The organism is Sporomusa sp. (assembly GCF_035561155.1).
GTDB lineage: Bacteria > Bacillota > Negativicutes > Sporomusales > Sporomusaceae > Sporomusa.
Window position 1 is genome coordinate 1 of sequence record NZ_DATMYD010000141.1, and the last position, 57671, is coordinate 57671.

Genomic DNA, 57671 nt, shown 5'->3' on the forward strand with positions numbered 1-57671 from the left:
GATAGTTAATCTTCCGTTCGGGAATTATTCGATTCTTCGGTAGTGGCATGCAAAAACCCCCATCAAATCAGATAATATCTAATTCGACAGGGGAGTCATTTACTCCTGTTAGTTAATTGGTCTGCCGTAGTTTTTTTTAAAGGTTTTTGTAAGAAATTAGTAAAATTACTAATAGAAATGAACTTATAGAGGTGATAAGAAAAATGTCAGATATAACTATAGAAGCTTTTCCTGCAAATTAATGACCGTATATTTCTTTCCGGCGTTTAAAGGCAATATCTCCGCCCTCCAAGATTCTCATTACCTCATTTCGTGTTTCAGATCGATCAATTGATCCTCTGTCGGTTACACTCCCTTTGTCATTCATACGATTCATTGGTAAGATTAACTCGGCATCACCTAAAACAGCAATGTTGGCGTTATGAGTTACCACTATAACCTGCCGTCGTTCTTTAATAGCCCTCAGTGTAGTGACAACACTTGCCGAAATAAATGCATTATCCAGATCATCCTCGGGCTGATCAATAATCAGTGGCAATTTAGAATCCGCAAGCATAGCAATTGTTAATAGAATCGTATGTTTCTGCCCATCTGACAACTGATTTACACGAATTTCTGTCGGTATAGCGCCTTTTGTTTTTAAGTTAATTATCGGACAAGACGGCTTCCAAATTAATTCCAGCTCAAATAGATCAGTCAATGAGCACATCCGATTACATATCTCAGTGGCCCATTGCTCAGAAATACCTGCCAACTCTGCTATTTGTCTTGTATTTTTCTGCTTAATGAAAACAGCAAGCTCCTCTGGTAATAATTTTTGACATACTTTTATTGCTACTTCCTCCTGGAAGTATGATCCTTTCATTGCCTTTAAAAAAAACTCTTTAAATTCATCAATAATACCGCTATCTTCGTAACAGAGAAAAACTGTATAGTCAGAAATCGTCCTTCCTAGGCCTTTATTAATTACTTTAAGTTGACTCTTTCTTTTCTTTATAATCTCATTTCGTATTTTTTTTAGTTCGGTATGTAGTTCAGCACGTTGAATATGCAAAGATTCAAGCGTGCTTTTTTGTCCATTTATTTTACCAATCTCCGTCATTACGATATTCTTTTGAGCAATAAGCTGTTGCAATTCTTGAATGCTGCCGGAAAGACCTTGTTCCTTTAGCGGGGCCATCTGTCCATTTATTATTTGTTGACGGTTTATAATCATTTCATCAACTTTTCTCAACGACTCGCTAATTTTCATAGAGCCGGTTTTAAAGTAAGAATTAATCTCAGATTGTTTGTGATTCAAAAACTGATTTGTGTCATCAATAATTTTTTCCACATCTTTGAAATAAGTTTCAGTAGATTTTCCTTGATAGTTTGCCTTTAACCCAGTTGCAATATCGTGATAATTTCTCAAAAAGTTAGTAACAGACATGCCTCTATCATAAAATTCAGCTATTCCCATCAATTCATTACGTAGCCCCTTCTCCGCACCTAATTCTATTTGCTGAACAGCTATCTCGCTAAGTTTCCCTGTCTCGGCAATCTGAAGCTTTTTATCGATATCAGCAATAATTTGCACCTTTCCCGGAATCTGGAAAAATAAATTTTCAATAGGAATTAGCTGTGCACTATTTTGCCTCAGAAGCCTTAGAATTTCCTTCTGTCTTGCAAGAAGGTCTTTGATATGTAGATGTTGGTCTAAAAACTGTTGCAATAATATTGGGTTAGCTAATGGATCTTTGGCTACTTCGGCTAAATCACCTTGTCCATAATATTCAACTGGAAAAACGTCAACAGGCACATTTTGTATCTGCCCATCCTCCCGTGCCCTCACATTGGGGACACTCCCCCTAATACGCTCATAGCGATAAACGATGCCATTAGCATCTTCACAATAGACAATTATTTCATCGGGACAATTATCACATTCAGCAAATTCACCTTTCATTCCTAATCCATATACTAAACTACGTATAGCTGTAGATTTACCAGCTCCTCTTCCGCCTATAAAGCAATTAAGATTATCACTAAAGTGATAATTTTCTTGATCCAAAAAACCACCATTTATATAAATTCCCCGAACTCTTGGAACGGCAATAGGAAGTGATGCGGTTGCTCTAATACGAGCTTCTGCATCAACCAATGACGTCCTAAGTGCATTAAAATCTAACTCGTTCATCTTAATTCTGGTCAAATTACGTTTAGCACAGTTTTCACTAAATTGTTTTATTGAATGAGCATCTGAACCTTGCACATGCGCTAACAATGGTCTTCCCGTTAGTACAGATGCCCGGCTATCGGCAAGTTTTCGTCTTTCCGCTCCATTCGCAGATTTTTCATCTTCTGGCGAATACCAGCCTAAGTTCTCCGAATTATCTACTTCTAATCCATATAATCCTGGACTCATAATAATATCTTTCTTCCAACTGGGATAACCTGAATCTAATATCTCAAAGCCAGTTTTTACCCTGTCAATATGAGCTGCAATACATACGCCATCCATCATTTCCGCCTGTCGAATTACATCGGCCATTGATTTCGCCGTATGACTATCCCTGCTTCCCAATTTTCCAACAATTTCAATTCTCGCTAAAAACGTGCGTACATTTTCCCAATCTTCAGGCGAAAAGTAAACTAATAGATGTCCATGTGCCGTACTTACTTCGACGCCAGGAATAACCAGAATCCGCCCCAAATAACGTTGAGCGCACTTCATTGCAGCCTCTAAATTTTTATCTGTATTATGATCTGTTATTGCAATTATTGAAATGTTATGCGTTAAAGCTTGTTCGATAATAGTTTCTACCGTCATCCCCACATCGCCAACGCATTCAGATGCACCATAGGAATGAATATGGAGATCTGCAGTAAAAAAACGTGCACCATTATCAACCCTTATCAGATCTTCGAAAGTAATAGCCATTTTCTCGCCTCCAAAACAACATTAACTCGATCCTTTCACCAGTCCTGTGGCTAATTACCTGCGGAAATTTAATCCACAGCAAGCAAAACAGCCCAATCTTGCAAATAATAAAGGCTTAGCGCGCAGCTTGAGCACGTACCGGCTTTATTTTCGGCCTTTATAAACCGTCTATTTAGGTTATCGTCCATGGCATTTTTTGAATTTCTTGCCTGAACCGCATGGGCACGGAGCGTTTCGCCCTATTTTCGAATTCCCTATCGAATTAATTTTTGACGTGCCCGGCATTCGCCACTTTGGAATACCATTCTGACGCATCTCCTCAATTGCCTTGCGTTGATTCCGCAGCTCCAGTTTACCTAGTTCATCAAGACCGGCCTCATAAGGCTTCAATCGGGCCATTTCAGCATCTGCCGCGTCGAAATCGTCACAATATGCAAGAACAACCGCATATTGGCTTCGAACAGGAATAATCCGCGCGCTCATCTTTAACTGTAGAACATTGGGCAAAAGAGTCTTCTCAAGAACTTCCCTTGCGCCAATGAAATCATTTCGTCGAATAAACTCATCGACAACTTCCTGTCCTACCCGGATGAGGGAATCTGGTGCACCTGCCATGGCGTAGAACTTCATGGCATGGAGGCGCCCAAAGGGAGAAATCCTTCCGACAAAATTCATTGCTGTAGCATTAAGATCGAGGCAATCCGCTAAATGCTTTAGGGTATCTGTAATATCCTTATCTTTCTTGAGAAGCGGCCAAATCTTGTCAGGATTCACCCCAAAGATATCCTCTGGGGTGATTCCGAGAAGATCGTAATATTCCCGTATCAAACTATGCGTTTCTTTGATGGCCGCTTCATAACGCCCAAGGTCATAGAGCGCATGAGCAGTATTGTATCTAAATATCCTTTGATGAACTGGGCTCTCTGGGAGTAACTCGAAGATATCTGACATAGCGGCTTCGATCTGCTTAGCTCTGCCCTCGCGAGCCAAGACGTTCATCCGTTTCATCGCTAGAGCTAGGCGTTCATCGACTCCAAGATTATGTTCCTTGAGCAGTTGTCTCATCTCTTCAAGCCGTTCTAAAGCTATTTGAGAATTTCCTTGCTTCATGTCCGCAAACACGAGAGCATCCAGCATCCAGAAACGGTCTTTTGGTCCTATCTCTTTAGAAGAAGCAGCTTTTGCAAGAAACATCATGATCTCTGGATTAACACCAAGTTCGTGAAAAAGCTCATCCGTTGCCAATTGGATAAGAGGCTTTATATCTCCAGTTGCCATAAGCATGCGGAGGTAAAATGAAAACTTCGACATTTCCAAGTGTCGTCGCAACGAAGCAAAAACGAGCCCCTTGAGAACGTCTTGTGCTTTGCGAACAAATTCCTTGCCAAGTGTGTCGAGGTGTGACTGCCCTAAAAGACGCATCGCATCGTGAACCTTAAACCGATTGCCGCCAAAAGTCTCAATTGAGCCGGTCGATCTAAGCTGCCGAAAGAGCGCGGCGATAACTCTGTCCTCAAGACCGAATATTTTCGCCAGCATTTCTGATGCTTCATTTCGTTCTAAAGGAATATCCGAAAGGCTGAGAATGCCAATCGCATCACGGATTGCATCTGGGAACCCATCAAAAACGCGAGCAAGGATGATTTCCTGTGCCGTTTCCACCGCATGTGTTTTTGCCTCCAGTTCGGAACAAAAACGTGTAAGAGAGCCTTCATATTCTCTTGCTGTAATGGCTATAGCGTTTTGAACGTAGAGCGGTAATCCAGCTGTTAGTTCCAATAGGCGCTGGCATGCCGCGAAATCGCCTCGACACCCTTGGATAGCAACCTCAGAAGCAATAGTATCAATTGCCCATCCGTGCAAGGCTTCCGCCATGATTGACAAGCTTGTCTCAAGTTCAAAGACATTACGGCCGGGCTGACAGATAAGTATGAACTTTAGCGACCTACGTTGTTGGATGACAGCCTGAAGGTCTGCTGGTGGCAAGTGGTGAGCATTATCTAGAACAACGGTGACACCTTCTCCAGTAGTAATTAAACGTGTGTCGATTGCGTGAAGTGTTTCCAAACCTGAAGCTCCAGGCAGGAGCACTTCACCAAGACGGCCACCTTTCTTGCCAAAGAGACGTGCGGCAAGTTCGCGGGCCAGTGCAGACGCTAGAGTCGTTCCCGGCGTATCTTTAACATCCATGTATGTGATGGTACTCGTCGTAAACGTTGCTGCTTGGGAAACCCACGATGTCTTCCCAGAACCTGAGTAGCCGGTAATGATTCTAATCCTATCCTCGGTTACAAGTGGCGGCTCATCGGCCTGAGCCCGGTATACCGCCGGCGGATCTGGGAAATCCTGCAACTGGACAACCATCTGCTCAAAAATTTGGGAAAGCTCATTTATAAGAAAAGAATGATCTTCACGCGGCGGATTTCCTGATGCCGCTAGCATTACTAGCCATGCTAGTTTCCCTACAAGTGTTTCTGGAGCAAGCATACCATATGGAATCGTTGCAGCTAGTTCTGCACATTTCGCAAAGGCATCTGAAATGTTTTCCCATGGCATAGGCAATCCATCATCGAGACTGTCGGAGATGCTATCTGGCCAGACTATCTGTACATCACCCGGCCAGGCCTGTTGGCTTATGCGCTCCATCAATGCTTCACCGGGTTCAATATTGGAAACAACAACAAATTTAGCCGAATTTGGTCTTACTCCATTCTGGTGTTCAATACGCAACAGATCAAAGCGCTGAATAGCGCCGTCGATATCGCTATATTTTAAGGGTCTTGAACGGGTCTTCACTTGAATGTAAATTCGCTTGTTGTCGAAAACCACCTCAACATCCTCGTCTCTCTCGACCACGATTGATGTAATACCTGAATTTTGAGCCAATAGAAGGCAAGCGGCGGCATACAAATGCTGATACAAAAAGCCCTTATGGACGGCTTCAATTCGAGCAAGTTGATTTTTGTCTAATATCGGCGTTGTTAAGTACTGATTGCTCACTATTAACACTCACTCCCATTACATTTCGGGGCATAAGATTATATAGCCATCTTTTCTTATCCGTATCCCCAAATCATTTTTTAGTTCATTTATAAAATTCGTCAATAGTTGCATCATTATATTGTCTTAAATATTCTGAAATTAAAGGACTTAATGCTGGCACAAAAATTTTTGAAGTATTAAGCCTCGAAACTAGTGGTGGTATTACTCCAGCAATATTAAAATCATCCTCTTCATAAAAAAAATGGGTTGCATCCGGGAAAGCGTCATTATCGAGTGGGTTGATAGCAGTTGGATTGTGAAAAATGAATATTCCATCTGACAATAATTCAGGACTTTCTTCACTAACAATTTGCAGCTGATATCGCGGACCATTATCGAAGAGATTTTCCCTAATTATATAAACTTGGTTCAATGATGACCGCCCCTCAGAAATTGCAAGAGAAGTCAACTTACCAATAGTTGTAGTGCATGAAAAAATGATAGCAGATACCTGGTTAAATTCTGGGTTGGCAAAAAGATTTAATGCAATATCTGCTGTTGTACCAGGTTTCTTTATTGTAGCTTTTGGAAAATAGCTCCTTTCCTCAGGATTATAGTACAACCCGTATAACAATGCCATCATAGGATAAATATATTCTCTACCATAGTTAATTTGATCATATGAAGCCATTGCTATAACAAATGGGCAAAAAGGTTTCACCCAATCACATTTAGAGTATTCTTTTTTGTATTTCAAATATTTACTGCTAATGGCATTTGAATAGCGAACAATTGCCTCATCCACCATTTTAGTAAAATCTTGCTGAAGCCATGGCGGACTAAGCATAGACAAGTGATCTTCAAGATTCCGCTGACTTTCAGGAATACCATTTAGTTTAATATTCGCAACGACAGCTTCAATACAAATCATATAAGGCTTTGTAATCAAAAAATCCGGTTTAATGTGTGTCCAATCAAGAACGTAGTTATGTTGGCGAAAATAGGCATTCAAATAAAACTCCCAAAAGCTTGAATGGAATGTGGTCTGAAATTCATTAATTATTTTTCCATCGCGATCTATAAAATCTTTAGTCCATTTAAGTAAAATACTGCGTTCATTAAACATCATAAAGTTCTGATTAATCAAATTCAAAAGCTTCGAATTACAATCTTCTTCTTTTAAGCCTTTAGCTAAAGTAAATATATCTAATGACAATATCATAACCTCCAAAACCCTTAGAGCTCGAAGGAGCGTCAGCACCACTATCTTTCTACTGGTTTATTTCCCTTTTCAATTTGTCGAATCCGATAACCTCGCATATGTAAAAATAACCATAATTTACTCTAATAGTAAACTATGGTTATTTTTCTGTATCTTTTCGACTTTATCCTGCCATATAAACCAAGATATCTTGCGTCTTAATTTTTTTTAAAAATAAGCAGTATAAGACTAAGATCCATTACCAGCACACTGTGTCACCACATGGATACTTATTTATCTCCATACGGCCTAAATTCCTCACAGTTTTCAGGTTTATATAACACGCAAGTGTGGCCTAATATCTCATTCTCCAGCATGTATTGATAAAGCTTCCAGCAATTACAATTATCACTTTTAGGACATTTCTCACCACTGCCGCAGGCCATAAAATTTTCTTCTCCATGGGCTTGGTGATTTATGATTTTTTTAGCTAATATTTTAAATTCTTTTTTCCTTTTATACTCTTTTTGCCATTCGAGTTCGTTCCAGTTCGGCCCCGCCAACGGGTAGGTTATATGTCTACCTTCTCGATCCCATCGATCAATTAGCTCTCCAACTTCCTCATATGTCGGCTGTTTTATATTCGGGTAGGCCACTTTGAATTTACTCTTATATTTTTCTATTTTCCAATCTCGCGGCTCCGGGTCTTTTGACATGATTACATCTTCTTGCAATACCACTAATCTATCATTTAATACTGTAAACTTACCTATGGTTTTGTTTGTATGAAAATGACCGAAAAACCAGTGTTTAAACCTAATGTTTTTCATGAAGTAGTTTAGCATTTCACTGGTAGAATCATTGATTCTATCGCCAAAAAAGCTATCAAGCTGGCCTATTATATCTTTAGGCGCAGTATGTGTTATTACATAGTCTACGGTCATATCATGTTTCTCGATGTTTTTAATACCTTCCTCAAATTCGTGCTGGTTAGGTACTTCCTCTCTCCACCACGAAATGAATTCCTTTCGGAATTGTTTATCTACTGATTCAGCGCCGCCAAATGTGAATATTTTTTTCCCTTCAATTGTAAACACCTGTCCTCGCATTAAATGAAAGATGGACGGCCTTATTTGGTGTGTTTTACCACCGTTCCATTCCGTGATAGGGAATTGATTCAAAAGATCAAAGTTTTCGTGGTTGCCGTCTACAAAAAGTGTTGTGAAATTCTTGCTTTCCAGCCAATCCAAAAGCCATTCATCCTGTTTGCCGCCTGACCAAATACAGCCAAAGTCGCCAGCAATTATGACATAATCATTCTTCGTTAATTCCCTTTGCACTGGGAAATATTTCGTAGTTAATTTGGCCTTGTCAATATCTCCATGCAAATCCCCGGTTATATAAATCATTACAATTTCCCCATTCAGAGCAAGTATGAAAATTCGCTTATTTACTCATTCCATAAATTTTTATCGAATGTATAAGAAAACTGGCGTTTAGCTTCTACGCTCATATTTGAAAATTCCTTTTCGGTAAGTTTAAGAATAAAATCGTAACTATGCTTTAAAAAGACTCCTTTTACTACTAAAAAAGCCATAGAAGCATTGCCATCATCATCCATAATCCAATATTCTTCTTCATCCGATCCAAAAAAAGAGTCCGGCATTGCAAAGAGCTTGTAAGCCGTGTTCTTTTTCACTCGGGCCTTTGCATTATTTTCTTTAGACAGCCAATGAGTTGCTTCTTCAATCCGTTCTACTTTACTCATTTTATGTTCTACCATACAACCACTTCGCAATTCCCGTACTTAGGTAACGCTCTGAATCGGCCCATGAGATATGTTGCATCCTGCTCTTGATTATTTTTTAAAAGCATCATGGCGCGAATAAACTGCGCATGAGTAAACATGACGATAAATCTTTCGTCCAGACGCTGTAAGCGGTCAATAGCCATTCTGGCCCGCGATAGCAGCATGGCAAAACTTTCTGCATCTTGACCGTCTATATAGTCAGGGTCAAGCCGTTTCCAATACGCATTTACCCTCTCTTTACGTTCAGCAGCGGTAGTCCCTACGCAGGAAGTCGGTGCAAGGTAGGTAAATTCTTGGATGTCCCAAACCGTAACCGGTACATCCGGATACAGTTTTATCGTGTAAGTTGCCGTTTCTTGCGTGCGTAAAAAAGGGGAAGTTATGATCAGATCCGGTGCCCAGGATATGCTTTGACTTATTTCCCTGGCTTGCTTATGACCGTTCTCGGATAATGGTATCGTTACATGATTATCCGTAGCAGACCCGGCATTTGCCACACTCTCACCGTGACGAATTAACCAGATTTTCTTCATAGCTCACTCCGTATACCTAATTTTTTCAAACTAGTATCACTAAACAAGACCTTTCAGGTTTGGGTTCAGATCAGCTATAAAAGTTCCTGGAAGTACCCTTAAGCATAAAATTCCTGGTAACTTGGCAATTCTAAGGCCGCCAGCCGTCCACCAAAACAACCGCCGCAGTCAATGCCTATTTTGTCCCGGTACTCTTGGTCAAACCAGATCCGGGCATTGGTTTTTTTGAATTTCTTATCGTATCGATAAAGATGCCAGGTGGGCAGATGGCCGAAAACAAGCACCTTTCCTTTGTACGCCGGACAATAAGGAAAGCGATCCTCCATCCAAACCAAATCATCTTCAGTGTTTTTTTCGATAGGCTTTCTTGTATTAGCTCCCGCGTGGGTAAATAGGAAATTACCTGTTGAAAAACATAACGGCAAACTTTTCACAAACTGCAGAATCTCTGCTAGTTTACTGGGTGCTAAGTTTTCTATTTCCTCAAACATAGTTGCACCACCGTTATATTTCACCCAATTATATAAGTTCTCTGATGGCTTTATCCGCCATGAATCGGATTCAAGCATTTCGATTACACTCTGCTCCAAGAATTGTTCATGGTTCCCCTTTAAAAGCATCGCACCCTGCTCCTGAAGCGTGCGACAAGCGTTCAGCACATCCAGGTTTTCTGTTCCACGGTCTATCATATCGCCACAGATAACCAGTAAATCCCTTGCCGGATCATATTGGGTTTGTTTTAACAGAGACTGCAATCTTTGGTTTTCGCCATGAATATCGGAAATTGCCAATATCCGGTCAACAATTCGCATACCATTACCTCAGCTTTGTTACTTTAACAATAATCATTTTGATTCTACAAATCCTTTATGCTGAACTACTTTCACAACTTCTAGATAACCGTGTAAAGTCCTCTTGCGACGATGAACTTAGCGATAAAAATTTAAATTACAAAGGATACTTTTAAGCAGACAAGTAGCTAGTTACGCCGGTTGTCCAACCTATCCCTCGTAGGCTTTCGCTGGCCCGGCTTAGTATTTCGCTTAGATCCGCTTTACTGCCTGCGCTTCTACCGGAATTCTGATATCCTATTAGCCCCAGCAAATTCCATAGAATCTCCATCTGATCATCGGTTTCCACAAACCGCATTTCACCATGTAGCGCATCTTTGGCTTGTTACTCACATTGCTGTAAAGAATGGGCCACATGTTCAATATGGTCTAACGTCAGAATTTTTGCCGACTCCTCCAGAGCTGTTGCTACTGCTTTATTGAGTAACAATTTACAAGCCCCTACACAGCCTATACTGCGGATATATAACGATTCCCAGTCGACTTCTAAATCGCGCTCTACTTCGATAGGCATGTTGGCTTGAAAGGTTAGCAATATGTTTTGAAAGATTTCAATCTCTTCTTCATTACGAGCATCATAGCGTGGAAAGTGGATAAGGGTGCTGCGGTTGGCTAACTGCCCGTTTAGATTGCAAAGCTGTAGCAAGTCCTGATACGTTTAAACAAGGTTGTTTTGCCTACGCCACTGGGGCCAATCACAAAGATGATGCGGGAACCTCCCGGCTCACGGATAACGAGTTCTAATACAGTATCAGTTTCCAACAGGGTTGGATGGGATTTTGTAAACTTCTTAAATGCGGCTAACCATTCCATGGGGGTTTCATCTACCGTTTTGTAAGTTGAGTTGTTGTTGCTATCCATACTCAATACTCCTCATAAATCTACCTAGGTACCGTTCGCTGAGTTACGGAAGGCAGAGTATTATTATTTTCCGAAACATATTTCTGCTTATCGGGATTGATACGCTTTCCTTTACCGGGTAAAACTCGTAACTCAGGAGTCTCTTTACTTTCCTTGGCCCGCTCTTTGAGTTCCTAATCTAATAGTATATTTATACTATTCTGAAGTTATGCAAAACTTGGTTCGATAAATCGTATATTTTAAATTGCTAAAGAGAGAAACCCGGGCTATCGAGGCTACTGGGCATAAAATCATCTCTATAGAAGTAAGCGACGGTAAACTAAACCCCGACCATATCAAGGCTGCTGTCGATGGACATACAGATGAGCACATGGTAAAGCCGAAGCTGGTATATATTTCAAACCCTACAGAAATTGGCTCTATCTATAAGAAGACGGAAATGGAAGAATTGAGTAAGTTTTGTAGGAGCAATAATCTTATTTTGTACGTTGATGGTGCCAGATTGGGGTCAGCTCTATGTTCAGAAGAGAATGACATGAAACTTTCCGAGCTAGGTGCACTGGTGGATGCCTTTTATATTGGTGGAACCAAAAACGGCGCTCTGATTGGTGAAGCGCTAATAATTTGCACAGATTCACTCAAGGATGATTTCCGGTTCCATCTGAAACAAAAAGGGGCGTTGCTTGCCAAAGGCAGGCTGCTTGGTATACAATTTTTAGAGCTTTTCCGAGACGACCTGTATTTTGAACTAGCAAGACATGCCAATAGGATGGCGGATTTGCTGAGGACAGAAATCAGCCAGGCCGGCTACCCGTTTTTGATCCACTCACCAACGAATCAAATCTTCCCTATTTTACCGAACTGGTTAATTGCAAAACTTCAGGAAAAGTATCACTTCTATGTTTGGACTAAAATTGACGATGCCAACTCTGCTATTCGTCTAGTGACTTCTTGGGCCACAAAAGAGGAAGCTGTCTTACGTTTGGTTGATGATTTGAAAACTACCAACGAATCCTGAGGATACTGATTAGGAAGCCTGGGAAATTAGTAAATCCGTAGGCTATTAGCCTACGGATTTGTGTAATTTTGAGGTATCTTTGATTCAGAGAAAGCGTTGCAATGTATTGCTGGCTAGATTTATCAGGTTTGTCCATTGGTTATGTCGGGCTGCTGATCATATCTAGAACTTGGGCAACTTTTCTGGCAAAGCCCCTAGGTTCCATTGTGGATTGAATATGAACATAGATTAAGTGAGGATCATCCAGAATCCAATGGTTGCTCACGGCTGAAACGATAATATCATTACTTAACAATTGTGCTAAAACATCTTTGACTTCGTCCTGCAGAAGTACTAAGGCTCCGGTGTCTAACGTACGGTTATTATTTCTTTCAAAGGTAATAACATGGGTTGGGGCTGCTTTTGATGGCAGTCCCATAATGGTTACACTGATATCTGACCGGGGAATCTCAATATTACATACTCCGTTTTTTGTTTGACCTATTCCGCCTAGAATATCAGCTAATTCGCTGCACAATGCGGCTGGTATTGCCATAGTCTCACCTCCTTTATGTTACATAATATGCAACAAGTTGTGAAAGGTGAATAGTGAGACGTGGCCCGTAGGTGATCGTTAACCACTGAGGGAGTAACCGTGGCTATAGTGAATTTCTAGATATTAATTTATCCTCTTTTAGAATATGATCAACAAGCCATTCGATGACAAACTTTAAAATTTCTTTCAAGTATGCATTTTGTTCATTATCGATTTGTTCGTAGTCAATTGAGCTCATTTTGTCGATGAAATCATGATGCATAGCCTTATGTGACAAGAATTTGGGATACTTAGTGGCAAACATATAAGCTTCTTCTGCTTCAAAATGTTCAGTAGTATAGTCACGTAGTTCGTCAATAATGGCTACAATGCGATCATATTTGTCGGTAATTAATTTGTTATTCAGTAATTCATCAATCTCGTTTGCAATCTCAAATAGTTTTTTATGTTGTTCGTCAATAGCAGGGATACCGAGTTCATAAACATCTTTCCAAAGCACCATGGCAATAACCACCTTTTTAACTGATTTTATATGTAAAACTTTTCTACACCTATGAAATAAATCCTGTTCGCACTTTTGATCATTTGTCAAAATCAGAGAACGCTAGTCGTAGAAACAAAACAGTGTTCGCCTTTGTAACGGTGCCATCGATGAGTATCGATATTGTTGAGGGAGAGTACTCAGCCGACAAGGATTTATCTCTCACAGGGACAGGACTTGATTGCTAAACAAGGAAATTTGAATCGCCCGATGTTACGGGAAGCATTGCATATACCGGAAAACTATGAAATACTACTATCATGTTCCCAAACGTAAATTGCTAGATATTACAATTTACTAGGGTAATAACTCAAAATCAGGCAGGTGAACAAGGTGACACAAGGGTTTTTTGCTGACATTGTATTGAGAAATGGAGTAGTATATACTGCCGATGCTCAGGATACCGTTTGTCAAGCAGTAGCTGTCAAGGGAGATAAAATAATCTCTGTTGGAACTAATGAGCAAGTAACCACTTATATTGGTGAGGATACGAAACAAATTGACTTACAAGGGAAGATGGTCATTCCAGGATTGATTGACAGCCACATTCACCCGCCAGGGATTGCTCTTTCCGAACTGTATGAGGTGCAATTATTTGGGATCAACAGCCTGGAAGGCTATCTTGATGCGGTAAAAAGATTTATTAACCAGCACCCGGGTACAAAAGCTGTTTATGGCCAGGGATGGTTGTGGAGTGCATTTACTGGGGAGGAAGCGAACAAGGGACCCCGGAAAGAACACCTGGATGCTTTGGCGCCTGATATCCCTGTAATATTGCGGGCTATGGACGGTCACAGCTGGTGGGTCAATTCCAAGGCCTTAGCCGTTAGTGGCATAACCCGGGATTCTGATTCACCGGACGGCGGCATAATTGAAAAAGACTCTGTCAGCGGTGAATTATGGGGTACAGTGAAGGAGAGCGCTATATCGCTCGTGGTTCAACCTGAGTATACTTTGGAGCAATATATAGAAGCTATCAGTGCATTTCAAAGTAAGATGCACAGTTTGGGTATTACAGGCGTCCTCTCAATTATGGGGCGGTTTACTCAAATCATCTTACAGGCTTGGAATCATTTAGAAAAGCAGGAAGGTTTGGCGCTTCGTGTCCGGGGAGCCATCATGGTCCAGCCCCAGAATAATTTGCTAAGCCAGTTTGAGGACATCGACCGCCTGCAGCAAGAGTATCATTCTCCTTACTTTCAAATAACGACAGCAAAGTTTTTTGCTGACGGCGTTGTTGAGGGAGGAACAAGCTACTTGTTAGAGCCTTATACAGTAGAGACGGGAAAGGGCTCTAATTATTATGGTGGATTTTTATGGGATATGAATATGCTTGAACAGGCGTTTTGCCTGGCAAATCAGCGTGGCATGCAGATTCATGTCCATTCGACCGGAGACGCAGCAACGCGCAAAGTTCTGGATGCATTAGAATCGGCCCAGGAAAAACTTTCTCAGGGAGATTTCCGCAATACCATTACACACTTGCAGCTTGTTCATGAAGATGATATACCACGGTTCAAACAACTAAAAGTTATTGCCAGTGTTCAACCTTATTGGCATTTTAAAGGACCAAACTGGTGGCATAATGTTGATTACCGGATTTTAGGGGAAAGGGCAAAGTACGAATATCCGCTGCGATCCTTTGTGGATCAGGGCATTCCTATTGCCTCTTCCTCCGACTATTCAATTACCCCTGTACCTAATCCTTTATTTGCTATTGAAGTGGGGGTTACGCGTAATATCTACAATGGCTGTGTTTTCGGTGTTGAGGATATAACCGATATGGATGATGAGCGATATTTGTTAAATAAAGACGAAAGAGTTTCTGTGACGGAAATGATAAAAAGCTTTACTATCAATGGAGCTTATGCTTTATTTATTGATCATGAGACTGGTTCTATCGAAGCAGGTAAGCAGGCAGATCTCGTCGTTCTTGAAGAGGATTTACTATCGATAAATCCTGTTGATATTGATAAGGTGAAGGTAATCATGACCTTCTTTGCTGGAAAGCTGGTCTACACCAGGCAGGAATCGGGGACGGGACAGCTGGGTGAATGATTAGATAGCTAAACTTCTAAAATCATAGGATATCAAAAAAAGAAAGGCGCAGGCTGTAGGGAATTATCCATGCAGCCTGCGCCTTTTGATGAGTTTTTACAACATCATGGTTCAATAATTGTTATAGTCTGATTGTTTTGGAGGTGCCCTTCATATCATGGAAGGTTGCCTCTCCATTTTCAATATAAAACAACTCAAAAATCGAATCATCTTCACTGTACATGTTGGCAAGCATAGGCATAGTAGTGAGTGCAGCCTGCTTAGTTTGCTTGCTTGTGTTGAAAACAGCTTTACCTTTTAATCGTAACCATTCACCGGTTTTCGAAGTTGTACTTACCTCGAAATTGGGGTTGGCTTTGAGTTGCTTGTAAACATTCTTCTGATTGCTAGTGCCAAAATGCAGCTTACCTTCGAAATTCATCACAAATCCGAAAGGGCGTACTTTGGGGATATCACCGTCGACGGTGGCAAGATAAAAAACGGGGTTTTCAGTCAAAAACGTAAGAACTTCTTCCATGGCAATTACTCCTTTACTTTGTGTATTTTTATGATACGATTATACGATAAAGGCATAAAAAAACAAGTATGCAGTTTTTTCTTTCTTGGTCAGTATTTTATGAGTATGGAGAACAAGTTATGAATAATAAAATGAAACCTAAAGAAATATGTGCCTGTCCGGTAGTATATGCCCTCAACATTATCGGGGGAAAATGGCATCTGCCAATCATATGGGCACTTAGCCAAAACAAGGTGCTCCGGTATAGTGAGCTGAAAAGAAATGTTTGCGGCATAACGAATATGATGTTGTCCCAATCCTTAAAAGAGTTGGAAACCAACGGGCTGATTGTTCGTGTCCAATATATTGAGATACCACCCCGTGTCGAATACGCTCTTACAGAAGCCGGTACTAATCTATTACCCGCACTAGATGAATTAGCCAAGTGGGGTGTGAAGCAAATGACAACTGCCTCCAAAATGAGTTCCTGTTCGAAAAATGAGGTTTTACCTGAAGCATAGGATTATTTCTCTTGCTATGCTATAAAATGCGCATAAATTCGTTATTACATACAGAAGAATTATTTGGGGAGGGGACCGGAGATAGCGGGAATCAACTCGGGAAAACTCAGCTTTTCGAATGGGGATCAATTCGCTGGTTTGTGGAGCCCGGCAACCTTGAGGTTGAGCGGATGAGTGCCGGTAAATTTCAGAGACTACTGTCTCAGCCAATTGGAAATTCCACATTGTAGAGTTTACTTTAAGTCAATAAGCTGTTAGAAAATAATTATAAGCCTAACTCAGCGGCATAAATCACTGAGTTAGGCTTGTTTTGGTAATTATTTTATCGGCAATGCAGGAAATAGCGTAAATTGCGTGTAAGGTTACAGAAGAGACAATAAAGAATATAGGAGGTTAATCATGGATATTTTTGATTTCGCATTAAAAATGGAATTAGACGGTGAAAAATACTATAGGGAACTTGCTGAAAAAGTACAGTATGACGATCTAAAAACAGTTTTAGTAGGTCTGGCCGAAGATGAGCAATCTCACTATAACATCATACTGGCAGCCAAAAACAAATCTCTGAACGATATCGATGCTAACCTTTCTTTTTCTAAAGTACAAAACGTTTTTTCTATTAATAAAGAGTTTTTTACAAAAAACGAAGAAGCTATTGCTAAGCTAAAACACGAACAAATGGATGTATACAGGGGGGCATTAGCAAAAGAGCACGAAAGTGTGGAGCTTTATAAAAAACTAAAAGAAACCGCAGAAACACAGGAGCAAAGATTAATCTGTGATAAGCTTATGACTGAAGAAGAAAATCATGTGACTGTGCTTGAGCGTATAATTGAAATGCTAAATCATGTCAATGACTGGGTCGAATCGGCAGAATTTAATCTTAAAGAAGAGAACTATTAATTAAAGTCAAAGAGCGAACATCTGTGAATTACAGATGTTCGCTTTTCTGTATGCTGTGCAGCAATGTTCTTGAAATGACTCGATACGAGCAATGTATCATTGAAACTGCATCGGCAGATGACAAACTCCTGCCTAATTAGTATCAATTTGGCAGGAGTTACTCCATTACGGTTGCAGCTGGCCTCAAGCCTTGCGTTTATGGGGTTGAGGCTTGCTTAATTGATTTATCCATAAATGTACTTGACTATAACATAGATGTCATACTTTATAATGGAATCATAGACGTCAGAAAGGAGATCGAATTGTTAATTAGAGAGTTATCGCGTAAAACAGGTGCAAGTATACGGTCGATAAGACATTACGAATCGAAGGGGTTAATGCATGCCAGACGGTTGGAAAATGGTTATCGAGACTATGATGATAACGCAATTGCAAAAGTTAAAACAATTCAACTGTATCTCAGTTTAGGGCTTACGACTGATAATATTGCACAAATCATTGATTGTCCGACCTCATCACTAAATGAGCGGCCATTATGCAAGGAAGCTTATAAGCTGTATAGAGTTAAATTAGACGAAGTAAATAAACAACTGGAAATATTACGTACTATCCAATTGCGGCTACAGGAGAGAATTAATGAGATTGAATAAATAGTAATACCTGGCAGGTGCAATAAAGAAGGTAATGAGGAGGGGTTCAGTATGATCATTGATGGTCATGCTCATGTTATGCTTCCGCCGCAGCGGCAAATACAATTGATGTCAGAGGCTAAGATTGACCGGACTATTCTTTTTACTTCCACTATTCATCCCGAAACAGCCAGCAATATGCAAACATTCGAAGCAGAACTGAATAAATTGTACGATATTCTGAACGGAGTAAAAAATCCGCTGAATGAAAGAATCCGTGCCATTGAGGAACTTGCCAAAGTAATTGAGGAAAACCCTGGAAAGTATATCGGCTTTGGCTCTATTCCATTTGGCTTATCTTACAATGAAAATCTAGCCTGGATAGAGAAATACATTATAGCTAATGATTTTCGGGGGATAGGGGAATTAACACCGGGTTCAGGAAAGGTATCTCAACTTGAAGCATTGTTTTGCGCTTCCCGTGAAATTGGAAATTTGCCTTTGTGGGTGCATACCTTTATCCCGTTAAACCTTGAAGATATTAAGGAATTATTCGCTTTAGCCAAGCGGTATCCTACGGTTCCAACGATAATAGGACACCTTGGCGGGATGTACTGGCTAGATACATTGAAAGCAATTAGGGAGATACCAAACACGTATTTAGACTTATCAGCAACTTTCACCACGATAGCTCCCGCTTATGCAATCAAAGAATATCCTGAGAGGACCTTTTTTAGCTCAGATGCTCCCTACAGTTTGCCGTTAACAGCAAGAACAATTATAGAGCAGCTAGTAAAAGACCAACATGTTTTAGAGCAGGTCTTAGGTGGAAATATAGCTAGGCTTTTACAGATATGAACAGTATCGCCTTACCTTCTCCGTTACTAATGTTATGGAAACCCGAAACATTGGTAACAGAGAAAATGGATAAACACCTGTCAATCCTGTTGGATTTGGCAGGTGTTTTTGTGGTTGTATGGGAATAATTTAAAAAAGGTTATGGATATTCAGCATAGAAAGGACGTGATACTATGGGGAATAAGGTTGATTACAAGAAAGAGTTAAAAGAATTATATGCGGCATCTGCCAAAGCGTGTTCTGTAACGACCGTTCCAGCAATGAATTTTTTGATGATTGACGGAAGTGGCAATCCGAATAGCTCGATTGAATTTCAGAATGCCGTAGAAGCGCTGTTTAGCGTTGCTTACACCTTGAAATTCATGATAAAAAAATCAGTAAATATTGACTATGGGGTAATGCCTTTAGAAGGGCTTTGGTGGTGTGACGATATGGAGAATTTCAGTATGGAAAATAAAGATAGCTGGAAATGGAAGCTGATGATTATGCAACCATCCCATATTAATCGGGAAATCTTTTGTGAAGCGGTAGAAAAAGTAAGTCGGGAAAAAAGATTAGCTGCTATTGATAAAGTTAGCTTTGGTACTTATGATGAAGGGATAGTCGCCCAGGTTTTGCATGTTGGACCTTTTTCAGAGGAAGGACCAACCGTTGAGAAACTGCATTCATTTATTTCTGATAATAAGTATCAAATAAATGGCAAACACCATGAAATTTACCTTAGTGACACTAGACGAGGTAAGCCGGAAAAATGGAAAACTATCATTAGACAGCCAATTAAATGAGATAAGAGGAGAATCGAATATAATGGCCTCAACCTTAGCGGGTAGAGACCATTATATTCGATTGGATGGATGCGTGGGAGAGCATAGGAAGATTATTGGGAAGACTTATAGTTCTCTTAGCAATATTTCATTCAATGTCAATCGTGGTCTTGGCGCTGGATTCTGATCAGGATAGCCAATTGGCAATAGGGCAACCACATCATATCTGTCGTCTAGCTCAAGTATTTCTTTAGTCTTCTCACGATCAAGAATGCCAATCCAACAACTACCCAGTCCTAAATCAAATGCTTTTAGTGTCATATGATCAATAGCAATGGCCGCATTAAGCCATGAATAAGCTTTGGCAGTTTCTTTATCAAGAGGATTCTTTTTTTTATATTCAAGAATTTTCTCTACATCGAGAGGGTTATCGTTGAATGCTCCTGAGCCTTTTAATTCTGTCCATCTTTCGGGTGCCGTTGACCAAACCTGGGAGTCTGTACAACATACAATGATCACAGGTGCTTTAGTTACAAAAGGTAGAGTATGTTCCGCTAGTTTGGCCTTAGCTTCCTGGCTCTTAATTACCACATAACGTGAGGGCTGAAGATTTGATCCAGAAGGGGCTAGTCTTGCCGCCTCCAATATTGCTTTGATATGATCGTCAGGCACCTGATCCGGCTTGAATTTCCTGATACTTCTTCTGTTTTCGATGGCAGCGCTTAGCTCCATAATAAACACCTCTCCTATTTTTTTTATAATTAGTTGTAATTTAGACAACTCTGTCCCAGTGGTTATTAAAAAAACAAAAAGATCGGAAAGCAATGTAGCTCTCCGACCTTCAGTGTTTCTGATCAGCCGGTTTAGGATTATTATTTAGAATACTAATTGGACTACACTTTTCGCCTGCGCGTCAAATTAATACGAAAGGCGTACATGTCTCCCCGATAGATACTTTTTTCATATTCTAAAGGATTGCCATCATGATCAGTGACCAAGCGCTTAGACAAAAGTGCACAACAGGGTTCAGCGGTCAAGCCCAGTAGTTTTTTCTCTTCGTCTGCTGGTATTATAGATGCAATTGTTTGCTTGGCTTCCCAGAGGCTTACGCCAAGTTTAGTTTCTAATATGTCGTAAGTTGAAACATTATTTAAATCAAATTCGGCTAACTTTCGTCCGATATCTAACGGATAATATTGTGTTTCTAGAACAACCGGAGTATCATTGGCTAAGCGCAGCCTGATTGTTTCATACACTTCTTCCACCCCGAAAATCTTGGCTGCATCCTGCGGAGCCGCAACGATTCCCTGACTTAGCACCTTAATGTTAGGGTTCATTCCCATTTCGTCAACAATTTCAAAGAAAGTGCTTAAGTTACCCAGCCATTCCTCGATCGGTCTAACAGCGACAAATGTCCCTAGGCCTTGGCGTGATTCCAGGACACCTTCCTCGATTAAAGTCCGGATGGCCCGGCGTATTGTGGCGCGGCTTACGGCAAATCTATCCATAAGATCATACTCTGCTGGAATCTTCTCAGTAAATGTACCCTTTAAAATTTCGTTACGCAAAAAATTTCGTACTTGCAAATGTAACGGCATAGAATTCTTCCTATCTAACACAGCCCAGTACATCCTTCCTTATGTGGAACAAAATTATTGTTTTCGGTAAAAAGCGTTTAACTATAGTTAATCAATTCACCGGTTAATTATACCATTATACGGATGTTCGGACAACCTAGTTTATTTACTTTTTATATTTTGAAATTTAATGTATCTTATCAGTAAAATTAGCTAAGTGTACACATAGTTAAGCTGTTGACAACATGGAGCTTTGTATGATATAAAATATATAACTCGGTTGCGAGCAAGCTGATCAGAAAAACTGAAGGCTAAGGTCAACATTCCTGTGTGGGGTGTGATCCTTAGCCTTTTTATTTTATTCAAAAAGCTATAACCAAAAAAATTGATAATAACAATATTTTTGTAAAAGTAGTAAGATTTCATTTAATGTTGTCCGTACATCATGATGACCATACGATAAACAGGCTAGCAAGTACGAATTTCCTGAATATAGTAGCTGACTGCACAGGGGAAATGCGTAATTCATTGTTTAGAAATTATTGAGGTTAATATATGGGAGGTTTTATTATGAGCAAAAAAGTGGCCGGCGGACTAGGTGCTGATGAATTGGTAGGGCTTCACCGTGAGCATTTGTGGCTGCATCTTACAAACCATAAACTGTTTGAGAAACAAGATCCACCGATTATGGTCGAGGGGCATGGTTTTATCGTTAAAGATGCCCATGGTAAGGAATATGTTGACGGTTTATCCGGCGGGGTTTGGGCTGTAAATGTCGGCTATGGCAGGGACTCTATAGTCAACGCTGTATGCGAGCAATTGAAGCGATTGCCTTATTACGCCGGTTCGATGGCAACGCCTCCTTATATTTTGCTGGCGCAAAAGCTGGCTTCGTTATTGCCCAAACTGCCCAAAGTGTATATTTCCAATAGCGGTTCAGAAGCTAACGAGAAATCTTTTAAAATAGCCAGACAATATTTTCGCGAAAAATATCCCAATAAGGACAAGTATAAGATTATTTATCGCAACCGGGATTATCATGGTACTACATTAGCTGCGCTAGCCAGCAGCGGACAGACGGAACGAAAAGCAAAGTTTGGCCCATTGCCGGAAGGCTTTGTTGAAATCCCGCACGCTCTTTGTTACCGGTGTCAGTTTGGCAAGAGTTACCCCGGGTGTAATATTGAGTGTGCCCGCGCTCTTGAAACTGTGATACAAAAAGAAGGGGAAGACAGTGTTGCCGCTGTTATCGTGGAGCCGGTTACGGCCGGCGGCGGAATTATTCCGCCGGTTGCTGAGTATTATCCGGTTCTACAGGAGATATGCCGCCGTTATGAAGTGTTGTTGATTATGGATGAGGTGGTTACCGGTTTTGGCAGAACCGGCTTGATGTTTGGACATCAGCACTATGGCGCTGATCCGGATATAATTACCATGGCTAAAGGATTAGCGAGCGGTTATATGCCGATATCCGCCACAGTTGCGAGGAAAAGTATATTTGACCAATTCCTGGTCGAAGCAGAAGATAAAACCGGTTATTTCCGGGATATCAGCACATTTGGTGGCTGCGCGGGCTGCTCGGCTGCGGCATTGGAGAATATCAAGATAATTGAGGAAGAAGGCCTGGCGGAAAACAGCGCTGCGATGGGTACATATTTAATGGAAAGCCTGAAAGAATTGGAAGAGTTCCCGATTGTCGGCGAGGTTAGAGGTAAAGGGTTATTAGTAGGCGTTGAATTGGTGGAAGACAAAAAATCTAAAAGGCCGCTTAATGAAAAATTTCTAGCCCAGATAGTAGCTGACGCCAAAACTGAAGGCGTTATTATCGGTAGGATGGTGCGTAGTGTTCCTGATCTTAATAATGTTTTGTATACCGCCCCGCCGCTTATTGTGAACAAAGCGGGGATTGACAAAATTGTCGCTGCATTTCGGGTGGCGCTGGGAAAACAGCGTGTTTAGTTCTATTACAGAGGGGGTGAGGGTACATGGAAGTTACGCTGGGAAAGGAGGAATGACATGGCCAGGGTTGTGAGTGTTTTTCATTCTACCAAGAAGCAAATTACCGTAGAACGGCTATTAACGCTCAGCACTGTAGTTGTTCTAGTATTACTGTGGTTTATAGTTACCGAGTTAAAACTTGTTTCAGACATTCTAGTTCCTTCTCCACACAAGGTTATTAAAAGCTTTTTCGAAATTGCTAAAGATGGTTACAAAGAAAATAGCCTGCTTACACACCTTGGAGATAGCATGATACGCCTGATAGGTTCATTTCTCCTGGTGATAATTACTGCGATTCCTTTGGGGCTGATCAGCGGTTACAATTCCAAGATACGCGCTATTGTTGACCCGCTGATTGAATTTTATCGGCCGCTGCCGCCTTTAGCGTATTACACGCTGTTGGTGTTGTGGATGGGGATTGAGAACTCATCTAAGATAGCACTGTTATACTTAGCAGGATTTGCTCCTGTCTATATTTCGTGTGTGTCTGGTGTAAGAAAAATAAAAAATGACTATATCGACGGTGCTTACACACTAGGGGCAAATAGCAGGCAGGTTTTCTTCCATGTGATTTTTCCGGCATGCTTGCCAGATATGTTTGTTGGTGTAAGAACGGCAATTGGTGTTGCCTATACAACCTTGGTTGCAGCCGAAATGGTTGCAGCAGTGACCGGTATAGGCTGGATGGTACTTGATGCCAGTAAATTTCTAAGAAGCGATATTATTTTTCTCGGCATTTTTATTATGGGCATTACAGGCATTATTATTGACGGGATAATAAGGGTTGTTGAAAGTAAGGTCGTACCTTGGAAAGGCAAAGAATAAATAGAAAAGGGAGAGGTTATTTATGAGTAAGAAATTTAAAAGGCTATTGTTGATAGGCGGGCTAATTATGGCTGTGGTACTGCAGTTGACCGGCTGCGGCAAGAGTGCTGAGGTCAGCAGTCCCAAGAAACCGGAAGTAGTGAATATTGCCTTTCAAGATATCCCTAATGATGAAATCGTGGCCAAAGTTAAGGGCTTTTATGAAAGTGAGTTGGGAGTAAAAGTTAATTTTAAAAAATTTGATTCAGGCCGGGATGTAAATAACGCGTTTGCTTCAAACAGTATTGATATTGGTTTAATGGGTAGTACACCTGCTTCTGTCGGAATATCTAAGGGGCTTGGTTATGAGGTTTTCTGGATTCATGATGTTATTGGTGCCGCTGAATCCCTGGCAGTAAAAAACACCGCAAACATCAATTCAGTTAAGGATTTAAAAGGCAAAAAAGTAGCAGTTCCGTTTAGCTCTACTGCTCATTATAGTTTGTTAAATGCTCTGAAATTAGAGGGTGTAAATCTTGCTGAAGTCAAAATTCTTGATATGCAACCCCCTGATATCTTTGCGGCTTGGCAAAGAGGTGATATTGATGCTGCTTATGTTTGGAACCCAGTTTTGGGGAAACTGCTGGCAGATGGGAAGGTAATTACCGATAGTGGTAAATTAGCAGAAAAAGGCATAGTTACAGCCGATGTTGGTGTTGTTAGCAAAGAATTCGCCCAAAAATATCCTGACATCGTTACAAAGTATATCAAGGTACAGCAAAAAGCATATGACCTCTACAAAAGTAATCCTGATGAAGCTGCTGAAGCACTAGCTAAAGGACTGAACATTGATAAAGCCGAGGCTTTAAAACAAACAAAAGAATTAATATGGCTGTCTGCAAAGGAAGAAGTTACGGATAAGTACTTTGGATCGAGCACAAATAAAGGCAATTTGGCAAAAGTCTTAAAAGCCACAGCAGATTTCCTGGTTGAGCAAAAGGCAATTGAGAATGCACCGGCACTGGATGCTTTTGAGAAAGCAATTAATCCAAAATATATTGAGAATGCTTTAAAATAAGGTTAATTGGGAGGCTTGCAGTATGGTACTAGCTGAACCAGGGTGGGCTGATGAACAGACAGATACTGTTTTAGCCTTGGAAGATGTGTCTTTGACCTATAACTCGGACAATGGCGCAAATGCATTGGAAAACATTAACCTTAGGTTACATGAAGGCGAATTTGTCTGCTTGCTGGGGCCTTCCGGCTGCGGTAAAAGCACCTTGTTAAAGATTATCGCAGGCTTTATTTCCCCATCTGCCGGCAATGCCGTTATGGATGGTGAAAAGATAAAGGGAGCCGATTGGCACCGCGGGGTTGTTTTTCAGCAGCCCCCCCTTTATCCATGGTTGAATACCCAAGAAAATGTCAAGTTTGGGCTAAAAATGCGCAAAATACCGGAAAGTGAGAGCCAAAAACTTACTGAGGAATATCTGAAAAAAGTGGGTTTACTGGAATTTAGCAACAATAAGCCGTATGAATTGTCCGGAGGAATGAAACAGCGTGTCGCAATCGCCAGGGCGTTGGTTAATAAACCCCGTGTATTATTGATGGATGAACCGTTTGGGGCACTGGATGCTCTGACCCGCGAGCAGATGCAGAGTTTGTTGCGCAACATATGGTGGGAATCTAAATGCACGATTCTATTTATTACCCATGATGTAGACGAAGCGTTATCGCTGGGAACCAGGGTGTTGGTGATGTCTAAGCGACCGGGGAGAATCGTTAAGGAATTTAAAACGACTTTCACTTATGCAATTTCCGGAGAGAATTCTAATCGAGTTCGTTATACGGCTCAGTTTTTAAAGGCGCGCGAGGAAATTCTTGAATTAATTAACAAGCAGGAATTCAGTTACAATATATAAATACTTTATGTTTAGATTGCAGAGCACCCTAAGCGAGCTGCTGCATCGTTGAGTAATGGGCTTTTTCTACTTCTGCATTTTCCATCGGTGCTAGGGAACTAAAAATAAAACGGATCCCATAATTGCAGGGCGGTCAGGGCACCGCCCAATCCAATTTTGCAACAATAAACCTGATACACAGAGCGGCACGGTCTAGAAGTACAGGGGCATATGAGTGCGGTGGCTATTACTCATTTCTGATAGACGGCTATTGACAGTAGGGCAGTTTTACGAGATAATAAAAACATACCGACTGGTAGGTATGTAAATGTGCATACTTTGTGAAAGGCGACGATAAGATGGCTAAAGAAAGTATTATCATTGCAGCGTTAGGCCTGTTTTTACGGCGTGGCTACAAATCTGTTTCGCTGATTGATGTTGCTAATGAGCTTGGCATTACCAAAGGCGGGATCTATCATTATTTCTCCAGCAAGGATGAATTGCTGCGCACGGCGCTTAATTTCTTCTTTCAACGGTTTGAAGCAAAATATACTGACTTACTAAGTGACAAATATAGTATTCAGGAGGTTTTGCATTCATTAATGGTTGATGATGCCTTTGAGCGGTACTCCAAAGAGCTTTTTGGGTTAGAACGCGAGTGTAGTGTTGATCATATGCATTTTATGATTGAGATGATGCTCCTGTTTCCTGATATCCAGGAGAAAGTTCAACAAAGCCAAGTTTTGATCTGTGAGGCTTTTGCCAAACGAATTCAGGCAGCTGTCGAAAAAGGAGAACTAAAGAGCAATCTCGATAGTTATGCCTTGGCGGCTAATATTATGGCAATGGTCAATGGCCAAAAATCATTGGGAAGTCATTTCCGGTACCCAGAGATGCGTAAGCGAATGATGGATAATATGTGGGCATTGATGAATACTTAGCGCAGGCAGCAAGGCGCTAATATTTTTAGATTTAACATACCGACTGGTAGGTATGTTAAATATTTCTAAGTAAAATGGAGGAATTGTCTGAAATGAAAAGATCGAAAGTTAAACACTGGATAGTTCCCCTGATATTGTTAGTGGGAATCACGCTGGTTGTACGTACTGGCGTATTTGCAGGCACTAAACAGCAAACAAATGCGGCTGAGAGTGCACTAAGTGTAAAAACTGCGCAGGCCGAATATATGGATATAATACCCAGCCTGACCTTAAACGGTACTCTGGAAGGACAAACGTCAGCCACAGTGAGTGCTAAAATCTCAGGACGAATTGAACAGGTTCTTGTTCAAGAGGGGCAGCAGGTCAAAGCAGGCGATCCACTGGTGAAGATGGAGTCGGTTGAACTGGCAAACTCTGCCCGTCAGGCCGGTGATGCCGTGAGAAAAGCCCAGGTTGGTTATGAATTGGCACTGAACGATTTTAATCGTTATCAGATGCTGTATGATAAAGGGGCTGTCTCCGAACAGCAGCTAGATAATGCCAGGGCCAAACTGAAAACTGCTGAGGCTGATTTATCAAGCGCTGCATCTAACCAAAGCAGTGCGCAGCAGCAGTATAGCTATGGCGTAATAAGCTCGCCGGTTGATGGTGTTATTGCTAATAAGACGGCTACTATCGGCCAGGTTGTCTCTCCAGGGGCGGCATTGATGGTGGTGCAGGATATCAATCAGGTATATGCTGTAATCAATGTAGAGCAAAAAGATTTAGGGCGCATTAAAATTGGACAAAAGGCCAATGTAACTGTTGATGCCTATGCCGGCAAAATATTTCCTGGTGTGGTCGAGGTTATGAATCCGGAAGCGGGAGCTGCAAGCCGGATGTTCCGCACTAAGATTAAAGTGGATAATACCGGTGGCGAGTTAAAACCAGGCATGTTTGCCAACATACAACTGACGACAGGCGATAGTGCTAAGGTTCTTACTGTACCGCAAGCGGCAGTTGTGCAAAAACAAGGTTTATATTATGTTTTCATTGTTGAAAACGACAAGGCTGTTCGCCGTCAGATTGAGATCGGTGATATCAGCAGTAATACAATTGCTGTTAAAGCCGGTGTACAGCCGGGAGAACAGGTAATTACGAGCAGCGTCAACCGCATTAAAGACGGAGATGCTGTGAAAGTAACGCAATAGAGTAGGGGAGAGGTCATGAAACTTACTGAGATTAGTATTAAGCGTCCGGTATTTTCAACAGTAATAATTTTGGCGCTGGTAGTTTTAGGCTTGGTTAGTTATATGTCCTTAAATGTGGATCAATACCCCAGCATTGAAATTCCAGTCGTCGCAGTTACTGTGCAGTATCCTGGCGCATCGCCGGAACAAGTCGAAACCAAGGTGACGCAAAAGGTGGAAGAAGCTGTTAATGTGGTGTCCGGTGTTGAGCATGTCACCTCAACGGCAAGCGAAGGCTTGTCAACAACAGTTATTCAATTTACCATGGAAACCAATGCGGACACTGCTGCCCAGGACGTCCGTGATAAAATAGGCAGTCTCCAGGCGCTGCTGCCACAAGATGCGAAAGCACCTACAGTTATCCGTTTTGACCCTGATGATACTCCAATTATGACGATTGCTTTGACTGGGGATCTCAATCAGCGGGAGTTGACGGTGCTTGCTGAAGATACACTGACTAAGCGGCTAAAAGCAATAAACGGGGTAGCTTCAGTTACCGTTCAGGGGGGCCTGGAACGGGAAATCCAAATTCGTCTGGATAGTAACCAGATGGCAGCCTATGGCCTGACCGTACCGGAAGTAATCAATGGCCTGCGTAATGAGAACATTGATTCTCCTGGCGGTAAAGTAACTGACGGCCAACGGGAAACCGATTTGCGGGCAGTGGGAAGTATTACATCGACCAGTCAGTTTCTTAATATACCTGTTGGTCAACGCGATGGGGTTCAGCTTTATGTGAGAAATATAGCGACAATTAAAGACACCACTGCCGATGTCGGTTCGATTACCAAGCTGGACGGCAAGCCGGCGCTTGGCTTGGAGATCATGAAACAATCAGGCAGCAATACGGTTAAGGTTGTAGAGAACGTGAAAAAACAGTTGGCAAGCATTAATAAGGAACTGCCGCCAGGCGTTGATCTGGTAGTGGTCCGCGACAACTCTATAACCATTCATGAATCAGTGCAGGATGTTCAATTCAATCTGATTGTTGGTGGTGTTTTGGCAGTTGCGATCGTCTTTTTGTTCCTGGGCAATTGGCGAACCACGATTATTGCCGGTATTGCTATTCCAGTTTCCGTCATTGCTTCCTTTTTAGCGATGAAGGTACTGGGCTTTACCCTGAACACAATGTCGCTTTTAGCTTTATCACTGGCTGTTGGCCTGTTGATTGACGATGCGATTGTTGTTATAGAGAACATTGTGCGCCATCTGGAGATGGGAAAAGATAAGGTAACGGCTGCTCTTGATGGGACCGCTGAGATTGGTCTTGCTGTTATGGCAACTACGTTTACCCTGGTAGCTGTTTTCGTGCCTGTTGGCATGATGAACGGGATTGTCGGTCAATTCTTTAAAGAGTTCGGCATAACCGTGGCGGCCAGCGTATTGGTTTCACTGTTTGTTGCCTTCACATTAACCCCGATGTTATCAGCAAAATATCTGGATCATTCTGAGATTAAAGGGTCCACAAGATTAGGGCAGGTATGGCTTAAATGGAACAACTGGTTTGACAGATTAACAACAAAATACGGTGAATTTTTACGTCTGGCGTTAGGCCACCGCCGTAAAATCCTGTTTGCGGCAGTCGTGTTATTCATAGGCAGCCTGGCGCTCCTGCCGCTATTAGGTTCCACCTTTGTACCTGATGCCGATAATGGGGAAATAACGGTAACTGCTGTTGTTGACCCCGGTCTGAGCGTACAGGCGGTGAGCGAAATGGCTGATACTATGTCACAAACGATTCGGGAAATACCTGAGGCCAAAATGACGTATAGTGTAACAAAGGCGAATAACATTAATATCATGGCACAGCTTTCAGCGAAAAATGAGCGTACTATTAGTGACACTGCGATTATTGAAGATCTCCGGCAAAAATTCAGGGAGATTCCCGGTGCTGAGATCAGCGTGTCTAAAAAATCAGGAATGTCAAGCGGTAAGCCGGTATCACTTGTAATACAAGGGCAATCGCTGGAGACGTTAGCCGATATTTCCGAACAGGTGCAACAAATCGTTGCCAGTGTACCGGGAACTGTTGAGGTAACATCCAGTTATGAATCCGGCAACCCTGATGCTCAGATTGTAGTTAATCGGGACCGGGCGTCTGACCTTGGTATTTCAGCGGCCAGCATTGCTGATACGCTCCAGGCAATGTTTAACGGTAAAGTTGTGACCGACTTTAAAGAAGCTGATGATGCCTATGATGTCAGGGTAATCTTAGATCCTGAAGCTCGCCGCAGTTTAGCTGATGTCAATAAGGTATACCTGTCCAGTACTGCCCGCGCCAATGGGCAAGCTGTGATGGTTCCGCTGTCACAGGTAACTGACACCGTATACGCAACAAGCCCGGCCCAAATTAAACGTTATGACAATCAGCAACAGATTACGATCTCGGCTAATCTAAGTGGTACTACACTGGGCGACTTTAACAAAGAGTTTAATAAACGGGTTGCCAACTTGCAAATGCCGGAAGGCTATAAATTTGTGACAACCGGTCAAACCCAGTCAATGAATGATGCCTTCAAAGGCATGATTATGGCACTGGCTATGGCGGTACTGTTTATCTTCTTTGTATTGGCAGCTCAGTTTGAAAGCTATATTGATCCTTTTGCGATTATGCTGGCATTACCGCTTGCTATAATCGGTGCGATTGTTGGCCTATTGGTTATGGGCAGTGACCTAAGTATAATGTCCCTGATTGGTATCATTATGCTCATGGGTCTGGTAACCAAGAATGCCATCTTGCTCATCGATTTCGCCAAACAGCGCCGCGCCGCAGGTATAGAGCGCAATCAGGCGCTGGTAGAAGCAGCGGTTCAGCGGATGCGGCCAATCATTATGACAACAGCAGCCATGATTGTTGGGATGATTCCGTTAGCCTTAGGAATCGGACCGGGTGCTGAAGCCCGTGCGCCGATGGCCCATGCGATCATTGGCGGCCTGATCACTTCAACAATCCTCACTTTGGTGGTCGTACCTGTTGTATATACGCTGTTTGACGATTTACAGAACGGCAAATTAAGCTTAAAAGCAGTCTTCCGCAAGGCGCAATAGCAGTATAACAAGTTAACGCAGACTGGCATCGTATTTTAAACGGTGTCAGTCTGCGTTTTTAAGTAATATTTGATAGTAGTCCTTTCCGCTAATGCTATACGCCAGTATAATGAATATAAAAGTAAATTGCACTACAACAAATTTAGTTCTATATAATTTAGGATCTCTCAACTAACTGGAGTCAAATTGAGGTGGATTTATGAAGATTACTATTATTGCTCCTATGACCAACATTGTTGATACCGCCAAAGAGGTGCTGGCCAAACGAGACTTTGATTGGGAGGGAGAGATAGAGATAATACCTGGCCTTTTGGAGGCTGGGTTAGAACAAGCATATCAGGCTGTAGCAAGAGGTACAGATGTAATTGTCAGCCGCGGTGCAACTGCTTCGCTGATTGCAAAGCATGTGGATGTTCCGGTAGTAGAGATTCAGGTTACAGCCTTTGATATTCTTCGGGCTTTGAAAAGCATTGGTGATGTTTCGGGTACGGTGGGTGTGGTATTTATGCGGCGCTTTTTGTTTGAGTGTGAAAAGCTAGGGGAACTGATTGGCACACCGATCCGTGAGATCCTCGTAGAAAACGAGATGTTTGACGAAACAGTGATTGAAACCGCCTGTCGTGAAGGTATTAGCACGTTTATGGGCGATGCGTTATCGGCTCAGCTTCTTATCGAAAGGGGGTTAAAGGTTGTACTGATTGAATCCTCAGCAGAGGCTGTCAGTAAAGCGATTATTGATGCAATCAATCTTGCTCATGTGCGTCTGCGAGAGAGAGAAAAGGCAGAGCTGTTTCGGATAATCATAGATGCCTCGGCAGATGGAATCATTGCCATAGATAAAAATGAGCAGGTTACGATTTTTAACCCGGCTTTAGAACGAATGTATAAAATGCAAAGCTCCGACGTTATTGGCAGGCCGATTGGAGACATTATCCCGGACGATCGTTTGCGGGATTGTCTGACTGGCTATAAGTATGAAAGGGAAAGCGTACAGAGTGTAAATGAACGGATTTTTGCGATAAAGCGAATTCCAATTAAACTTGGCGAAGATATAGTCGGAGCTGTAGCCAATGTGCAGGATGTGACTCAACTGCAGTATTTTGAGCAGATTGTCCGTCAAAAATTAAATAAAAATGGACTCAAGGCTAAGTTTCACCTGGAACATTTGATTGCTTCTTCCCCGCAAATGAAAGTTATTAAGGAACGTGTGCGGCAGTACTCAGGCAATGATGCTACCGTGCTGATAACTGGTGAATCCGGAACCGGCAAGGAACGGGTTGCGCAGAGTATTCATAACTCAAGTAAACGGAAAACAGGACCATTTGTGGCAATAAATTGTGCGGCGCTGCCGGAAAGTTTATTGGAGAGTGAGCTTTTTGGCTATGATGAAGGAGCTTTTACTGGGGCCAAAAGAGGTGGTAAGTCCGGGTTGTTCGAGTTAGCGCACGGGGGTACCATTTTTTTGGATGAGATTGGCGAGATGCCTTTGGCGTTGCAGGCAAGGCTGCTGCGCGTTTTGCAAGAAAAGGAAGTAATGAGGTTAGGTGCTGACGGTATCATACCGGTAAATGTGCGGGTACTGGCTGCTACCAACCAAGATATGGTGTCCTTAGTTGACGATAAAAAGTTTCGGGCTGATCTGTACTATCGGCTAGATGTTCTCCGGCTGCATATTCCACCGCTCAGGGAGCGGCTCGAAGATATTCCTGAGTTAATCCAGAGTTTTCTGGAGAAGTCGCCCTGTAACAACATAGTAGGTATTACTGAGAATGCTGTTAAGTTGCTACAGAAGCAATATTGGCGGGGAAATATTCGCGAATTGGAAAACGTTATTGAAAGGGTAAAGTTGCTTACTGATGGTCCAGTTATTGAGGAGACGATGGTTAGGCGGGAGTTGGCAAGCTGCGGACATGTGACAAATGATTTTGCAGGTAAAGATACACCAGGTGCTCTAGAAAAAAATAAAATTGAACAAATTCTGTTTGAGGAAAAATACAACTATACTCAGGCGGCCAAAAGGATGGGCATTAGCAGAACCACTTTATGGAGAAAACTTCGTGACTGGAAAAAATGGAATGAAACAAGCGGGTGAAACAAAATGCTGCGTTTGCAACGTTTTGTTTCTTGAAGACGTGAAAAGCTAATGGTTAGTTTTGAATTGTTGCATAACCATAGGGGAGCCGGATTCAGGCTTTACGCCTGTGGGCGGAGAATCTTTTATTCTTTTTTAGAATCACAGAGGTTAAAACCAATCTGGCACGAATATTGCTAATATTACAAATTAGCGGCAATTAAATAAGTCTTGGAGGCGTAGTTGTGAGTAAATTCAAAGCCATCGTTATGAAGTCTAAAGACAATGTTGCAACTGTAACTGAGGATATTGCACCAGGTCAGGATATTGAAATCAATATTGAGGGTAAAATTATAAGCCTTCGTGTAACCGATAAAATCCCTTTTGCTCATAAAGTAGCCATTAGAAGTATCTCAAAGGATGAAAAGATTATTAAGTATGGTGAGGTTATCGGGGTGGCAACTACAGATATAGCAGCTGGACAGCACACCCATGTTCATAATCTAGGCGGTTGTCGTGGACGCGGAGACCTAGTGGACTGATAAGATGGCTTGTATCAGATGTATTACAAATTATGGCACAGGAGTGGTAAAGATATGAACTTTATGGGATATCGCCGTCCGGACGGAACAGTCGGAATTCGCAATCATGTACTGATTTTACCGACAGTAAATTGCGCCAATCAAGTGGCAAGAGGTATTGCCACGAATGTAAGAGGAACTACCTGGGTTGAGCATCAGCATGGTTGCTCCCAGTTAGGAGAAGATGCGAAGCAGACAGCTCGCGCCTTTATCGGTCATGGTATTCATCCCAACGTCTACGGGATAGTGGTGGTAGGTTTAGGCTGTGAAGTGATACGTGCTCAAGATGTGGCAGCAGAAATCAAGAAACAATGCCCTTACAAACCTGTACATACTATTATTATTCAAGACGAGGGCGGCTCAAATAAATCGATACAAGCCGGCGCGGTTGCTGCACAGAACATGATGGTGGAAGCGTCTGTGCTGAAACGAGAGACTATCGACCTATCAGAACTCATTCTTGGAACCGAATGCGGCGGCTCTGATGCCTGCTCAGGGCTTTCGGGCAATCCAGCGCTGGGAGCGGCTAGTGATATGTTAATAGACGCCGGCGGTACATCGATACTTGCTGAGACCGCAGAACTAATTGGTGCCGAGCATATTATTGCAGAACGTGCAGTTAATGAGGATGTAAAGCAGCGGTGTTACACGACCATTAGGAACTTCGAGGACTCTGCCAAGAAAATGGGAGTAGATATGCGGGGAAGTAATCCCACACCAGGTAATATTGAGGGTGGGATATCCTCCATTGAAGAAAAGTCTTTGGGGTGTGTGTATAAGGGTGGAACACGACCGTTGCAAGAAGTCATCCGCTGGGCGGAAAAGATAACTACCAAGGGACTTGTCTTTATGGATACTCCAGGTAATGATATTGAACAATTGACCGGAATGGTGGCTGGCGGTTGTCATATCTGCGTATTTACAACAGGCCGCGGTACTCCTACCGGGTCGCCAATCGCACCTACCATCAAAGTAGCGACCAATTCAGCCATGTTTCATAGAATGAGAGACAATATGGATGTGAACGCAGGTACAATCATAACCGGTGAGGAAACGGTTGAGCAGGTTGGCCAACGTATATTTGCGGAGATGGTAGAGGTTGCATCTGGTAAAATTACCAAGGCTGAGGTCTTGGGACATAACGATTTTGCTATTGTCCGTATTGGGCCAACTATGTAGATATATAGTAAATGGTTTTTAAAGCAAGCCAGTTAAATCTATAACTATATGGGATCTAGGAGGGGACTTTTTGTGAGTATTATACAAGAACTGCTGAAGGGGACTCAACTACCGCGAATGGTGAAAATTCGCCAAAAATTTAAGGTAACAGAAGTGAGCGATATATCAGAAACTATCCGGCAGGAGTTTGCTAAAGCGGGCATCGGTGATAGGGTAAAAGCGGGCATGCGCATTGCTATCGCGGTTGGCAGCCGGGGTCTTGACAAACTTCCTGAACTTGTCCGGCTTACAGTGGTGGAAATAAAAAAACGAGGCGGGCAACCCTTCGTCGTACCGGCAATGGGCAGTCATGGCGGCGCAACTGCTAGTGGGCAAGAGAGGGTACTAGCCAATCTTGGCGTCACGGAAGAAAGTGTTGGTTGTCCAATCATCTCATCGATGGAAGTCGTTGAGATTGGAAAAATCGATAATGGTCTGGCTGTGCATATGGATAAACAGGCCTATGAAGCAGACGGCATTGTAGTCATTAACCGTATAAAACCCCATACTGCTTACCGGGGACCTTGTGAAAGCGGGTTAGCGAAAATGCTTACCATTGGTCTAGGGAAGCAAAAGGGTGCAGAGACCTGTCATATGTATAGTTTTAAACATATGGCCGAGCATGTTTTTGAAATGGCGCAGGTTAAAATTGCTCGCAGCAAGGTTTTGTTTGCTATCGGAACTGTCGAAAACGCCTATGACAAAATCTCTACCCTGGTAGCCGTTCCTGCAGAAAATATTATGGATGTGGACCAGAAGTTGTTGTTTGAGGCCAAAGCTAAGATGCCGCGAATTTTGTTTGACTCGATTGATGTTCTTGTCGTGGATCAGATAGGCAAGGAGATATCTGGTGATGGGATGGATCCAAACATAACCGGGCGTTACCCCACCCCGTATGCTAGCGGTGGTCCGGACGTCAATAAACTGGTAGTCCTTGATTTGACAAAAGAGACTAATGGCAATGCTTGTGGAATAGGTGTCGGGGATTATACGACTCGTAAATTATTTAATAAGATCGATTTTGATTACACCTATGCCAATTGCATAACAAACACAACTCCCGCGCCTGCCCGTCTTCCTATGGTTATGGCCGATGACAGGGAAGCACTGCTGGCTGCAGTTAAGACCTGCAATGCCCGGGACATGTCAAAGGTCAAACTGGTTAGGATTAAAGACACTCTCCATCTGGGGGAGATACTTATCTCTGAGGCCCTTTTGGAGGAAGCACAGGCCAATCCGGATATTGAAATTTGCGGCGATCCTACGGAGATGCAGTTTGATGATGCCGGCAACCTTATCGGTTAATAGGGAAAGTGAAATCTCAGGTGGTTTGAGCTAACCTGAATCATACACTCTTGATCCAATACGGAGAACTTTATCACTGGTAACGCACAAAAATGGTCTCAACCCTTATGGAATGCGGGGGTGAGGCCGTTTTTTTGTAAACAATATCGGTGGCAGCTATTGGGGATGATTGGATATTGGGCATAAACGTTGTAAGTGCTGCCACAAGCATTGGGATCTGCAAGAACATACATTTTCGGATGGTCAATTTTATTTCTTATTCACATACTGTATAATGAAAGTGTTTCTTATCGAATAACACTATATAAAGTCAGGTTGATATAATAGAGTCGAATTGGAAGAAGACCAAAAAGGTGTGAATTTATGACTGATAATAGCATTTATAAAAGATATATACCAGCCGTTACTCCCCGCAATGATGATGCTGAGTTAGTATGGATGTTTATTTTTAAGGGTACTAAAATACTCATTAAAGAGGGTTTAGAGCATCCAAACATACCTACCAGTAAAGATTTCAGTGGAATAGAACCGGCATTTATAAATAAGCAATATCTCGGAGAGCTGGATGGATATCCGTGCTATTGTATGGAGGTCAATGACTTAGTCGATATTCCTGCGGGTATGAGTTTCAAAGAGTTAAGAACATTGCTGGATCAGGTAGAAGAAGATATATTTTTGCTAGCGGGTAGAGCCTTTCAAATAGTAAATTGGAATCGAATGAATAAGTTTTGCGGTAAATGTGGAGCGATGACAGAACCAAAACGAAGTGAGTTGGCAAAGGTGTGTTCAAGTTGCGGTTCTGTATATTACCCCCGAATTTCACCGGCTGTAATTGTTGCCGTTGTGAGATGTGACAGAATCCTTCTCGCCCACAATAAAAACTTTAGACCCAACTGGTATAGCGTACTTGCAGGATTTGTAGAGCCGGGAGAGACCTTTGAAGATTGTGTAACAAGAGAGGTCATGGAAGAAGTCGGCATAAGGGTAAAGAATATAAAATATTTTGCCAGCCAACCTTGGCCCTTTCCAGACTCCTTAATGGTTGGTTTTATTGCCGAATATGAAAGTGGAGAAATTATTGTTGATGGTGAAGAGATCGACGATGCCGATTGGTATGGATGCGATAATCTTCCGCCAAGGCCGAATAATACTACTATTGCCGGCAGGTTGATAGAGGTGGTGCTATATGACAGATTTGGAAACTAGAGTAAAAGAAGTATGGAGTCTTCTTCATTCTATGCCTGAAGTCGGTTTTGAAGAGTTTAAAACAGCCGCTTATTTAGCAGAGCAGCTAGAAAAGGCTGGGTATAATGTAAAAACCGGAATCGGTGGAACAGGCGTCACCGGCCTGTTGGATAGTGGACATCCGGGACCTACGATCTGTATACGGGCAGATATGGATGCGTTGGCCCACAGTGTTAATGGCCAGGAGTGTGCCATTCATTCTTGTGGACATGATGCGCATGCTGCTATGGTGTTAACAGTGGCCGAAGCTATAGTCCCGAGAAGCATCAAGAATGGTAAAGTAAAGATTTTCTTTCAACCCGCCGAAGAAAAATTATTCGGTGCACTTCGTACAATTGAAGATGGGGTTATTGAGGATGTAGATATTCTGTTGGGAATTCATTTACGGCCAATTCAAGAAGCTAAATTGAATCAGGCAACACCGGCACTATGCCATGGAGCCAGTTATATTATGGAGGCCGAAATTCAAGGAGAAGCTAGTCATGGAGCTAGACCACACCTGGGGGTTAATGCCGTAGATGCGGCTGCAGCAGTGGTAAATGCAATTAATGCGATCCACGTAAATCCTGTCATCCCGGCAACCGCCAAGGTTACTAAACTTCAGGCTGGCGGTGCCGCTCTTAATGCGATTCCTGATAGAGCATATATGGCATTTGACCTGCGAGCTCAGAGCAACGCCGTTATGGAAGAATTACAAGCTAAGGCTACCCAGGCAATTAAAGGCGGGGCAGCTACTGTTGGTGCCTGCGCAGCTATTGAGTTAACAGGTGGCTGCCCGGCAGCGGAGTATAATGACGATATGATTGTTTTAGCCAGAGAAGCAATAGCAGCTGTGCTGGGAGAACAAGGGGTGCTAGATCCGATCACTACGCCGGGTGGCGAGGATTTCCACTTTTTTGTAAAGCACAAACCAAGCTTGAAAACTGGTTATATAGGTCTGGGTGCAGATCTAACACCCGGGCTTCATAATCCAGCTATGGTTTTTAATCCGGCTGCATTAATAAATGGGGTAAATATTCTGCTCTACATGGTAGATAAGCTAGTCGGTAGCGGGGCAGGGGAAATTGCCTATACACTATCTGCGCCAAAATCCTGTTCTAATTCGTAACGCGATACGGAAAGATAATAATCGAGAAAAATCACCGTACCCAGTGAGGGGTACGGTGATTTTTTTTGCAAGAAAGAGCAATACTTCCACATTTTAACGGTGACTGTATTTTCCGAATTGTATTGACAATGAGTAAGTGTGGAATTATAATGAGCATAAATAATAATAAACGAGCAAATAATATCAAATTTACCTCGAAAAACGATCAAAAATGATTGAGCGTGAAAGAAGGTGAATGAGCGGCGATTGATGAGCGAAAATACAACTGAGATCAGAGATTAAGGAGGGAGAACATGAGAGAGAGTCTTCAAAAATTCGGTGGTTTTCTGGCAGGCATGGTTATACCCAATATTTCGGCAATCATTTGTTGGGGGTTTATTACCGCTTTCTTTATCCCCACAGGGTGGGTTCCTGACGAATATTTAGCCAAACTTGTCGGGCCGATGATTCAATATCTGCTACCGACGCTAATCGGCTTTTCCGGTGGCCGCCTTGTTTACGGCTTGCGGGGCGGGGTAATTGGCGCTACTGCTACCATGGGAGTCATTGTTGGCAGCACCATCCCCATGTTTATCGGAGCTATGATTATGGGGCCATTTGGTGGCTGGGTCATAAAAAAATGGGACGAAATGATTGAAAACAAGATTCCAACCGGGTTTGAGATGCTGGTCAATAATTTTTCTGGCGGCATCTTAGGCATGATTCTGGTTCTGCTTGCCTATAACATTATTGGCCCGGTAGTCGCAAGCCTTGCTACGTTTCTCGGTAATACAGCGAAAGTCATTACCGAAGCCAAGCTGTTGCCGCTCTTGGCCCTGCTGATTGAGCCTGGTAAGGTATTATTCTTGAACAATGCCATTAATCATGGGGTGTTCTCACCCATTGGCATTGCAGAAGTCAAAGAATTTGGCAAGTCCATCTTTTTCTTGCTGGAAGCAAACCCTGGCCCTGGTCTGGGACTGCTGTTGGCTTATTGGGTGTTTGGCAAAGGCATGGGGAAACAGTCCGCACCAGGTGCTATCATTATTCATTTTCTTGGCGGTATTCATGAAATCTATTTCCCTTATGTATTGATGAATCCCCTATGCCTTATTGGGGTTATTGCCGGTGGCATGGCGGCAGACTTAACCTTCTTATTGCTTAATGCCGGATTAGTTGCTACTCCCTCACCGGGAAGCATCTTTACCCTGATTGCTATGACTCCTAAAGGCGGCCTGTTCGGGGTTCTTGCAGGTATTACTGTAGGCACCATTGTATCTTTCCTGGTCTCCAGTCCGTTTGTCCGTGCATATAGTGGCAATGTTGACGAACAGAGCGGCGCGGATTTTGCAAGTGCTCAACAACTGGTCAAATCCTTGAAACCGTCTAAGGTTGGAGAACAAGGTCCTCAGGCGGCTAATAGCCAAACTCTCGCAACTAAAGAAGCAGGACTGGTGAAAAAGATTGTATTTGCCTGTGAGGCAGGTATGGGATCGTCAGTTATGGCTGTCTCTGTGCTTAAGAAAAAACTTGCCCAGGCAGGGAAAAAAGATATCGAGGTTATCCATAGCCCGGTGAATCAAATCCCCCAAGATGCAGACATTGTATTGACGGCGATGGGCTTAGTCGAAAGTGCCAGGAAAATAGCATCACCGGGGACCCGGGTGTATGGCGTGCAGGATTTTATTAATTCTCCGGTTTATGACGAAGTGATCAAACAGTGTTAAGATTACTGCCTGCATGACAGCGGTATAACCTTTCTTAAACAGGTGATAGCGCGCCGCCGGACTGGCTTGGTTGTTTCAATCGTCTTGTTCAGCGGCGCGGTTTGTTATTCCCCAATATACTGATAGCTAAGGAGAATGAATATCATGCGTTTTGACCGTAATCTGGTATTTATAAAGGCTGACTTTAATAGCAAGGACGAAATTGTTGAATTTTTAGGCCGTCAACTTGTTCAGGCCGGGGCAGTGCATCCTGAATATATTACAGCCATGCATAAACGCGAGCAGGATATTGGCACCTATATTACCGAGGGGGTCGCAATTCCCCATGGTACTGAGGAAAGCCGCAGCCTGGTAAAAAAAGCGGCCATTGTCGTACTAAAGGTGCCTCAGGGCATCGAATGGATTGACGGTAAAAAGGTATATCTGGCCTTCGGTATTGCCGGTAACAATGAAGATCATGTTGCCCTGCTGGGCGGGTTGGCCACCATTCTCATGGATGCTGAGCAAAAGGAAAAACTCATGGCCGCCAAGAGCGAAGAGGACTTATTTGCCTATCTTGACGAAAATATCGAATAAATGTCCAACTATGGTTAATGTGTGACTGGAGGAAATTATGTTTGCCGAAGAACGAAAAACTGAGATCTTACAACTTGTTAAAATAGGTAATCCGGTAACGGTAACTAGTTTAAGCCAACGTTTCGGTGTTTCAGAGTCTACGGTGCGCCGGGATTTGCAAGAACTGGAAGACAACGGCCTCATCCAACGGACACACGGGGGAGCCATTTCAGTACAGACAGGCTTTGAAATGAGTTTTCAGGAAAAGGAAGTTCGCTTTTTAACGGAAAAACAACAGATTGCCACCTTAGCAGCTAACTTGGTGAATGATGGTGAGACTGTACTCATTGACTCAGGAACAACCACGCTGGAAATCGCTCGATTATTGCGTTCTAAAAAAATTACTGTTGCGACCAATAGTATGGATATTGCTCAGGTTTTTAGTGACGACGCCGGTGTGGAAACAGTATTGTTAGGCGGGACACTTCGGAAAAATACACGAGCATTAGTAGGGTATCTGACCAATGATGCCTTGCGGAAGATGTATTTTGACAAGGTGTTTTTAGCAGCTAACGGTATTGATGCCGAATTTGGGATCACCACGCCAAACCTGACTGAGGCAGAGACCAAACGATATATGCTCCAGGCCGGCAAAGAGAAAATTCTGGTAGCCGATCATTCCAAGATCGGTCAGCGAAGTTTATGCCGGATTTGTGGTCTTGAGGAGATTGACTTGTTAATCACTGACAAGGGGATTAATGACGCCGATGACCAGCAACTTGGCGCTTTAGTCAGAATCATGACACAAACTATTCTATAACGGGAGGTGACCGGCTATGAACAATAACGGACAGCAACAGATTGTAACAATTACTCTAAACCCCGCGCTGGATCAGACTGTATATATACCACAGTTTCAAGTGGGAGAGGTCAATCGAGTTAATCAACAGCGTATTGATCCAGGCGGTAAAGGCATAAATGTTGCTAAGGTAGTCCGGGCCCTCGGGCACCCGGCTTGTGTTACCGGCTTTCTGGGGCAGGATAATAGTAAGAGTTTTTATGAGTACTTTCATAAACAAGCCATTGAACATTTCTTTGTGGAGGTTGCCGGCGCAGCCAGGGTCAACATTAAAATTGTCGACGATCAAAGCGGCCGGGTAACCGAAATTAACTTCCCGGGATTGAATTGTTCCGGCCAGGACATGGAAGAACTTGAAACAGTTATACGGGGTCTTGCCCAGGAGCACCAGTGGTTTGTTATTGCCGGCAGTCTGCCGCAAGGCGTATCTGATGACATTTATGGCCGGTTGATTGCACTATTGCGGCAACAAGGAGCCAAGGTGTTCCTTGACAGTAGTGGACCGGCCCTGCGCGAAGGCATTAAGGCGGTCCCCTATGCCATTAAGCCGAATTTAGAGGAGCTCGGTCAATTAATTGGCCGGCCGTTGGAAAAAGAAACTGAAATTAGAGCCGCTATCGCCGATTTGCTGGCTGGCGGTATTAATGAGGTCATTGTGACCTTGGGAGCCCGGGGCGCGATTGTGGCCGCAAAAGAGCAAATGTTTTTAGTCAGACCGCCGGCTGTTGTCGCTAATAGTACGGTAGGTGCCGGAGACGCTATGGTTGCCGGTTTTGTTGTCGGAAAAACCCAGGGCTTGTCATTAGCGGATTGTGCCCGTCTGGGAACAGCTGCTGCCACTGCCTCTGTTGTTCAGCCCGGTACGCAAGCAGGTCCGGTCAAAGAAGTGGAAAAATTACTGGCGCATGTCCACATTAGCAGTGAGGCAGCGGCTTTTTAAATAAAATCAAATACACTAGGCAGGTGAAAAAAATGATTGTACGTGAATTCGTAATTAATAATAAAAGCGGGTTGCATGCACGGCCTGCTACTCTATGGGTTCAGACAGCCAGCCAGTTTCAAAGCAGCATTCGACTTAGCAAAGCCAACCGTGAAGTAGATGGGAAAAGCCTGTTAGGCATTCTCTCGCTAGGGTTATCTGCCGGCAGTAGTGTCCAAGTGACTGTAGACGGTCCTGATGAAGTGGCCGCGTCAAGCGAATTGGCAAAGCTGATCGCTGAATTGGCGGAAAAGGGAGAGTAGGCTGATCTATGGATAAAAAAAGATGGCAGGGAATTGGAGCATCATCAGGTTATGCAGCAGGTAGAACTTGGCTGCTCCGTACAGCCGGTTCTGCTCCGGAGCCGGTAGCAGATGCCCCTGGCTCTGTAGATAGCCAAAGCCAACTTGCGCGCCTGCAAAGAGCCATTGTGATTACAGACCAGGCGCTCATTCAGTTTGAAGAGCAGGTTAGAGCCGAAAAAGGGGAAGATTTGGCTCAGATTTTTGCGGCTCACCGGCTGCTGCTTAGTGACCCGGCCTTTACCGGCGAGATGTCGCTAGGTATTCAAAGCAAGCGCTGGACAGCAGAACAGGCAGTAAGGCAAGTAACCGATGAAGCAGTGACGATGTTAACTGCTTTGGATGATCCCTACTTTCGGGAGCGGGTTGTTGATATCCAGGATGTTTCACAGCAGCTTCTGCAGCATTTGGGCGGCAATAGTGCAGGATTAATTCAATTCCCGCCAATCGGCAACTGGGTTGTTATGGCTGAGGAACTAACACCGGCCCAAACCATCTCTTTACCTAAGGATCGTGTAGCGGCCTTTATTGTCCGTAAAGGCGGAAAAACATCACATGCTGCTATTCTTGCCCGTACCTATGGTATTCCGGCGGTTGTTGGTTTAAATAACGGCTGGGAAGAATTGATAGAGTTCAAGGCGGTAGAGCTTGACGGTGATGAGGGGTGGATTGGCGCTCTTGACACGGCGGACCTTGATGCGCTGCCGAGTACTGTGGGAACAAATCATGCGCTTATGCCGGCTGAAGAAGCACAGGCTTATGCCAACATGACGTTAGCTGCCAATATTGGCAACCCTTCCGACGTTTCGTTGGTACACCGTTTCAAAGCGCAAGGTGTAGGCCTATACCGTACCGAGTTTTTATTTATGGGTGATGTTCTTCCCACTGAAGAAGAGCAGGTCGCAGCTTACACTGAGGTGATTACCGCCTGTACCCCCCATGTAACCGTAATAAGGACTCTGGATATTGGCGGCGATAAAAGGGCTCCTGCTTTAGACCTGCCTGAAGAAAAGAACCCGTTTTTAGGGGTCCGTGCCTTGCGGTTATGTTTCAAAAGACCGGAACTTTTTGAAACTCAGCTGCGTGCCATCTGGCGGGCCTCAACAGCAGGTCCGACAGCCGTGATGTTCCCGATGATATCAAACCTGGAAGAGCTGCGAAGAGCCAAGGAATATCTTGAAAAAGCAAGAAAAGCTGTTATTAGCCAGGGCCATGCGGTGGGTTCTGTTCAAGTCGGAATGATGATTGAAGTTCCGGCCGTAGTCTGGATTGCAGCCAAACTAGCCCAAGAGGTTGATTTCTTTAGTATCGGCACTAACGATTTGATCCAATATTCATTAGCTGTCGATCGCGAGAATAGTGAAGTTGCCGATTTATATCAAGCCTACCATCCGGCGGTATTAGGCATGATTGCCCAGGTGGCACGGACAGCCCAAGCGGCTGGTATATGGACTGGTATCTGTGGTGAAGCGGGCGGCGATAGTGTATTGGCTCCCTTCTTTGCAGGTCTGGGAATAGATGAATTGAGTATGTCGCCGGGATTATTACCGAAGATGCGTCAGGCACTGTCCGGGCTGGATAGAGATAAACTTTCCAGCGAAGGTTTTGTTGATAAAATTCTTGATTGTGCGACCGCGGCAGAAGTAACCGATATGTTAAAGTCTTACAACAAAATGGTATCTTAAGAGGTGATAAAAAAATGAAGACACGCGCAGTAAGATTGTATGGGAAAAAAGATTTGCGTCTGGAAACCTTTGAGTTGCCGGCGATAAAAGACGATGAGATTTTGGTTCAAGTCATTTCCGACAGTATCTGCATGTCCAGTTATAAGGCAGCAATTCTCGGACCGGATCATAAACGTGTGCCCAAAGATGTCGCTGAACACCCGGTTATTATCGGCCATGAAATGGCGGGGAATATTGTGGAAGTAGGTGCCAAATGGCAGCACCAGTTTAAGCCGGGAGAGAAGTTTGCTATGCAACCGGCTTTAAACTATAAAGGAAGTATGGATTCACCAGGGTATTCCTACCGTTATTGCGGTGGTGCGGCCACATATGCCATTTTGCCCCAGGAAGTGATGGAATTGGGATGCTTGTTAAAATACGAGGGTGATGCCTATTATGATGCCTCACTTGCGGAACCGATGTCCTGCATCATTGGTGCCTTCCATGCCAGTTACCATACTGACATGGGTTCTTATGAGCACCGGATGGGGATTGTCGAAGGCGGCAAACTTGCTATTCTGGCAGGAGCCGGACCTATGGGGCTGGGCGCAATTGATTATGCTCTATATGGCGGACGGCGGCCGGGAATGATTGTGGTTACAGATGTTGATGAAGCTAAAATTGCGAGGGCTCAGGCGATCTTTCCACCGGCGGAAGTTAAAAAGGACGGTACTGAGCTTATTTTTGTCAACACCAAGGGCATCAGTGATGTGCCTAAATATTTAAAAGAGCTCACTGGTGGTACAGGGTTTGACGATGTCCATGTGTATACACCAATAAGAACGGTAGTGGAGCAGGCTGATCAAATCCTGGGGCGTGACGGTTGCTTGAACTTCTTTGCCGGTCCGACCGATACGGCCTTTTCCGGATTGCTCAACTACTATAATGTTCATTACAATGCTGCCCATGTGATGGGCACTACTGGCGGCAATACCAATGATATGATTGAATCGCTGCGGATGACCGAAAAGAATCTGATCAATCCTGCTGTCATGGTCACCCACATCGGTGGTATAGACAGTGTCGCAGAAGCGACCTTAGCATTACCTGAGCTACCAGGCGGGAAAAAACTGATCTATACCGGTATTGATATGGAATTAACCGCCATTGAGGATTTTGCAGCCAAAGGGAAAACCAATCACCATTTTGCTAAACTGGCTGAAATAACTAACCGTAATAAGGGCTTGTGGAGTGCGGAAGCAGAAAAGTATTTGCTGGAGCACTGGTAACAATCCTTTGGAAAAAAGTATGAGTAAACCCGGCTCAAAATTGAGCCGGGTTTACCTGCATTACAGGCTATGTAATGTAGTCCCGATACAACTGCAAATCCAGAGGAATCATAGGAATAAAGATTGCTGGAAATTTGTCTGCTGCCGATACAGTAGAGGATTTATTTAATGCGTTGAGAATTCTACATGTAAGTATTGAAGGTTTGACACTGTGCGTGGTCTAACTTCACAACGCGAACAGGGGGCTAGGACAGAATGATGAACGCATATTTTTTAGCTGGAATTGCAATGGTATTTTGGGGCATAGCTCCGATCTTTGGGAAGCTTGGGCTGGGTGAGGTACAGCCACTAGCCGCGCTTACTATACGCAGTGTGATCATTAGCTTATTGCTTGTAGTGACGGTGACAGTCAAGGGCCAGTGGGGCCTCGTGACCGAAGTAACGGCAAAAAGTGCTATGTACATTGGCCTGGAAGGAATATGCGCCGCATTATTAGGCCAGCTAGCCTACTATTTTGCGTTAAAAGTTGGTGATGTAGGCCGGGTATCACCAGTTGTGGCAGCATTTCCACTAGTGGCAATGTTTTTAGGGATACTATTTCTTGGAGAGAAAGTGACGATTTATAAGGTTTTAGCATCAATGTTCATTGTCCTTGGTATAGTTCTTATAAAATATTAGAGACTTAAGGGGGCGCGAATGCCAAAAAACGTCTTCGTGTCTATTCGGCTGTAAAACAGATATATGTGGACAAAACTGTGCAAAAAAAGGCTTTTTCCTGACTTAGGAACGTTGGACTACTTAGTCACTTGAGGTATAATCAAATTATAGTTGGAAAACTAAATTTGACGTGGAGGGAGTCCATCGTGAAAAAAAAGCTTATTATTGGTATGGTACTTGTTTCCTTGCTATCGGTTACCGCTGTTCCCGCGTCGCAGGCTTTTAACTTCGGTGATATTCTTAAGGTCGGCGGCATTTCTATACTTATAGATAAATTCTCAACACCCCTTAACAATTTCATAAACCAGCTGACCTTTAAACATGGTGCTGGAAGTGAATTCGCCACCAAGGTAGTCCCTATCCTTTCTGTTGGGAATCGCGGTTACATAGGAGCTGCTCAGGTTACAGGCTCGCAAGAATTAGTTGATAAAACCGAAGCAGTCATCCAAATGGAAGGTAACTTTAACAGCAATACGTTTAGGGTTAAAGCGTTAGTGCCTATCGACAGTACTAATCCCACCAACTTTACCCGTGTACAGGGTGTTGGAATATCGGCCATTATTGACATCAAAATTTAACGGAACTATAAAAAACCTCTTGTAGTAAGCTTATCTTACTACAAGAGGTTTTTTTCGCAAGCCCGGCAGGCTCGCGGGGACGGCTTAGTTAGAATCCTGCCAGCTAATCAGATTGGGCTTAGGGTCCAAGATCGACTGGTATTGCTCCTTATTGCCGTAAATTGCATTAGGGTCAAGCTTCTTGTAACGATAATATTTCTCAAGGCGATCGGACGGACGAGCCCAGCCCCAATGTTTCAGCCGGATTTGACAGGGAACCCCCCGCAGATTACCAAGATTCAAGGGTAGCCGACCACAATGCTGGGGGGTTTCTTGCCAAATATAATCATGGTTATCTTGGTAGCGCACCAGGAATGGTCGGGAATGCATATGTGCCTGCCAGTAATTGTCTTCACGATACTGTGTTTCATTCCACATATCATACAAACGAAAATGATAGATATCTGCCTGAGGATTGCGCAGCAGAAAAGGCATCATCTGGATAATTTGGTCTTCGAAGGTTTCGTCCGCATCCAAAATCAGTATCCAGTCTGGTTTTGTTGCTGCGGCCATATCCCATAGCTGCTTACGCAGCACAATTTCATTATGAAATCCCGCTGCGGTGTTTACCACAATCTGGTGCGGAGTATTGGCAAGACATCGTCGGCAAACCTCGACAGTATTGTCTGTACTGGCATCATCCAGAATGACTACTTGGTCGACATAGCTGGCCGCATGGGTAAGTACTTTTTCCAAATAACGATTTGCTTCATTACGTACTAACATAGCTAGAGTCAAGCGGGGCGACTGCCTACTTTCCTGATAGTCATATTTTTCTTTGTGAAGCATGAGTCCGGGTAGTTCCGATTCCCGGTACATATGGTATGGGGGATAATACGTGTCGGCATATAGTTCGAAGCCTAACACCGCAGCCCGTATACAAAAATGCCGGTCTTCACCGACTAAGTCCAAGTTGTCTATTTTGGCGAAAGAAATATCGGCAGCCAGCGCCTCTTTACTGAGCAAGGTGCAGGCCCCCAGACCACCTACCTTGTAGGTTCCGGGGCATTGTAACCTATTGATAAAGTCCTGTTGGCGTTTGGTGATTTCTTCTTCGCTCAATGGTTTTCCACCCTCGATTTCATGCAGGCGGTACTGACCCCCTAACCACACCTGCGGCAGCGGGATCAATTCTTTTTCCCATTGGGTCCAATAGACCTCGGAGACAAGGTCTTTGCCGAGACTAACAAGATGAGTTATGGTTTTTGGATGCAGAGCCAAGTCAGAATCGACGAGGAACAGATAGTCATATTGCTCTTCCCGGGCTAAATGGATGAAATAATCCTTATATTTTGCTACTTTCCACACAATATCTTCCTGCCAGTAATGTGTCTGCTCATTGCATCGATAAGCCTGGGAGCGTTCCGTACCTTGCAAAATAGTAACACCGGGATTGGCCGCTGCAAATTCCTGCAGATCAATACTTGGGGAATCATGGTCATCGATAAAGATAAATTCCAGCGTAAGACCCGTCTTATCCAGCGATTGCAAGCAAGCAAGGAACTCGGTCAGAATGGCGGGTTTTTGTTTAATGGGACTGGCAATCAAAACGCGTTTCATCGATAAATACCCCCTTCCAGAACTTGACTGGATCAGTTGGGAAGCAGCGCTGAACAACTGTTGAAATCAGCAGAAGATTTTGAAGCGCGCCAGCGATTAATGCCTGCTGCACCTTCGTTGAGTGACCGCCGGACATTTCCAGCAATCGGCTCTGGAGTACTAGCTCTTCCCCGCTTTGCGACAGCAGCGTGAACACAGCGGTGTCTAAACAATGTGCAGGAGATGCTGTTAACAAGCATTGCACATATGCGGTGCAGGCTGCGACAATCCGCGGGATGTCTTTTGCACTGGTTCTTTCAATGATTGCTAACAAAATAATAGCAATTGCCAGATCAAATCTGCCTGCTTGTGTTGCGCGCTGCAACAAACCCATCGTGATTTCGGGTGTAAGTCTGCTCAATATAGAGTTGCATAGGTGCAGACTAGACCTGTTACTCCACAGGGCTAGTAGCCGCGCCAGTGGATACAAGTCGACCGGCGTTTTAGATAATGCAGTTGTATAATTCTCGATAGCCTGATCGATTTTGCCTGCAAGAAAGTATACATCCCCTAAAAAAGAATGCAGTTGGCCAGGCTCTACCAAGTCTATGTTTTTTGATAATGCGGCCTCTAATACCTTGGCCGCCTCTGGAAATCGATTATGTTGCATAAGCCATACCCCGTATAGGCAGTATAAATCACCATTGTCAGGCAGGGTTTCTAGAGCACTGGAGAATAATGCTTCGGCGTGGGTATCGTCAGGCTCTGCTAATTTTGTTAGTAATAGCGCCATTAATACCTGGAGGATATAGCCTTCTTCACCACGCAGCAGGGTGAGAGTTTTTTGCAGTAATAAACCGGCCTGTTTAAAGTCTTTATGCTGCAAATACTCAATTGCAAGACTATAGTGCAAGAAAGGGTCCTGGGGGTTTTTCATCAGTGCCTTGCTAATGATAGTGGTATTCCGGTCAAATTTATGTTTTTCTTCTAATTCTTTTAGCAGATATCCATAATGGTGAATGGTATAGGGGGCAAAAACCAATCCATTGTGTACATTACAACTTTGAATACTACCGGCAACTTGTTCATGAATTGCTCCACTAAAGCGATATGCAGGCGCATTCTTAAATAAGCGGACCACATAGTCTTCTACGGTCTTATTGCCGCAATCCAGATAACTGGCAATCTGAAAATAATAGCCCTCTGCCGGTGAGTGTTCCATGTAGGCGAATAGGTCTTGGCGGGATAAGGGAGCTAGAACCTCATCAGCATCCAATACTAATATCCATTGCCCCTGTGCTTTGCTAATGGCATAATTACGAGCTGCAGAAAAGTCATCCACCCAGTGAAAGAAAAATACGGAGGCACCTAGTTCTGCTGCAATTTTTACGGTAGCATCCTCTGATCCCGTATCAACGACGATAATTTCATCGACAAGTTGCTGTACACTCTCAAGGCAGCGAGCCAGGCAATGTTCTTCGTTTTTTGTGATAAGGCATAAAGAGATTGAGATAGTGCCGTTCATTGGTATAATCCTCGCAGTGTAGAGAAGGTGTAGTCCAAACTTTGCCTTACACCTTGTTCTTTTACGCTAAGTTCGTGGATGACTAATGCTAACGACTCTGCATCATTGGCAAGAAGTCCTTTAATAGCAGCGATCACAGCGGCAAAGCGACGCTGCTTAGAAAAATCTTTTGTCCGGACCTGCAGACAACGATTACTCAGAGCGAGAAGAGTAGCAGTCGCTTGGGGATTGGCTAAGGGAATGGAGGCATTGTGACACAGCTTTTTATAAAGACAAAATACAGCTCGGAATACATCGCGATTGTCCGGCTTTTGCCAAAGGCTCCACATCTGTAGTCGTGCTTCTTCATAACGGTCTAAAAGCATAAGTGCGACGATTTCATCCACCGCTACTGTGGTTGATGGTTCTATCCCCTGCTGGCGCATTTGCAGAATTGATTGCAGTGCTCCAGCGATTTCGCCGCTATACAACTGGCAGGTAACCAATATCTCTAATTCGCGAGCGTCAGGAGCCACCTTGGGCTCTAAACATTGAACACCGATATCCGGAAATCCAGCTGTCCAGAAAAGTTCTGCCATTTTTCCCGCAACCTCGCTAACCTCAAGATAATCTTGTTCACGGAGAAAGCGTAACACCTCGAGCGCAGGCTGTTGCGTCAGTTTTAATAGAACCAGTGGATATAAAGGGTAGTAGTAATTTTGGCTGGTAGCCAAAGCCTGCTCATAATATTTTTCTGCCTCTTTTATTAAACTGAGCTTTTCTGAGCAATAGCCCAGATGATAGTAAGCCAGATAACTATCCGTTCCATCGGTATGAAAGAACGTCAGTGGCGGTGGGCCTAAGCGAATAGCCTCTTGAAACCATTTTATTGCAAGTGCATATTCACCCTGTAATTCAAAAAGAACTGCTCCATCAAAGAAGAGGTCGCAATACTCTGGATAATGTTCACTTTCCTCTAAACAAAGTCGGATTGCCTCATCAAGCTTGACGGACTGCTTATAACAGCTAATGAGGTGCCGGACTGCTGGAGTGCGAAACACTGTCTGTGCGGTAGCGAATTGCCTTAAAGCTACTTGAAAAGCGGCAATAGCGAGGTCCGTACAGCTTACTCCCAGCCATTCGGTGCCCAGATAATAATGCAAATAGGGGTCAGTGTTATTCAAGGCTATTGCAGTCTTTAACAGTCGGATATTTCGCCCTCGCCGGGTGCGGCGTTCAGAAGTGGAAACTGCCGTATGCCAAATTACGGGGTGACAAGTATAGCCCACAGTCGTGGGGTCATCTATGGACACGTATTCATGGACAGGGTTTGTAAAGCGGTAATTCCTCCGGAATAACCGCAGCACCATAAAACGGTCATATTCACGATACTCATTGCAAGTCTTTAGTGCGCAAAGCGGCAGGCAAAAAGCAGTATATTCTGATTGGTTTACTAATAAGTTCAGTGCCCCTGAGTCGATGCTTAGTTGTTCGTCGGCATCTAATGACAGTACCCAATCCCCGGTTGTTTGCTCGATGGCATAATTACGGGCTGCGGCGAAATCGTCATTCCACTGGTAGGAGTATATCTTTGTTGTATATTTTTGGGCAATATCCACCGTAGTATCAGATGACCCGGTATCGACAATCACGATTTCATCGACTGCGTCTTTGACACTTTCCAGACACTGAGCGAGACGCGTGTCTTCATTGCGAACAATCATCGCCAAAGAGATTTGCTGCAGTGTCATTGTTTCGCAGCCTCCTCCAGCAACTCGCGAAAAAGGGGCATATCAGGATACTTCCGGGCAGCCTCGAATAGCAGTTCCTGCCGCATCGCCTGGTACAATCGGATTAATTTAACGTAATACTGCGGCTGTTGTGGTGCTATCGATAGTGCACGTCGGTAGCATAGGCAAGCTTCTTCTGATTGATTACTTTGCCGTAGTATTTCCCCCATCAGGCACCAGGCATCTGCGTTGTCTGGATGTTCCTCCAAGTATAGCTCTGTATACAACTTTGCAGTATCCCAATATTCATAGTGCGCAAAAATTCGGGCTAAATCCAGGGCGTATTCTTTTTGTGTTGATTTTGCGACTTTTGCTAACAAACCTTCGGCAAGCTGTAACTCCTGCAGGTCGAGCGCACGCAAAACTATGTCCTTCACAAGTGACATCCCCTCCAACCCGAGGACCGCCGGGGGAGCAGAGCCACGCTTATACAAGGAATCCTTCAGCATGATGACAACTGCGCCCGTATCAGCAGACAAGCCAACAGCCAGGAAATTTTCACACAGTACGCGTACTTTTGTACGGTTTTTATTTAGCCAGAAGCAGAGTATCTCATTCATTCTTGCTAATGGGTATTGCGGATGATTGAGGGGGATGGCATCTAATAAACGCATTGCTTCAAGTATCCTTTTTTGCTGGATTAGACATATTGCTTTCAGCATGCTGGTGTAATCATCTATATCTGCAGGCTCAATTTTTTCAAAATAGTCAAGTGCCAAACGGTAGGCTCCTTCCGTAAAATACACTGTACCAATAAGACGTTTGGCATCCGTGGTGCAGAAATCACAAAGCTTCTCCATAGCCTGCTTGGTATACTCGGGATCTTTGCGGGGGTTTAAGATGCGAACAATGGCCGACAGAGTAATGGTAAACCCTGGATTATCCTGCAAGCTTAGAATGTAATAGCGCAAGGCTTCTTCTTCATTTCCAAACGCTTCTGCTAATCGGGCAATTTGATAATAGGCCCGAAATCCCCGACTACCGCTGAAAGGAGCATAGTAGGCTGGCTGTTCGGGCATTGAGAGCGCATTCTGGAAACAATCAAAGGCTCCGGCGTAATTTTTTTGCTCCAGATGGATTAAACCACCGTAATAATATAAGTCTGCATAATTGGGAAAGAACTTTAGGGCGAGTGAAATAGCCTCTAACGCGCGGTCATATTGCTGGGCCCCACAGTGAGCTAGTACAATATACCGTAGCAATTTGGGGTAGTAAATCGTACTCGGGTCGGTATTGTTCGCTGCCTTGGTGAGTTCTTCCGCAGCCTCGGTAAAGTTGTCTATTCGATACAACTCTACACCGTAGTGGTAACGCAGCGTGTTGTTATCCGGATCACTTTCCATTTGCTTTTTAATAATAGATAGGTTCCTGTTTTTTTTATCTTTCTCGATAATTTGCTGGGTTAAATAACCGTAATGACGAAGGACAATATTTTCGGCAATCTGGAATTTTGCCTGCCTGTTCTTTTCTAAAATGACGTCGACAATCTGTTCGTGAATGGTTCCCCGGAATCGATATTCCGGTTTGTTGCGAAACATGCGAAATACCAAATCCGGACAGGTTTCAATGCTTCCTTCCACGCCGATCAAGTTAATGATTTTTACAAAGTAACCATCGGTATCTGACTCTGCCACTTGACGTAGCGCTTGGGCGGTTCCAGGCTCCAAAGTCTCGTCGGCATCCAGAAAAAGGATCCAGTCGCCGGTAGCCAATTCTAAGGACACATTGCGGGCAGCGCTGAAATCATCTTGCCAGATATGAGCGATTACTTGAGCTCCGGCATGTTCGGCTACTTGTATTGTTTGATCTGATGATCCTGTATCTACAATGATGATTTCGTCGACGGCTCCGGCCACGCTGTGTAAACACCGCGCTAGGTTAATCTCTTCATTTTTTACGATCATACACAAGCTGATCTTGTTACTCATTGCATATACCCCATTATATTTTTTTACCAGTATATGCTTGGGGTATATTCCTCGTTCACTCAAGATAGATATGTACTTTACATAAAAAGGTAAAGAGCAGCACATAAATTGTTAATCAACATATTATAGGTTGAGTAGAGAAATCTACAGACAAATAGTGGAAAGGAGCGACTTCGGTATGCCCAATTTCAAGATTATCCAAGATGTGGCTGACCAGGCGCGAATAAAAATTTATGGATCGGAAAATGCTGCGCTAATAACGTCAAATGGAGGATACCTGTCTGTCACTGCTCCGGTCGGCGGCCTTAGTATTACCGCGCCAACAAATGGTCTTCTCGTTACTGCTTCAGCAAGCGGTCTGAGCGTGACCGGCCCTGTCAATGGCCTTATCGTTACGGCACCGGCGTCCGGTCTCAGTGTTACCGCGCCGACGAATGGTCTCCTCGTTACTGCTTCGGCAGAGGGCCTGAGCGTGACTGGGCCTGTCAATGGCCTTATTGTTACGGCACCGGCATCCGGCCTCAGTGTTACCGCGCCGACGAATGGTCTCCTAGTTACTGCTTCGGCTAACGGCTTGAGTGTGACAGGGCCTGCCAATGGCCTTATTGTTACGGCACCATCTTCCGGCCTCAGCGTAACACCACCAACCGGTGGCCTGTTGATTACTAGCTCAGGACTGGCGGTTGTTTCTACTCTGTCTACCACTGACGTAACGGAAGCCAAAACCGGTCTTGTTGATACGGCTGGCTCACCGTCCAACACGTATACAGTACTGGGAGTAGCAAGCTATTCTTTCGGTTTAGTCAACGAATCCACGTCTGCAGCCAATGCGCAAGCAACTGCTCAATTGCAGCTCAGCCCTGATGGGGTGGTCTGGTTTAACGACAGTTCAGTAGTCACCTTAAGCCCTAATTCCTCTAATGCGTTAGTTTCAGGTATTTTCCTCAAATATGCCAGGGTTTACTATGCAGCCGTTAATGCTGCCAGTGCTGTAGACCTCACCATCTTCTTCCAAGGACAATCGTCGTAATACACCGGTGTATACTATCAAGTGCCATGTTCTGTGAAATTTGTCTCCAACAAGTGGTTGGAGACAAATTTGTTACATAATAGAAAATGCAATTATTTATGTCTATTATGTAGGGCGGTAATAGGTACATTGATTTTAGATAAGAAAAAAGGGGGGGGAATAGGTGGGGGTGAAAACCATTAAACCTCCTGTTAAGAATATATCTACGATTAATGGCAGATGTTCGCACCGGCGATTGGCCAAAAGGATGTTATTCGCCGGACGAAAGAAGAAACACATATATCAATCGCTTCTTGGATTTGACATTACTGCTTTACCGTCGTTTCTGACCATTTTGAGCGGTACACTGAATGTTTTTTTGCTTGAGAATAGTTGCCCCCAAATAGAAAATATCATTGATGTTCATCAAGTACTTTCGCCGTGGTGTAAAAGAAAAGACTTACTTATTAAGGAGTTACCTGTGGCAAGCGCTTCTATTAGCAATATTAACTGTTCCTTTGTAAGTTTTGACATCACACCCCTTATCGTTGATTGGTATACAGGCGGCAGTGTAAATCTGGGGATACTATTGAAATTAAGAAACCAACAAAAGCCTGGTTTATTAGGTTTTTGTAGTAATAGATTTTTTAACTCGCGGTATTGGCCTTTCGTAGAAATCTCTTTTTTAGACCCGGTACCTGGTGAATGCTGCTATCAGACCCTAGACGCCGATGAAAGTGTCACCACGAGTAATATTGTTCAAACAACAGCTAGGATAAATGTTCAACGGTTTAATTACACCTATTACATCATCAACAGTGGTTTACATAGCGCTACTGTTTCCATGCAACTCAGTCCTGATGGCACAAACTGGATGACGGACGTGCCGCCGCAGGTTATTATCCCTGGAGGAATGTTGACCTTTGTCCCGAATGTAATAGCTAGATTTGCACGTCTAGCTTTTCAATCGGCCATGCCTAATCAGAATACCATTCTAGACATATGCGTAAGAGGTTGTTATGCATAAAGCAGTTTATATTTTAGGCTATAACTGTAATAAAAGAAGCAAGGCCTATCTCACTTGATAGGCCTTGCTTCTTTTACAACTGGTTTATAATGCTCTACTCAAATAGTTATCTAGATTCTTTCTACAATGGTTGCAACGCCTTGGCCGCCGCCGATGCAGAGTGTGGCCAAGCCTAATTTTTGGTTGTTGCGTTCCATTGCATGCAACAGAGTGACGAGAATACGTGCGCCGCTGGCACCGATCGGATGACCCAGCGCTATAGCACCGCCGTAAATATTTACTTTTTCCTGAGCGAAACCTAATTCTTTGCCCACGGCAAGGAATTGGGCCGCAAAAGCCTCATTGGCTTCAATAAGATCAATATCATTGATCGTTAACCCAGCTTTAGCCAATGCCTTTTGGGTTGCAGGGACTGGTCCGACTCCCATGATACTTGGGTCAACGCCGCCGGAGGCATAGGCGCGAATTCTCGCCAATGGTGTAATACCCAGCTCCCTGGCCTTGTCGCCAGACATGATCACTAGTGCGGCACCGCCGTCATTGATCCCGGAAGCGTTACCGGCAGTAACGGTACCATCCTTTTTGAAGGCCGGTTTTAATTTTCCCAAAGATTCGATGGTAGTTCCTGCCCGGGGATATTCGTCAGTGTCAACCACTACTTCGCCTTTTTTCGTCTTAATGATAACAGGCGTAATCTCTTTCTTAAAAACACCCTCAGCAATCGCTTTAACGGCTTTGCTTTGAGATTCAGCTGCCACTTGGTCTTGCTCCTGGCGGCTAATACCATATTTTTCGGCAACGTTTTCGGCAGTAATGCCCATATGATAGTCATTAAATGCACACCAAAGGCCATCTTGAATCATGACGTCGGTTATTTTGGAGTTCCCCATGCGGTAACCCCAACGAGCTTTGGCATCCAGTAGATACGGCGCATTTGTCATGCTTTCCATCCCACCGGCAACAATAATGTCAGCATCTCCGGCGAGAATGGCCTGAGCAGCCAAGTTAACTGTTTTTAAGCCGGAACCGCAAACTTTATTGATCGTGTAGGATGGTGTTTCGGCGGAAAGTCCGGCTTTAATAGCTGCCTGACGTGCCGGGTTTTGTCCCAGGCCAGCCTGCAGGACATTACCAAAGATAACTTCATCGATTGAATCTTTCGCAATACCGGCACGGGCAACAGCCTCGCTGATAACATGGGCTCCCAACTCGACTGCCGAAAACGGAGCCAATGAACCATTAAAACTACCAATTGCGGTGCGTACGGCACTAGCAATAACTACTTCTCTCATGTGTACTTACCTCCATTGAATATTAATTTTAGATATATTTGATTCTCCGATTAGAAGAAATGCAGGCCAACAATAAAAATCACACCGGAGAATATCAATGCGGTAACACAGTATCCCATAATGTCACGTACACCCAGTCCGGCTATAGCCAATGCCGGCAGTGCCCAGAACGGTTGGGCCATATTCATCCAGGCTTCGCCATAGGCAATGGCCATGGCGGCTTTACCCATGTCCGCTCCTAAGGCCTGGGCAGCAGGCATTACGAAAGGACCCTGTACAACCCAGTGTCCGCCACCGGAAGGTACGGCAAAGTTGATTAGCGCTGAGCTGAAAAATGCCATTATGGGGAACGTTTCTGCGGTAGCGACATTAACAAACCAATTCGTA

The 57671-nt window shown here is 43.6% G+C and carries 52 protein-coding genes (1 of these 52 running past the window's edge); 31 read left to right on the top strand and 21 right to left on the bottom strand.

The window, feature by feature from the left end; all coding sequences use genetic code 11:
- Nucleotides 1-238: 238 nt before the first annotated feature.
- From VN447_RS18450 to VN447_RS18495, 10 genes are all read right to left on the bottom strand, one after another.
- Nucleotides 239-2920 carry a TrlF family AAA-like ATPase gene (locus VN447_RS18450; protein WP_325527018.1) on the bottom strand — a complete coding sequence of 894 codons (2682 nt, stop codon included), beginning with the start codon at nucleotides 2918-2920 and terminating at the stop codon, nucleotides 239-241.
- Nucleotides 2921-3097: 177 nt separating this feature from the next.
- Nucleotides 3098-5920 (bottom strand): dsDNA nuclease domain-containing protein, encoded by a 2823-nt coding sequence (locus tag VN447_RS18455; protein ID WP_325527020.1) that lies wholly within the window; start codon nucleotides 5918-5920, stop codon nucleotides 3098-3100.
- Between the two features lie 85 nt (nucleotides 5921-6005).
- Nucleotides 6006-7118 carry a hypothetical protein gene (locus tag VN447_RS18460; protein ID WP_325527022.1) on the bottom strand — a complete coding sequence of 371 codons (1113 nt, stop codon included), beginning with the start codon at nucleotides 7116-7118 and terminating at the stop codon, nucleotides 6006-6008.
- Nucleotides 7119-7393: 275 nt separating this feature from the next.
- Complete coding sequence (locus tag VN447_RS18465; protein ID WP_325527024.1) at nucleotides 7394-8512, bottom strand: metallophosphoesterase; 1119 nt, start codon at nucleotides 8510-8512, stop codon at nucleotides 7394-7396.
- Nucleotides 8513-8553: 41 nt separating this feature from the next.
- On the bottom strand, nucleotides 8554-8871 hold the full coding sequence (locus VN447_RS18470; RefSeq protein WP_325527026.1) for a hypothetical protein: 318 nt from the start codon (nucleotides 8869-8871) through the stop codon (nucleotides 8554-8556).
- An 8-nt stretch (nucleotides 8872-8879) separates the two neighbouring features.
- Entirely contained in the window at nucleotides 8880-9446 is a 567-nt protein-coding gene (locus VN447_RS18475; protein WP_325527028.1) for a histidine phosphatase family protein, read from the bottom strand.
- 98 nt (nucleotides 9447-9544) lie between these two features.
- Entirely contained in the window at nucleotides 9545-10258 is a 714-nt protein-coding gene (locus tag VN447_RS18480; protein ID WP_325527030.1) for a metallophosphoesterase, read from the bottom strand.
- A 151-nt stretch (nucleotides 10259-10409) separates the two neighbouring features.
- Nucleotides 10410-10586 (bottom strand): hypothetical protein, encoded by a 177-nt coding sequence (locus tag VN447_RS18485; RefSeq protein ID WP_325527032.1) that lies wholly within the window; start codon nucleotides 10584-10586, stop codon nucleotides 10410-10412.
- A gap of 36 nt (nucleotides 10587-10622) precedes the next feature.
- Nucleotides 10623-10943 carry a hypothetical protein gene (locus VN447_RS18490; RefSeq protein ID WP_325527034.1) on the bottom strand — a complete coding sequence of 107 codons (321 nt, stop codon included), beginning with the start codon at nucleotides 10941-10943 and terminating at the stop codon, nucleotides 10623-10625.
- Nucleotides 10922-11158 (bottom strand): hypothetical protein, encoded by a 237-nt coding sequence (locus VN447_RS18495; protein WP_325527036.1) that lies wholly within the window; start codon nucleotides 11156-11158, stop codon nucleotides 10922-10924. Before VN447_RS18495 ends, VN447_RS18490 begins: the two co-directional genes overlap by 22 nt.
- A 244-nt stretch (nucleotides 11159-11402) precedes the next feature.
- On the opposite strand from VN447_RS18495, the gene VN447_RS18500 reads away from it, so the two are divergent.
- Nucleotides 11403-12176, top strand: coding sequence for a threonine aldolase family protein (locus VN447_RS18500; RefSeq protein WP_325527038.1), 774 nt, complete (start codon nucleotides 11403-11405; stop codon nucleotides 12174-12176).
- A gap of 139 nt (nucleotides 12177-12315) precedes the next feature.
- Here the strand turns inward: VN447_RS18500 and VN447_RS18505 are convergent, their stop codons facing one another.
- Nucleotides 12316-12711 (bottom strand): DUF1259 domain-containing protein, encoded by a 396-nt coding sequence (locus tag VN447_RS18505; RefSeq protein ID WP_325527040.1) that lies wholly within the window; start codon nucleotides 12709-12711, stop codon nucleotides 12316-12318.
- 103 nt (nucleotides 12712-12814) lie between these two features.
- A complete protein-coding gene (locus VN447_RS18510) occupies nucleotides 12815-13213 on the bottom strand; it encodes a hemerythrin family protein (RefSeq protein ID WP_325527042.1) in 399 nt (132 codons plus the stop codon).
- Nucleotides 13214-13585: 372 nt separating this feature from the next.
- On the opposite strand from VN447_RS18510, the gene VN447_RS18515 reads away from it, so the two are divergent.
- Nucleotides 13586-15310 (top strand): amidohydrolase, encoded by a 1725-nt coding sequence (locus VN447_RS18515; protein WP_325527044.1) that lies wholly within the window; start codon nucleotides 13586-13588, stop codon nucleotides 15308-15310.
- Nucleotides 15311-15431: 121 nt separating this feature from the next.
- On the opposite strand, the gene VN447_RS18520 is transcribed toward VN447_RS18515, so the two are convergent.
- A complete protein-coding gene (locus VN447_RS18520) occupies nucleotides 15432-15827 on the bottom strand; it encodes a pyridoxamine 5'-phosphate oxidase family protein (RefSeq protein ID WP_325527046.1) in 396 nt (131 codons plus the stop codon).
- A 119-nt stretch (nucleotides 15828-15946) separates the two neighbouring features.
- Here VN447_RS18520 and VN447_RS18525 point away from each other — a divergent pair, with 119 nt between their 5' ends.
- The 5 genes from VN447_RS18525 to VN447_RS18545 all read left to right on the top strand — a co-directional run bounded on the left by VN447_RS18525 (nucleotide 15947) and on the right by VN447_RS18545 (nucleotide 19502).
- Nucleotides 15947-16327: a helix-turn-helix domain-containing protein gene (locus VN447_RS18525; RefSeq protein ID WP_325527048.1), complete on the top strand. Its 381-nt coding sequence runs from the start codon at nucleotides 15947-15949 to the stop codon at nucleotides 16325-16327.
- A 399-nt stretch (nucleotides 16328-16726) separates the two neighbouring features.
- Nucleotides 16727-17230 (top strand): ferritin family protein, encoded by a 504-nt coding sequence (locus VN447_RS18530; protein ID WP_325527050.1) that lies wholly within the window; start codon nucleotides 16727-16729, stop codon nucleotides 17228-17230.
- 302 nt (nucleotides 17231-17532) lie between these two features.
- Nucleotides 17533-17880 carry a MerR family transcriptional regulator gene (locus tag VN447_RS18535; protein WP_325527052.1) on the top strand — a complete coding sequence of 116 codons (348 nt, stop codon included), beginning with the start codon at nucleotides 17533-17535 and terminating at the stop codon, nucleotides 17878-17880.
- Between the two features lie 51 nt (nucleotides 17881-17931).
- Nucleotides 17932-18717 (top strand): amidohydrolase family protein, encoded by a 786-nt coding sequence (locus VN447_RS18540; RefSeq protein WP_325527054.1) that lies wholly within the window; start codon nucleotides 17932-17934, stop codon nucleotides 18715-18717.
- A 173-nt stretch (nucleotides 18718-18890) separates the two neighbouring features.
- Entirely contained in the window at nucleotides 18891-19502 is a 612-nt protein-coding gene (locus tag VN447_RS18545) for a GyrI-like domain-containing protein (protein ID WP_325527056.1), read from the top strand.
- 105 nt (nucleotides 19503-19607) lie between these two features.
- Here VN447_RS18545 and VN447_RS18550 read toward each other — a convergent pair whose 3' ends face one another.
- Together VN447_RS18550 and VN447_RS18555 are read right to left on the bottom strand one after the other, a co-directional pair.
- A complete protein-coding gene (locus VN447_RS18550) occupies nucleotides 19608-20213 on the bottom strand; it encodes a nitroreductase family protein (RefSeq protein WP_325527058.1) in 606 nt (201 codons plus the stop codon).
- A gap of 161 nt (nucleotides 20214-20374) precedes the next feature.
- Nucleotides 20375-21079: a GntR family transcriptional regulator gene (locus tag VN447_RS18555; RefSeq protein WP_325527060.1), complete on the bottom strand. Its 705-nt coding sequence runs from the start codon at nucleotides 21077-21079 to the stop codon at nucleotides 20375-20377.
- Between the two features lie 549 nt (nucleotides 21080-21628).
- Here VN447_RS18555 and VN447_RS18560 point away from each other — a divergent pair.
- From VN447_RS18560 to VN447_RS18665, 22 genes are all read left to right on the top strand, one after another.
- The gene (locus VN447_RS18560; RefSeq protein WP_325527062.1) at nucleotides 21629-23017 is read left to right on the top strand and encodes an aspartate aminotransferase family protein; all 1389 of its coding nucleotides are present in this window, start codon (nucleotides 21629-21631) and stop codon (nucleotides 23015-23017) included.
- Nucleotides 23018-23074: 57 nt separating this feature from the next.
- Complete coding sequence (locus VN447_RS18565; protein ID WP_325527064.1) at nucleotides 23075-23881, top strand: ABC transporter permease subunit; 807 nt, start codon at nucleotides 23075-23077, stop codon at nucleotides 23879-23881.
- Nucleotides 23882-23966: 85 nt separating this feature from the next.
- Entirely contained in the window at nucleotides 23967-24938 is a 972-nt protein-coding gene (locus VN447_RS18570; RefSeq protein ID WP_325527066.1) for an aliphatic sulfonate ABC transporter substrate-binding protein, read from the top strand.
- Between the two features lie 22 nt (nucleotides 24939-24960).
- A complete protein-coding gene (locus tag VN447_RS18575; protein WP_325527068.1) occupies nucleotides 24961-25782 on the top strand; it encodes an ABC transporter ATP-binding protein in 822 nt (273 codons plus the stop codon).
- Nucleotides 25783-26120: 338 nt separating this feature from the next.
- Nucleotides 26121-26702 (top strand): TetR/AcrR family transcriptional regulator, encoded by a 582-nt coding sequence (locus tag VN447_RS18580; protein WP_325527070.1) that lies wholly within the window; start codon nucleotides 26121-26123, stop codon nucleotides 26700-26702.
- 92 nt (nucleotides 26703-26794) lie between these two features.
- On the top strand, nucleotides 26795-27892 hold the full coding sequence (locus tag VN447_RS18585; RefSeq protein WP_325527072.1) for an efflux RND transporter periplasmic adaptor subunit: 1098 nt from the start codon (nucleotides 26795-26797) through the stop codon (nucleotides 27890-27892).
- A 15-nt stretch (nucleotides 27893-27907) separates the two neighbouring features.
- A complete protein-coding gene (locus VN447_RS18590) occupies nucleotides 27908-30979 on the top strand; it encodes an efflux RND transporter permease subunit (RefSeq protein ID WP_325527074.1) in 3072 nt (1023 codons plus the stop codon).
- Between the two features lie 199 nt (nucleotides 30980-31178).
- Entirely contained in the window at nucleotides 31179-33071 is a 1893-nt protein-coding gene (locus VN447_RS18595; RefSeq protein ID WP_325527076.1) for a sigma 54-interacting transcriptional regulator, read from the top strand.
- A 224-nt stretch (nucleotides 33072-33295) separates the two neighbouring features.
- The gene (locus VN447_RS18600) at nucleotides 33296-33592 is read left to right on the top strand and encodes a UxaA family hydrolase (protein WP_325527078.1); all 297 of its coding nucleotides are present in this window, start codon (nucleotides 33296-33298) and stop codon (nucleotides 33590-33592) included.
- A 54-nt stretch (nucleotides 33593-33646) separates the two neighbouring features.
- The gene (locus VN447_RS18605) at nucleotides 33647-34810 is read left to right on the top strand and encodes a UxaA family hydrolase (RefSeq protein WP_325527080.1); all 1164 of its coding nucleotides are present in this window, start codon (nucleotides 33647-33649) and stop codon (nucleotides 34808-34810) included.
- Between the two features lie 72 nt (nucleotides 34811-34882).
- Nucleotides 34883-36154, top strand: a complete 1272-nt coding sequence (locus tag VN447_RS18610; protein WP_325527082.1) for a lactate racemase domain-containing protein — start codon at nucleotides 34883-34885, stop codon at nucleotides 36152-36154.
- A 363-nt stretch (nucleotides 36155-36517) separates the two neighbouring features.
- Nucleotides 36518-37360 carry an NAD(+) diphosphatase gene (nudC, locus tag VN447_RS18615; RefSeq protein WP_325527084.1) on the top strand — a complete coding sequence of 281 codons (843 nt, stop codon included), beginning with the start codon at nucleotides 36518-36520 and terminating at the stop codon, nucleotides 37358-37360.
- Nucleotides 37341-38507, top strand: a complete 1167-nt coding sequence (locus tag VN447_RS18620; protein WP_325527086.1) for an amidohydrolase — start codon at nucleotides 37341-37343, stop codon at nucleotides 38505-38507. Before nudC ends, VN447_RS18620 begins: the two co-directional genes overlap by 20 nt.
- A gap of 293 nt (nucleotides 38508-38800) precedes the next feature.
- Nucleotides 38801-40213, top strand: a complete 1413-nt coding sequence (locus tag VN447_RS18625) for a PTS mannitol transporter subunit IICB (protein ID WP_325527088.1) — start codon at nucleotides 38801-38803, stop codon at nucleotides 40211-40213.
- A gap of 144 nt (nucleotides 40214-40357) precedes the next feature.
- The gene (locus tag VN447_RS18630; RefSeq protein WP_325527090.1) at nucleotides 40358-40789 is read left to right on the top strand and encodes a PTS sugar transporter subunit IIA; all 432 of its coding nucleotides are present in this window, start codon (nucleotides 40358-40360) and stop codon (nucleotides 40787-40789) included.
- A gap of 37 nt (nucleotides 40790-40826) precedes the next feature.
- Nucleotides 40827-41588, top strand: a complete 762-nt coding sequence (locus VN447_RS18635) for a DeoR/GlpR family DNA-binding transcription regulator (RefSeq protein WP_325527092.1) — start codon at nucleotides 40827-40829, stop codon at nucleotides 41586-41588.
- A gap of 16 nt (nucleotides 41589-41604) precedes the next feature.
- The gene (gene pfkB, locus VN447_RS18640; RefSeq protein WP_325527094.1) at nucleotides 41605-42567 is read left to right on the top strand and encodes a 1-phosphofructokinase; all 963 of its coding nucleotides are present in this window, start codon (nucleotides 41605-41607) and stop codon (nucleotides 42565-42567) included.
- A gap of 32 nt (nucleotides 42568-42599) precedes the next feature.
- Nucleotides 42600-42869, top strand: coding sequence for an HPr family phosphocarrier protein (locus VN447_RS18645; RefSeq protein WP_325527096.1), 270 nt, complete (start codon nucleotides 42600-42602; stop codon nucleotides 42867-42869).
- An 8-nt stretch (nucleotides 42870-42877) separates the two neighbouring features.
- Nucleotides 42878-44593: a phosphoenolpyruvate--protein phosphotransferase gene (gene ptsP, locus VN447_RS18650; RefSeq protein ID WP_325527098.1), complete on the top strand. Its 1716-nt coding sequence runs from the start codon at nucleotides 42878-42880 to the stop codon at nucleotides 44591-44593.
- Nucleotides 44594-44607: 14 nt separating this feature from the next.
- Entirely contained in the window at nucleotides 44608-45861 is a 1254-nt protein-coding gene (locus VN447_RS18655; protein WP_325527100.1) for a zinc-binding dehydrogenase, read from the top strand.
- 255 nt (nucleotides 45862-46116) lie between these two features.
- Nucleotides 46117-46539: an EamA family transporter gene (locus VN447_RS18660; RefSeq protein ID WP_325527102.1), complete on the top strand. Its 423-nt coding sequence runs from the start codon at nucleotides 46117-46119 to the stop codon at nucleotides 46537-46539.
- A 185-nt stretch (nucleotides 46540-46724) separates the two neighbouring features.
- A complete protein-coding gene (locus VN447_RS18665) occupies nucleotides 46725-47156 on the top strand; it encodes a hypothetical protein (RefSeq protein ID WP_325527105.1) in 432 nt (143 codons plus the stop codon).
- Nucleotides 47157-47240: 84 nt separating this feature from the next.
- Here the strand turns inward: VN447_RS18665 and VN447_RS18670 are convergent, their stop codons facing one another.
- Genes VN447_RS18670 through VN447_RS18685 form a run of 4 tightly spaced genes read right to left on the bottom strand, consistent with a single transcriptional unit; the run spans nucleotide 47241 to nucleotide 53956 of the window.
- Nucleotides 47241-48755 carry a glycosyltransferase gene (locus VN447_RS18670; RefSeq protein WP_325527107.1) on the bottom strand — a complete coding sequence of 505 codons (1515 nt, stop codon included), beginning with the start codon at nucleotides 48753-48755 and terminating at the stop codon, nucleotides 47241-47243.
- Nucleotides 48724-50259, bottom strand: coding sequence for a glycosyltransferase (locus VN447_RS18675; RefSeq protein WP_325527109.1), 1536 nt, complete (start codon nucleotides 50257-50259; stop codon nucleotides 48724-48726). Before VN447_RS18675 ends, VN447_RS18670 begins: the two co-directional genes overlap by 32 nt.
- A complete protein-coding gene (locus VN447_RS18680; RefSeq protein ID WP_325527112.1) occupies nucleotides 50256-51989 on the bottom strand; it encodes a tetratricopeptide repeat-containing glycosyltransferase family 2 protein in 1734 nt (577 codons plus the stop codon). The genes VN447_RS18675 and VN447_RS18680 overlap by 4 nt, the downstream gene beginning before the upstream one ends.
- Nucleotides 51986-53956: a glycosyltransferase gene (locus VN447_RS18685; RefSeq protein WP_325527114.1), complete on the bottom strand. Its 1971-nt coding sequence runs from the start codon at nucleotides 53954-53956 to the stop codon at nucleotides 51986-51988. The genes VN447_RS18680 and VN447_RS18685 overlap by 4 nt, the downstream gene beginning before the upstream one ends.
- 178 nt (nucleotides 53957-54134) lie before the next feature.
- Here VN447_RS18685 and VN447_RS18690 point away from each other — a divergent pair, with 178 nt between their 5' ends.
- Both VN447_RS18690 and VN447_RS18695 read left to right on the top strand, forming a co-directional pair.
- Nucleotides 54135-54986: a DUF6385 domain-containing protein gene (locus VN447_RS18690; RefSeq protein ID WP_325527116.1), complete on the top strand. Its 852-nt coding sequence runs from the start codon at nucleotides 54135-54137 to the stop codon at nucleotides 54984-54986.
- A 163-nt stretch (nucleotides 54987-55149) separates the two neighbouring features.
- The gene (locus VN447_RS18695) at nucleotides 55150-55992 is read left to right on the top strand and encodes a DUF6385 domain-containing protein (RefSeq protein WP_325527118.1); all 843 of its coding nucleotides are present in this window, start codon (nucleotides 55150-55152) and stop codon (nucleotides 55990-55992) included.
- Nucleotides 55993-56102: 110 nt separating this feature from the next.
- Here the strand turns inward: VN447_RS18695 and VN447_RS18700 are convergent, their stop codons facing one another.
- The gene (locus VN447_RS18700; RefSeq protein ID WP_325527120.1) at nucleotides 56103-57284 is read right to left on the bottom strand and encodes an acetyl-CoA C-acetyltransferase; all 1182 of its coding nucleotides are present in this window, start codon (nucleotides 57282-57284) and stop codon (nucleotides 56103-56105) included.
- A 50-nt stretch (nucleotides 57285-57334) separates the two neighbouring features.
- On the bottom strand, nucleotides 57335-57671 hold the 3' end of the coding sequence (locus VN447_RS18705; RefSeq protein ID WP_325527122.1) for a TIGR00366 family protein. The gene runs 986 nt beyond the window's last position; 337 of the gene's 1323 nt are visible here — the last part of the coding sequence; the start codon falls outside the window, past its right edge — the gene reads right to left on this strand; the stop codon is at nucleotides 57335-57337.

What these genes read in the sequence shown, in the direction of transcription:
- ptsP (WP_325527098.1), top strand. Translation starts at nt 42,878, where the DNA reads ATGGATAAAAAAAGATGGCAGGGAATTGGAGCATCATCAGGTTATGCA.
- VN447_RS18655 (WP_325527100.1), top strand. Translation starts at nt 44,608, where the DNA reads ATGAAGACACGCGCAGTAAGATTGTATGGGAAAAAAGATTTGCGTCTG.
- VN447_RS18550 (WP_325527058.1), bottom strand. Translation starts at nt 20,213, where the DNA reads ATGGAGCTAAGCGCTGCCATCGAAAACAGAAGAAGTATCAGGAAATTC.
- VN447_RS18575 (WP_325527068.1), top strand. Translation starts at nt 24,961, where the DNA reads ATGGTACTAGCTGAACCAGGGTGGGCTGATGAACAGACAGATACTGTT.
- VN447_RS18525 (WP_325527048.1), top strand. Translation starts at nt 15,947, where the DNA reads ATGAATAATAAAATGAAACCTAAAGAAATATGTGCCTGTCCGGTAGTA.
- VN447_RS18520 (WP_325527046.1), bottom strand. Translation starts at nt 15,827, where the DNA reads ATGGAAGAAGTTCTTACGTTTTTGACTGAAAACCCCGTTTTTTATCTT.
- VN447_RS18630 (WP_325527090.1), top strand. Translation starts at nt 40,358, where the DNA reads ATGCGTTTTGACCGTAATCTGGTATTTATAAAGGCTGACTTTAATAGC.
- VN447_RS18540 (WP_325527054.1), top strand. Translation starts at nt 17,932, where the DNA reads ATGATCATTGATGGTCATGCTCATGTTATGCTTCCGCCGCAGCGGCAA.
- VN447_RS18545 (WP_325527056.1), top strand. Translation starts at nt 18,891, where the DNA reads ATGGGGAATAAGGTTGATTACAAGAAAGAGTTAAAAGAATTATATGCG.
- VN447_RS18510 (WP_325527042.1), bottom strand. Translation starts at nt 13,213, where the DNA reads ATGGTGCTTTGGAAAGATGTTTATGAACTCGGTATCCCTGCTATTGAC.
- pfkB (WP_325527094.1), top strand. Translation starts at nt 41,605, where the DNA reads ATGAACAATAACGGACAGCAACAGATTGTAACAATTACTCTAAACCCC.
- VN447_RS18660 (WP_325527102.1), top strand. Translation starts at nt 46,117, where the DNA reads ATGATGAACGCATATTTTTTAGCTGGAATTGCAATGGTATTTTGGGGC.
- VN447_RS18690 (WP_325527116.1), top strand. Translation starts at nt 54,135, where the DNA reads ATGCCCAATTTCAAGATTATCCAAGATGTGGCTGACCAGGCGCGAATA.
- VN447_RS18450 (WP_325527018.1), bottom strand. Translation starts at nt 2,920, where the DNA reads ATGGCTATTACTTTCGAAGATCTGATAAGGGTTGATAATGGTGCACGT.
- VN447_RS18480 (WP_325527030.1), bottom strand. Translation starts at nt 10,258, where the DNA reads ATGCGAATTGTTGACCGGATATTGGCAATTTCCGATATTCATGGCGAA.
- VN447_RS18565 (WP_325527064.1), top strand. Translation starts at nt 23,075, where the DNA reads ATGGCCAGGGTTGTGAGTGTTTTTCATTCTACCAAGAAGCAAATTACC.
- VN447_RS18700 (WP_325527120.1), bottom strand. Translation starts at nt 57,284, where the DNA reads ATGAGAGAAGTAGTTATTGCTAGTGCCGTACGCACCGCAATTGGTAGT.
- VN447_RS18635 (WP_325527092.1), top strand. Translation starts at nt 40,827, where the DNA reads ATGTTTGCCGAAGAACGAAAAACTGAGATCTTACAACTTGTTAAAATA.
- VN447_RS18670 (WP_325527107.1), bottom strand. Translation starts at nt 48,755, where the DNA reads ATGAAACGCGTTTTGATTGCCAGTCCCATTAAACAAAAACCCGCCATT.
- VN447_RS18560 (WP_325527062.1), top strand. Translation starts at nt 21,629, where the DNA reads ATGAGCAAAAAAGTGGCCGGCGGACTAGGTGCTGATGAATTGGTAGGG.
- VN447_RS18580 (WP_325527070.1), top strand. Translation starts at nt 26,121, where the DNA reads ATGGCTAAAGAAAGTATTATCATTGCAGCGTTAGGCCTGTTTTTACGG.
- VN447_RS18620 (WP_325527086.1), top strand. Translation starts at nt 37,341, where the DNA reads ATGACAGATTTGGAAACTAGAGTAAAAGAAGTATGGAGTCTTCTTCAT.
- VN447_RS18495 (WP_325527036.1), bottom strand. Translation starts at nt 11,158, where the DNA reads ATGGATAGCAACAACAACTCAACTTACAAAACGGTAGATGAAACCCCC.
- VN447_RS18625 (WP_325527088.1), top strand. Translation starts at nt 38,801, where the DNA reads ATGAGAGAGAGTCTTCAAAAATTCGGTGGTTTTCTGGCAGGCATGGTT.
- VN447_RS18470 (WP_325527026.1), bottom strand. Translation starts at nt 8,871, where the DNA reads ATGAGTAAAGTAGAACGGATTGAAGAAGCAACTCATTGGCTGTCTAAA.
- VN447_RS18605 (WP_325527080.1), top strand. Translation starts at nt 33,647, where the DNA reads ATGAACTTTATGGGATATCGCCGTCCGGACGGAACAGTCGGAATTCGC.
- VN447_RS18675 (WP_325527109.1), bottom strand. Translation starts at nt 50,259, where the DNA reads ATGAACGGCACTATCTCAATCTCTTTATGCCTTATCACAAAAAACGAA.
- VN447_RS18585 (WP_325527072.1), top strand. Translation starts at nt 26,795, where the DNA reads ATGAAAAGATCGAAAGTTAAACACTGGATAGTTCCCCTGATATTGTTA.
- VN447_RS18685 (WP_325527114.1), bottom strand. Translation starts at nt 53,956, where the DNA reads ATGAGTAACAAGATCAGCTTGTGTATGATCGTAAAAAATGAAGAGATT.
- VN447_RS18680 (WP_325527112.1), bottom strand. Translation starts at nt 51,989, where the DNA reads ATGACACTGCAGCAAATCTCTTTGGCGATGATTGTTCGCAATGAAGAC.
- VN447_RS18555 (WP_325527060.1), bottom strand. Translation starts at nt 21,079, where the DNA reads ATGCCGTTACATTTGCAAGTACGAAATTTTTTGCGTAACGAAATTTTA.
- VN447_RS18475 (WP_325527028.1), bottom strand. Translation starts at nt 9,446, where the DNA reads ATGAAGAAAATCTGGTTAATTCGTCACGGTGAGAGTGTGGCAAATGCC.
- VN447_RS18530 (WP_325527050.1), top strand. Translation starts at nt 16,727, where the DNA reads ATGGATATTTTTGATTTCGCATTAAAAATGGAATTAGACGGTGAAAAA.
- nudC (WP_325527084.1), top strand. Translation starts at nt 36,518, where the DNA reads ATGACTGATAATAGCATTTATAAAAGATATATACCAGCCGTTACTCCC.
- VN447_RS18465 (WP_325527024.1), bottom strand. Translation starts at nt 8,512, where the DNA reads ATGATTTATATAACCGGGGATTTGCATGGAGATATTGACAAGGCCAAA.
- VN447_RS18505 (WP_325527040.1), bottom strand. Translation starts at nt 12,711, where the DNA reads ATGGCAATACCAGCCGCATTGTGCAGCGAATTAGCTGATATTCTAGGC.
- VN447_RS18590 (WP_325527074.1), top strand. Translation starts at nt 27,908, where the DNA reads ATGAAACTTACTGAGATTAGTATTAAGCGTCCGGTATTTTCAACAGTA.
- VN447_RS18595 (WP_325527076.1), top strand. Translation starts at nt 31,179, where the DNA reads ATGAAGATTACTATTATTGCTCCTATGACCAACATTGTTGATACCGCC.
- VN447_RS18645 (WP_325527096.1), top strand. Translation starts at nt 42,600, where the DNA reads ATGATTGTACGTGAATTCGTAATTAATAATAAAAGCGGGTTGCATGCA.